A 57671-nucleotide genomic window follows, 5' to 3' on the forward strand; every position below is an offset into this window, starting at 1 on the left:
CTTCTCACGCCAAACATGGCCTAAACTCACTACGGCCCATCAAGCAAATGATGTAATTTCTCAACACGCAGCACGATTGCTATTTACAAAAACCCGTGGTGCTCGCAATCAGGATAAAGACATCATTACCTCATTTACACCTTCAATCGTTATCCGTGAAAGTTCAGGCCCCAAACAGTAACCTTGCAATACGATTGAAAACAATAAAGGCGCTTACAAGCGCCTTTATTGTGTCTTACCTTTAAGTCCGAACTAAAGTAATGCCATACCGCCGCTGAGGTTATACACATCCGAAAAACCAAGCTGAGATAAATTAGTCGCCGCTTGTTTTGAGCGATTGCCACTACGACAGAGTAATATATATTTTCCGTGTGAATTTAATTGCCCATCGACTAATGCGTTAGCCATTCTGCTTAGTGGTATATTCATTACGCGTGCGGGATTAATTGCAAATTGCTGAGAAATATTATTCGCACCATGTTCATAAGGTTCACGTGTATCAATTAAATAAACGTCGTCTATGGCTAACATGTCTTTTGCCTGTGCGGCATTTAGTTCGTACGCAGTACTTTGCTGTAAACTATCGGCATAGCCACACAAGGTTGCAAATTTAGATAGATTTGATTCATCACTTTGGTGTTTTTGCTGTGCAAATTCGCCATCGCTTATTTCATTACTTAACAATGCCTTCAATAACGGTGTCTGCTGTTGCTGTACTTGCCAGTTAATCGCAAAGCATTGTTGGTAATCGTGACCTGAGCAGATCACTGTAGAACTATCTAAGCATTGGGATAATTGACGTAATGAGTGCGCCATCGCAAACGCATTGCCGCCATCAATAGCAGTATTACCTAGTCCTGCTGGTAGAAGCAAATCTCCGCAAAAGCAAAAACGCACTTGCTTAGATGCATTGCATCTAAGTAAATAACTAACGCTATCCTCACTATGCCCAGCAGTTGCTACCCGCTCAATAATGCACTCAGGCAATTCAATCACGCTCTTTGAAACAGGCCAACCTAGCTGATTTTCGTCCTCAAAACTAAATTGTAGCGCTTGAGCTAATAATACAGTTGCGCCACAACGCTCTTGATGAGCATGAGTGTCTAATATTGCCGCTACGGTTAGATTTTGGGTATGCACTATTTTTTCAAGACGTGGAATAAGCTCTACGATCGGGTCAATGATCACGGCTTGCTTATCTTCGCTGACATAAAGCCAACAGCATGCTCCTTGGTGTCTAAATTGGGTTAGCCCTAACGCACACACCTCTTGATTCGGTACTGATGAGTCAGACACCACTAAACAGTTTGCTTGTAAAATCGCTTTAAGTGAACGAATACGAGTACAAGCCGTGGTAATTTCAGTTTGTGTCGTCGCAGGTCCAAATGACAAGCGAATTGCATTTTCACTGCGCCAATCACTCACGCCCATAGCATCTAGTACAAAACTGCGGTTTGCACCAGAACTACACGCAGATCCCCCACTGATACGAATACCGGCCGCATCAAATAAATCCATCACCTCTTTACTACTTAACTCATCAACCGCGAAATTTAAAGTCGTAGGCACTGACAATTCAAAGGCATGATTAAATGTTAAGCTACCAAAGGTATCCACAAGCGCCAGCTGTAATTGCTCACGGTAACTATGCAACACATCAAGTGATTTAAAGGTGTCGTTTGTTTTATCGAGTAATAAAGAAAACAATTTGTTGAGCCCAGCAATACCCGGTAAGTTTTCAGTACCTGAGCGCATACCACTTTCTTGCCCGCCACCGGCGATAAAAGGCGTGTAAGCACTGCCTTGGCGAATATACAATACACCAATACCTTTTGGTGCATACAGCTTGTGGCCTGAAAACGGCGCGTAATCAATACTGGTATCACTTAGTGCTAATGCCGTTTTGCCCAGTGCTTGTACACAATCAACCATCCAGGCAACGTCAGTATTATGGCTGCGGATCACAGCTTCAATAGCATTTAAATCTTGATAAACACCGGTTTCATTATTAACAGCCATAGTGCAAATCATCAGGGCATCACTGGCATGTTGGGCAATAAAGTCTAAATCTAAAATTCCCTCGCTCGAAACGGGGATCGCAAGCACAGTGGCGTTAATTCCCAATACCGCATTCCAATGGATTAGAGTATTTGGTACCGCTTTGTGCTCAGTTGCGCCGTATAATAAAACAGGGTTTTTAATAGTGTGATTTTTTGCGGCAATTAGCGTAGAAACCACCGCGGTTTGAATACCTTCGGTAGCCCCTGAAGTAAATAAAATATCGCCCTGCTGGGCACCAATAACATCACGCGCTTTTTGGCGTGTTTGCTCTAGTAAATGTTTAGCTTGAATACCGGTAATATGAGAAGAAGAAGGATTACCAAAGCAAATTTGCATCGTATGCGATACAACCTCAGCTATGCAAGGCAGCACAGGGGTCGTTGCGTTTGCATCAAGGTAAATTTGTGAACCAGTGTCAGTAGGAAATAATAAATCAGACATTAAAAAACGCACCATATTACTAAAAGATATATCTTATAACCCATTCTACATAAAATTAATGGGTTGCGTAATAATCAATTAGTCTCTCAAGTGCGTTATCTATGCTATTTACGACTAAAGCTGGTTTTGCTCGCCCGCATGCTCGTCATGTTTCGTTGACCAAGCATTAAGTAATGCTTTAACTAAGGAAGCCAGTGGGATTGCAAAAAACACTCCCCAAAACCCCCATAAACCGCCAAAAAACAATACAGCGACAATAATAAATACCGGGTTTAAATCAACCGCTTCTGAAAACAATAACGGTACTAGCACATTACCGTCCAGTGCCTGGATAACACCGTAGATAATTAAGATAGTCCAAAATTGCGTTTCTAAACCAAATTGAAAAAGTGCCACCGCAGCAACAGGGATTGTCACAAGCGCTGCCCCAACAAAAGGTATCAATACCGATAAACCAACGAGTACACCTAATAACGCCGCATAGCGTAAGTCAAAAATAGTGAATGCAATAAACGAAACGGTACCTACTATCAAAATTTCAAATACTTTACCGCGAATGTAATTCATGATCTGTTGGTTCATTTCATGCCACACTTGCAGAATTAAACGACGCTGTTTAGGTACTAACTTCTCTGCACTAGTGACCAATTCGAGCTTATCTTTAAGCATGAAAAATACTAACAATGGCACCAAAATTAGGTAGATCAACCAAGCAACCACATCTTTTAATGACGTTAAAGACATCGATAACAATACCTGACCAAACTCAATCGCTTTGCTCTCCACGCTCGTCACCACTGACTGCACTTGCTCCGCGGTAATTAAACTTGGGTATTGCTCTGGAAGGCGTAATAAAAATGACTTGCCCTGCTCAATCATATGCGGGGTTTCTTGCACTAAGTTACTTGCTTGCTGCCAAAGTACTGGACCCATACCAATCACTAAGGTCAACATCAGCCCCGAGAAAATTAACATCACAATAATTGTGGCAGTAAATCGGTGTAAGCCAAATCGCTCTAAATGCGCTACCGGCCAATCCAGTAAATAAGCAATTACCAAGGCAATTAATACCGGTACAATAAACGCACCAAAGAAATAAAACATCGCCATTAAAGCGAGTAGCAAAAGCAATAAAGTAACAGAATGTGGATCTGAGAACTTCCTTTCGTACCACGTTTTTACATATTCAAACACGATTAAGCTCCACGATTAACAACCCATGTTGTTGCTCTAATTTGTAAGGATAATGATTTTTTTGCAAAAAGCGCTCAATATCTTGGGTCGATTGGTGCGCCAAGAAAGTAAATTTAATAGCTTGCGCGGTTTTTACCGCTTCCCGCAAAGCCAGCTTAAACTGAATAAATTGCTGCGGGCATTTAAAGTCACGCAAATCTTGTTCTAGCATAACCAATTATCAGCTCTATAAAAATGAATAATAAGTCTCATATCAGCGGTGTTGATAACAAGTATAACTTTTTCTTAAAACACGCACCGCAATAGTTTATCCTTATAGCATAGTTTGTAGTAAGGATAAGTTAATGTCTGGTACGCATAATAAAGCGCAACTACCCAGTAATCCAACTCTTAAAGAAATTAACTGGTATAAAAAACAAATTAATTGGGGCGAGCTTCCGCCCTTCTACCACTTGGTTGCATCGTCTGTCAGTGAATCAGAGGGGATATTAGAGCACGGTTTTGATAATGCAGTGAAAAAAATTATTGATAAACGCAATTGGAATCTCGATATCTTAGAAGGTCATGAAGACGCTTCTGGAGAAATTCACTGCGTAAATAAGCCGCGAATTGCGTTGCATCAAGTGTTTACTGACCGTGGTTTTGAATTATGGACACTGCCTTACGCAAAAGACGTTACAATAGACAAATACGTAAAAGATAATCGCTTCATGGAGTTCACTGAGTGGGATCCAGTGTCAATGAAAAGCTTGATCCGTATTAATCAATTACACAAATTTATAGGCTTTTACTTTGAGCGTGGCGATAAAGCAGATAAAGCGCTTATTCTGCATGCACACAAGGTAGTGCATAAAATCATTAGTTTTTTACAAAGAGAATTGAACGTTGTAAAGCTAGATGGGGTCACAATCAAAGAGTTATATCAATTATGCGAACGAGACAGCAGAGCATGCAGTGACGAAATCGACATTGCCAAGCTGATGCTCGGTGAAAACCATAACAAGGAATAAAATGCAGCTAAAATCAGCCTTTATTACATTATTCAGTGCACTTTTAACAGTTAGTGTGCTGGTAAGTGAGCCATTAAAGGCACAATCGAGTTTTACATTACCCGATCTTGGTACTTCCGCATTGCAAGCCTTGCCGCTTGAAAAAGAGCAAGCTATCGGCAAAGTAATGATGATGCAAATTCGTGGGTCATCCCCTGTTGTAAGCGATCCGGTACTTGATGAATACCTCAGTACACTTGGCCGAAAACTCGTAGCCAGTGCTAATGATGTGCGTTTTCCATTCTCATTTTTTTGGATCAACAACCCTGAAATCAATGCTTTTGCATTTTATGGCGGTCATGTAGGTGTTCATACTGGTTTAATTGCGCAATCAGATAACGAAAGCCAATTTGCCTCTGTACTTGGCCACGAAATTGCGCACGTAACACAGCGCCATCTTGCCCGTCGCATGCAGCAACAACAAGATAACAGCGCGATGACAATCGCTGGTATGATTGCTGGTATTTTAGCCACCGTAGTATCACCAGATGCGGGGATTGCTATTATTTCTGCCAGTCAAACGCAAAGTGCATTTAGTCAATTAACTCACAGTCGCTCTGCGGAGCAAGAAGCTGACCGCATTGGCATGCAGACACTCAATAACGCAGGATTTGATCCCTATGCATCAAGCGAGTTTTTAACAAAGCTTGCGGCGCAAATTCGCTACAAATACAAGCCACCCGCATTCTTACTGACTCACCCATTACCTGAGAGTCGAGTGTCTGATGTTCGTCTGCGGGCACAACAGTTTGAAAAACGTCAACTTCCTGATAGTTTAGAATTTAATTTAGCGAAAAGTCGTGTCATTGCCCGATACCACCAAAAACCGGAAGCTGCGGAGAACTTTTTTAGAAAGCTCATTCGTGAAAACAGTTTTTATAATAAAACCGCGCTTAATTATGGTTTAGGTATTAGCTTACTTGATCAAAAAAAGCTCGATGAAGCCGCGGCTATTCTAGAGCCGCTTTTCAAGGCGGATCCTAAAAACTTATTTTATATAGATACGCATACAGATTTATTAATCGCACAAAATAAAGCCGCTGAGGCAGTAAAGTTTTTAGCGGCATTGCATGTCAACCGTCCTAACAATCAAGTCATCACGTTAAACTACGCCAATGCTGCCATAGAAGCTGAGCAATATGATGTTGCAGTTTCAATTTTAAAGTCATTTTTACTGGAAAAACCTGAACATAACCTCGGCCTGCAATTACTCACCAACGCTTACAAAAAACAAGAAAACTTGGCCGCTTACCATGAATCGAATGCCGAAGTATTAGCACAATACGGTGCTTATTTAAAAGCCGCCGACGAAGTTCAAAAAGCACTCAACTTTGTAGAGCCTCAAGAGCTAATTAAACAACAACGCCTCAAAGCACTATTAACTCAATACCGACAAATGCAAAAAGAGCTCGCGAGACTTTAAGTCTCGCGCTGCTTGCCCTAAAATAACCCTACTTTATCTAATTGGATTGTTACTATGTCTGTTACTATTTTTCATAATCCACGTTGTTCAAAATCACGTGAAACTTTGGCCCTAATTGAACAAAAATCGATTCAACCAGATATCATCGAATATTTAAAAACACCGCTCAGCACTGAGCAGATCAGTACCTTAGTTCAGCAGTTAGGATTTTCATCGGTACGCGAATTAATGCGCACTAAAGAAGATATCTACAAAGAGCTAGACCTTAAAAATGAGCATGATGAAACAGCCTTAATCGCTGCTATGCAAGCTCACCCTAAGTTAATTGAACGCCCAATTGTTGTTAACAACAATAAAGCCGCGTTAGGTCGCCCACCTGAAAACGTATTAAGCGTACTTTAATGAGCACCACTATTGTTGTTTTGTATCACTCAAGTCATGGCGCTGTTGCGGCCATGGCTCATGAGATTGCAGAATCGATTGAGTGCCAAGGCGCCACTGCATTACTGCGCACATTTGAACAAAGAGCACCTCACGATATTGTGATCAGCAAAGAGGATTTAATTCAATGTGATGGTCTAGCCTTTGGCACCCCAACTCGGTTTGGCATGATGGCCGCACAAGCGAAAGCATTTTGGGAAACCACCAGCGATATTTGGTTAAAAGGGCAATTAATCGATAAGCCAGCGTGTGTGTTCTCATCTTCAAGTAGTATGCATGGCGGTAACGAAGCAACCTTACTTAACTTGTCTTTACCACTGCTACACCATGGTATGATGCTGATGGGTGTACCTTACGAAGTACCTGAATTACTTGCAACACAAACCGGTGGTACTCCGTATGGCGCAAGTCATGTGGCTGGTGCACAAAATAGCGCTCAATTGAGTAAAGACGAAATTAAAATTTGCCAAAGCGTTGGCCAACGCTTAGTTAAAATCACGAGAAAACTACAATGACATCGCAAAGCGATTTAAACCCACAATTAACGCCGAAAAAAGCCCTCACGGTTCGCTTTCAGCGCATTGCTATTATTGGCTATGTTGGCCTATTACTGCTAATGCCACTTTGGTTGTTTTTGATTGCCCCCCGAGAAGGCCACAGTAATGGTTTTATCTTTGTGGTGTATATTTTACCGCTATTATTACCACTCAAAGGCATCATTCAAGATAAACCATATACCTACGCATGGGCTAACTTCATTGTTATGTTCTACTTTATTCACGGCTTTACATTGCTGTGGGTAGCACAAGATCAATTACTTTGGGTGTTACTCGAATTATTATTTGCTAGTATGATGTTTATTGGTTGCACCTATTATGCACGTCATCGCGGTCAAGAATTAGGACTGAAAATTCGTAAATTAAAAGATGAATTAGCGCAAGAGAAAGCCGAGCAAGAATACGATAGAAAAAATCGTTAACCCATCATAGATAATAAAAAACGCGCCCATTGGCGCGTTTTTTATTCAGGTGAGTTATACCACTTCACTTAGCGTGGCTAGTGCAACAATACTCGCTAAACCCAATTGTGCTATCAAACTAAAAAACGAAAAACAGCGTAATACAAACAACCCCCAAGGGTGTTTGATGTGTGGATAAAGTGCACAGCGCTTTAAACTCATGGCAAAGAAAAAACAGACAATCGCTAACATGGTTAAGCACAGAGTCAATTCACTTTTAATTGAAATCGAATCATCAAAAAAGAAAAACAGCTGTAATGGCAATAACAAGGTCACTATCGCATGTAAGCCATGTACCTTTTTAATTCGCGAAAATTGCCCATCGGGCGATAATTCTTTAATGCCAAAATCACGTTCTAGACACTTAACTAACTGAGTTGCTTTAATGCTAACAGCTAATCGGTAGCAACTTAATCCATCACTATTTCGCGCGCGAAAATCATAGCCGGATTTCAATAATAGCACCATCAACGGTTCATTTTTTGCAAGTACGGCATAGTGCAATGCACTATTACCAAGTGTATCTCGTTGCTTTTTATCTTGTTTACTTAAAAGAGTTTGTACTAAATTAACAAAGCCTTTTTCAACCGCCCACATAAAAGCGGTTTTACCGTTTTCATCAGCAAGTGTGCCTGTTGCTCCTTGCTCTATAAAACGCATTGCCATTGTTTGCTTTGCCGTATCGACACTTAAATGCGCCAACAGTGCTTGCTCTAATAGCACAACAGAGTCAACATCTGGTGATACTTGAGTCAGCAAGGTAAAGTAATCTTTTCCGCCAGCCACCTTTTGCGCAGCTAAATCACTCAGTGCGCTTACATCATCAATGGAGTCCGGAATAAAGCTGCTTAAACGCTCTCTAAAATCAACTTCTTTCCATAACGCTAACACATCTTCTGCGCTCATTTTACTGCCCGCATTAAGTGCATGCTCAATAATTGTAAAGTAGCGTTTTGAAAATAACTGAGAGAGTAATGTAATAGGGGTTTTTATAGTCGTTTGCGCAGCAACAGCTGCATACTTCTCAAGCCGCTGGCAAAGTAATAACACTAAGCTTTCATGTGTATACTCGTTTTCAAAGTAATAACTTTTCGCTGCATTTATATATTCTTGGGCAGCTTCATCATATTCACAAATATGTTGAAAAAAGCATTCTTCAAACGGCTCAAGGGGAGTTAACCACGTTAAATAATAAATGGGTGGTAGCACAGTAGTACATACACCATCGTCTTCTTCGGTCGAGCGACAGGCAGGCCATGCATCTAAAGCATCTAAAATAAAGGCACCGTTTTGCTCAATAAGTCCTTTGACTAACAACGGGTATTCTTTCGGCCAAATAAGTACATTTTCCATTAAAAAAACACAACTCCAGTGTCTGAAATGCTAGGGAAATAAGTCAATGTCTAGTTATAACAACCACAAACTGACACTGCGCTTAATATGTCGATTATTCTAGCATACCCAAAACCACACGCTATAGACAAACAATGTGATTTTAAAAGAAAATAACAAAGCGGCACGGTGTTTTCACAGCGTGCCGCTTTAGGTTGGAGACGTACATGGGAAAGGTTACTTACTATTAAGTTCAGCTGTCACTTGATCCAATCCAACATCTGAAATTCGTTGGATCACTTCTTTTTGTTTTGTACTCAGTAATGAAATTCCCTCAGCAACAATATCATAAACTTTCCAGCTGCCATCTTTGCCTTGGCGAAGCTTAAAATGCAAATCAATGGTCGGCGCATTTTTATCGATAATTTGTGTTTTCACAGTTGCAAAATCGCCAGCCGTTGTGTCGCTGCTTTCTTCAAACTTTATTTCTTGACCAGTGTATTTCATTAATGCACTTGCGTATGTCGTGGTTAAGTAATGCTCCACCGCACTGATAAAAGCAGTCGCTTGTTCGCGCTCAATCCCTTTTATATGCTTGCCTAATAATTTATACGATACAAATTTCACATCAATATTTGGCATTAGAAACTTATCAACAACTTTTGCCATGTCACCTTTACTTGCAGTACCTTGGCTGTTTATTTTGCCAATTTCGCTAAACAGCTGATCCCCAACTTGGGTTAGTAACTGATGTGGCGACGGTTGAGCCTGCGCAAACAACGAAGCACTAAAAAGAAGTGAGATAAATAAAAAGTAACGGCTGAGTAAAATCATTGTTGATAAGTCCTGAGTAAATCTTAGCGTGTAATTTACGCTGTTCATAAGAGATTAAAAAGCCTCAAAATAGCACCTTATTAATGCCAAACTGACACCAATAAATTTAATCTTTTTATTTCATCTTGTTAGCTAAACTCTTGCATAAATGCACAGAGTTTGTGAATTTATGCTCCTTGAATTAGCATTCTTCGCGCCCTTATTTTGTAAATAACACATTTATCACTCGAAGAGTTTTTTCATATGTTATTTAAAAAATACACCTTATCAATTTTAGTTTTTATTGCGACGTTCAGTTGCTTCTCGTATGCCAGCGATAATAAACCTTCCCCTCATGGCTATGCGGTTGATTACATTCAAGGTGAAGGTGATGTAAAAGGGATAAAATTAGCCTATCAGTATCATCCTGAGTCTCTACAGACGCTATTTAAAAACACCCATGTTTACTTAGAATCAAGTATTAACTTATGGCAATATGGCGCTGAAAATAATCACCAGACCAATACAGTGCTGGCTTTGTCGCCGGTATTTCAATACCCGATCGGATCAGTTGCAAGCATTCCCCTGTATTTTGAAGCTGGAATTGGTGTTTCATTAATTAACGACACTCACTTTGCAGGCAAAAATGTAAGCACCCACTACCAATTTGAAGACCGCCTTGGGTTGGTTGCTGACTTTGGAAAAACTAAGGCCGCACTACGCTATTTACATTATTCAAATGCGGGATTTAAAAGTCCAAACCCTGGCCTTGACTTTATTTCGCTGTCGTTAGCTCGGCGTTTTTAAAGTGTATAATAGCTGCTAAACTCAGTGAAAATTAATTGGTCATTAAAAAATCATGCAAATTTGGCAAGTCCTTATTATCATTGTTGTGCTGGCAGTTATTATCGGCAATATCATGCTATTAAAGCACTCAGCAAACATTGGTTTTAAAGCCCAGGATAAAAAAACAGACACCAGAGCGCAAAAAAAGCCCTAACCTAGTTTAGTTAGGGCTTTGCATCGTAGGGGATGTTCTTTAATTTAGGTAAGCTCTTTTCTGAGTTCTTTAGTTGCTTTAACCATGTTATCAAGTGCTTGACGCGTTTCTTCCCAGCCACGGGTTTTCAAACCACAGTCTGGATTAACCCATAAGCGCTGAACAGGTATTTTTCGCGCCGCTTTGTGGATCAAGGCTTTTATCCATGCAATGTCGGGCACATTCGGTGTGTGAATATCATACACCCCAGGACCAATATCATTCGGGTATGCAAAATCCTCAAATGCTGCAAGTAACTCCATGTTTGAACGCGACGTTTCAATGGTGATCACATCAGCATCCATATCTGCAATCGCAGCAATGATGTCATTAAACTCGGCGTAGCACATATGCGTATGAATTTGCGTTTCATCTTTCACACCACTGGCAGACACCCTAAATGCATACGCAGCCCATTCCAAGTATGCTTGCCATTGGCTGGCTTTTAGCGGCATACCTTCACGAAATGCAGGTTCATCAATTTGAATGATTTCAATACCCGCATTTTGCAGATCAACCACTTCATCGCGCAGTGCAAGTGCTATTTGATTAGCTATGGTTGGCTTATCTAAATCATCACGAATGAATGACCAAAATAGAATCGTCACAGGGCCTGTGAGCATGCCTTTCATTTTCTTGTCAGTCAGCGATTGCGCATATTTACTCCACTCAACCGTCATTGGCTGTTCACGTGAGACATCGCCCCAAATGACTGGCGGTTTCACACAGCGTGAGCCGTAACTTTGTACCCAGCCAAATTGAGTAAAAGCAAAGCCTTCAAGGAGCTCTCCAAAATACTCAACCATGTCGTTTCGCTCAGCTTCTCCGTGCACTAATACATCAAGATCGAGCGCTTCTTGCTCTTCAACCGCGTAACGAATTTCTGCCGCCATTTGCGATTGGTATTGTGCAGCGGATAACTCCCCGGCTTTAAAATCACGTCGGGCTTTACGAATAGCCTGTGTTTGCGGGAACGACCCTATCGTTGTGGTTGGTAATAGCGGCAAATCAAGCGCCGCATGTTGCTTTTCGATACGCTGAGCAAATACGCTGTTGCGCTCACCATCTGTTGCCGTTAATGCACTGACACGTTGCTGCACAGCAAGATTATTCACCCGCTTTGACGTTAAACGTGCTTTAACTGGTGCGCAGTAGCTTTGCAACGCGCTGACATCATTACTTGCAAGTGCCGCTTTTAGTAATGCCAGTTCTTGGCCTTTTTGTTTCGCGAATGCAAGCCACGAACGCAGCTCATCATCAAGCTGTTGCTCTTGGTCTAAATCCACTGGGGTATGTAATAAGGAACACGACGGCGCAAGCCATAAGTTATCAGCACGCTTTGCAGCAATGTCTTTTACATTTGCATAGACAACTTCTAAGTCAGCGCGCCATATATTACGACCGTTGATAACACCAAGCGACAGCACTTGTGATGGACTTAATAGCAAATCAAGCGTTGTCACATCTACATCGCTTGCAACACAGTCAAAGTGCACACCATCAACTGGGTAGTCAGCAATATCGTTATAATAAGCAGTTACTGAGTCAAAATAACTGGCAAGTAGCAACTTTACACCTTGTCCGGCTAATGCATTTAAGCTCGTTTTTAATGCATTGCGATAATCTTGTGCAAGTTCAAGGCCCAAAATAGGCTCGTCAATTTGTACCCACGCAACCCCTTGCGCAGCAAGTTTAGCTAATACCTGTTGATAAACGGGCAGTAGCTTTTCAAGTAAACTTAATTTATCAAACTCTTTACCTGCACATTTAGCTAAATAAAGGTAACTGACAGGGCCCAATAACACCGCTTTTGCTTGATAACCTAATTTTTGTGCTTGGGCAACGTGTTCAAATAACTCGCTCCAAGTTAATTGAAACTGCTGATCACTGCTAAGCTCAGGCACAATATAATGATAGTTAGTGTTAAACCACTTGGTCATTTCGCTGGCTGCACATGCACAACCTGTTGGTGCGCGGCCACGACCAATACCAAACAAGGTATCCAGATCCACGCTGCCATCCGCTGTTTGATGACGCTCAGGGATAGCACCAACTAATAAACTGGTAGCCAGTACATGGTCGTACCAAGCAAAGTCGCCCACCGGTAATAAATCAATACCAGCATCAGCCTGCAGTGCCCAATTTTCTGCGCGGATCGCCTCCCCTTGCGCTAATAGCTCTGCTTGAGTGATGTTACCTGCCCAATATGATTCAACTGCAAATTTCAATTCGCGCTTTTTACCTATTCGCGGAAAGCCTAAGTTATGTAATTGTGCCATATGCTCTAATCTCTATTTAGCTGTTTAGATGGCTAAAATCTACACTCGTGATTGCAATCGTACAATTGATGCTTTCTCAGTTCTAACGTGAGGTAAATTCATGGAAATAATTTTAATAATCTAAAAAAATACAATGACAACGCTGTCAAATTTAATGCTATAGTGAACTTGTAAACTTTACGTGAAAAAATGACGTTATTTAGCCATCTAGACGTTGAAGCACCTTTAATAAAAGCGTATTATGTCTGCAATCTGAGTTCAGCTCACTTTTACCATGAGAATTATTAAAGATGATTGATGTAAAACATTTGAAAACCATCGCAACCTTGAAAGAAACCGGTTCTTTGGTGAATACTGCGCGGGAATTATTTTTGACTCAATCTGCTTTATCACATCAAATCAAAGATTTAGAAAACAAGCTTGATTGCCAACTATTTGAACGTAAAACTCAACCGGTACGTTTTACTCCGCAAGGTATGCTATTGCTAGAACTTGCAAACGAAGTACTGCCTCGCGTTGAGGCGACTAAGTGTCGTTTGAAAGAAAGTCTTAACCAACCAATCTCACAATTACGCCTAAGTGTAGAATGCCACGCCTGTTTTCATTGGTTACTACCGACGATTAAAGAATTCAATAACTTTTGGCCAGATATTAAAGTGGATTACGAGCGCGGCTTTAGTTATGACGCTATACCTGATCTGCTCAGCGATGAACTGGACTTAGTATTAACCTCAGATATTCGTGAGCCAGATAAACTTGAATACGCACATTTATTTGATTTTAAACTTAAGCTCATTGTTGCCCCTGATCATGAACTGGCAAAAAAAGCCTATGTCACAGCCCTTGATCTAAAAAACGAAACCATTATTTCGTACCCTATTCCTCGTGAACGTCAGGATATATTTAAGCATTTCATTCAAAATGCACGCTATGACGGTACTTTAAAAACGGTTGATCAAGGCTTATTAATTTTTCAACTAGTAAGCGCGGGAATGGGCGTTGCGGCATTACCAGATTGGTTAGTCACACCTTATGAAAGCCAAGGGCTGATAAAATCAATTCCGTTGGGTGCGCTGGGCTTAACACGGCCGATGTATTTAGCGATGAAAAAGAATATGAAAGACAATCCAGTCTATCGCCACTTTTTAAATACCTGTAAGTTAAATAACGGTCGATAAAATAACAGTAACCCAGTAGCATACAAAAAACCCTTTTATGTGTGCTACTGTAATGTTTGAATTAAAAAAAATCCTCGGCGCAATGCTTATGCCGTTACCGTTATTGGGAATACTGTGCTTTATCGCTCTGGTTATCGCGCTGCGCACCAATAAGCTCAGCGCGTATATTGGTATCTTCGCAATCAGCTTTTTACTGCTGGTCAGCACCCCATTTATTGGCCAACAAATAATAGATCCAAGTTCGCAATTAAAATACACCTTTCACTCAAATCAGCAGCCAGCACTCGATAAAATAGTGGTACTGGGTTGCGACGTAAATCCCAACCCACAACTTAGTGCCAATAGTCAGCTCGGTAATTGCGCTAAAAGTCGCTTAATAGAAGGCCTGCGGTTAGCCAACATTTACCCTAATGCGCAACTTATTGTTTCAGGCGGTGGCTATGCAAAAGTCACCAATAGTAGCTTGATGCAACAAACTGCCATCAGCTTAGGAATGGATGCGGCGCGCATCAAACAAAACCCCGCAGCCATGGATACCGCCGACGAAGCACGGCTTTTAGCGCCAACGCTTGTTGATTTTAAAGTGGCACTGGTCACCTCTGCCAGTCATATGGCACGGGCAACCAATTTATTTAACGCCCAAGGTGTTGACGTGATCCCTGCCGCTACGGATTTTTATGATTTCTCCGCCTGGCCTGCTCACAAACAATATATTCCAAATGTAGAAGTGCTCAAGGCCGTTACCAGTTATTGGCATGAAGTACTAGGAAGTGCGTGGATAAACGTGCGCCGCTGGATTGATCCAGAAGCGCTCTAAATCAAGTTCAGGGTTATACTGGGTTATCTATATCAATAAAGGTTACATCAAAGCCATGTTGCTCAGCCAATAACTCACCGAGCGCTTTTATACCATAGCGCTCGGTGGCGTGATGGCCTGCGGCAAAAAAATCAATATGCTGTTCTCGGGAGCTATGGATGGTTTGCTCTGATGCCTCGCCAGTTAGGTATGCATCTATGCCTTGGTTTGCCGCCAAATCGATATACCCTTGGCCACCGCCAGTGCACCACGCAATTGTTTCAATTGGTTCATCGCGTACTAAACTAACCAATGGCTCTCGGTTTAATACCCTTGCTATCTTTTGTGCGAACTGTTCGCCACTCATCGGGGTTTTTAATCGCCCTTTTACCGCCACGCTGTTTGCCACAGGCTCTAAGCCTTCAGTCATCTCTAAGTCAAGTAATTGGGCAAGTTGTGCGTTATTGCCTATTACCGGGTGCACATCAAGAGGAAGGTGGTACGCAAACAAATTTATATCGTGATTAAGCAGCGCAGCTATGCGACGTTTTTTAATCCCGGTAATTGCTTGCGCTTCACCTTTCCAAAAATAGCCATGATGAACTAATATTGTATCTGCGTTATGAGCAATTGCAGCATCTATTAATGCTTGGCTGGCAGTGACACCAGTAACAATTTTTTTGACCTGCTCACGTCCTTCAACTTGTAAGCCATTTGGACAAAAATCTTGGATAGCATCCGGTTTTAAAATAGTATTTAATAAGTGATTAAATTCTCTGCGCTGCATTTTATTATTCCAGATTAGCGTTAAATTCTGTGCAAATTTTGGCGTTTATAGGGCTAAAATGGAAGGAAAATCGCAAAAAATTGAAAAGTAAGTCAAAAATAGGTATAAATAAATATTCTCAATCTGTGTTTACAACGTATAGGGTCTCTGATGAGCAAACTAGACAAAACAGAAGTATTAAATGCCTTTGAAGCTGCATATCAAGCAGCCAACGGTAAGAAACCTGAAATCACCACCAAACCTGGTTGGTACAGCATCGATGGCGGCAAAAATTTACGCCTTGCAGAAGTTGCTGAATTAACAGAGCAGTTAACATCAGGCACAACGTCTGACAAACCTGCCGCTAAAGCACCAGCTAAAAAAACTAAAACTAAAGTAGCTCCCGCTAAAGCAGCTGTTAAAAAAGCGCCATTTACTATAACAACAGCGAATGAAGAAGGTTACACAGCCGAAGAACTTTGGATTGTGTACCTAGCTGAAAAAGATCACGATTGTCGCCTACCGCGCGGTGTTGTGTAAGCTAATTTAGTTGTTATTAAAAAACCGCTTTTAAGCGGTTTTTTTGTGCGTCACGTATTGCGCAATTTTTTTATTTGCACCGTTAGATAATGTACCGCACAGCACAATAAATACAGTGCCAAGCAACACTGGCATGAGCAGAAAATCCCAACTTTGCCCACTTAACATGATTAGAATAGGGTTCGCACCGGCAGCAGGATGAATGGTGTCTGTCAGCATCATGGCTGTGATAGCCAAGCCCGTGGCTACAGCAATGCTAATTGGCTCAACACCCACAAAATTCACAAAAACAACACCAATTAACGCAGTTAAAAAATGCCCTATTATCACGTTTTTTGCTTTTGCTAGCGGGCTGTGTGGCACGCCAAACACTAACACCGCTGTAGCACCAAAAGGGGCCATTAACCAAATTCCATAATTCCCTAAACTTTCTAAATACGCCAACACCAATAATGTCATTGCAGAAAATACACCGGCACTGAGTGCTTTATAAAACGGATAATTCATAGTTACCTCCAAACAAAGTAGACCGACCTGTCTACATGCGACAGTGTAGACAAGTCGGTCTACTTATGTCAAGCTTACTTTTTGACTAGGAGCAGCCATGGATAAACGTACCCAGATAATTAATACCGCACTCAGTGCCTTCTATCAAAAAGGCATCCATGCGGTAGGCATTAATGAAATACTTAAAGGATCAGGTGTTGCAAAAAAAACGCTTTATAATCATTTCGTCAGTAAAGATGAGTTGATCTGCGCGTGTCTTGAGGTGAGAGATCAGCGTTTTAATACCTGGTTAAGCAAGCAAATTGCAGGCAGTACAACGCCACTAGACGTTGCCTGTGCATTATTTGGTGCTATCGCAACTTGGATAGATAATAAAGCGCCCGAGCTTGGCAATTTTAATGGCTGTTTCTTTATTAATACTGCGGCAGAATATCCTGTGCCCGATCATCCTATTGCTTTGCAGTGCGCAGCACATAAACAAGCGGTGCTAACTCTGCTAATTGATACACTCAGCCAAACGGCGCAATTACAAAACCAGCCCGCTAAAGCCGCTCAACTGGCGCAGCTGCTGATGACTCTAAAAGAGGGCATGATCTGCCAAGCGCGAGTCACGCATACAACGAATCACTTTTTACAAAATCCAGAGTTGTTATGTCAGTTAATGAATGTGCAGCCATAAAAAAAGCGGCTATTCAGCCGCTTTTTATTAGTTCTAATAATTACTTATCTTCAAAGTACAGTTTGTCACGTGCTTTTTTGCCAACTTCATTCATAGTCGCGGCATCAAACAAGCGACCGTTGATCATAGTGTAATCAACTTTATCTGTATCACGGATATTCGTCAGTGGATTGCCATCGATCACCATTAAGTCAGCCAGTTTACCGACTTCTAATGAACCGATATTTTGATCAAGGCCGATGTACTTTGCCGGATCAAGCGTCGCCGCACGAATTGCCTCAAGTGGTGTCATACCGCCTTGCGCAAACATCCAGATCTCCCAATGCGCGGCAAGTCCTTCGCGCTGGCCATGCGCACCTAAATTCACTAATACGCCCAAATCTTGCAGCTCTTTTGCAACGCGGGCATTATTAAAGTGATTATAGTGATGATCCGGTGCTTTAACGCGGCGCATTGAACGCGGTAGCAATTGGTTTTTTGGCACAAATTTACTCAAACGCGGATGATTCCACACGTCTGTTTTATCGTACCAATAGTTTTCCCCCCAAATCCCGCCATAGGCAACCCCCAGGGTTGGCGTATAGCCCACATCACTTTGTGACCAAAGCTGCTTAATGTCATCATAAATATTTGCCACTGGTATTGAATGCTCAATTCCGGTGTGACCATCAACCACCATGGTTAAGTTATGTTGCAGTAATGAGCCGCCTTCTGGTACCACCATCATCTCAAGCTCTCTACCGGCTTCAATCACTTGTTGGCGCTGTTCACGGCGTGGTTGGTTATATGACTTAACACTAAATGCGCCGACTTTCTTTAAACGCTCTAGATGAAATTTTGCATCCTCTAACGAATCAATATGCGACGTATAACCAGGCATATTGGCGCCATATAAAATAGTACCGGTTGAGAAGATACGCGGACCAACTATGCTTCCCGCTTTTTGCATTTCGCTGGCTGCAAAAATTTCCGTGGTATCGTTTGATGGATCGTGAATCGTGGTTACACCCAACGATAAACCGGCTAAGTTTTTCCAGTTTTGCTCAGGAATAATTTCATCACTGGCTTGTGAACCATGCGCGTGCGCATCAACAATCCCTGGCATAATGGTTTTACCCGTGACGTCGATCACTTGGGCGCCTTTTGGAATGCTAACATCACCGGCGCTACCAACGGCTTTAATATGCTTACCATCGGTTAGTAATACGCCATTTTCAATGACTTGCTCACCTTTCATGGTAATAATACGTGCGCCCGTTAAGGCTATCATGCCTTTTGGTTCAGCCATTTTGCTACTAAAGCCAATGTTATCGCCGCTTGTTACTTTAAAATCAGCGTCATCCGCTTTATTTATATCAAATAAACCTGCCAAGCTTGCATGATAAAGCTCAGGGCCTAAGCTCCAATACAGTTTATCGCTGCTGGCGCTCCAGCTGATATTCTCACCGGCACGAACAGATAACTGCTCGATTGGGAACTGGCTGTCTTTAGGACCAATATTAATGGTTTTACCACTTTGCACTAAGGGCGTAACAAATACTTTAAAGCGCTCTGCAAAAGCTAAATATTTACCATCAGGCGAGACTCTAAACTCAGTGGCATGCTCTGACTCATAAAGCTTAGTGATTTTTTTCGAATCCAGCTCAACCATGCTCAACGTAGGCTTTGGCCACGGGCTCATTACATAAATACGGTCATTTTCTGCTGCAAACTGTGGCTGATAACCACTTTTAGTAATAAGTTCTGCTTTACCGCCTTTACTGCTCACTGCATAAATACCAGGGTGCAAAGACCAATCAGGGTTTAAAATACTGCCACCAGAGGCTTTACGATACACCACCGTTTTACCATCAGGGCTAAAGGTTGGCTCAACATATTTACCCGGCTCTGTGGTGATAGCATCACCACGACCACTGCGTGCAGATACAACTCGTACAGCGCCCTGCTCGTTATCGTCCCAGGTTACATAAACGATTTTTTTACCATCACGGGAAAACTGCGGGAACAACTCAAAGTGATCATCTTGTGTAGTTAAACGTTTAACTTTACCTGACTCTAAATCGCGTTTATAAATATGTCCTAGCGCTTCAAAAATTGCCGTTTCACCATCCGGTGACACCTGCACGTTACGGAGCATTTTTACAGCAAATTCATCGCTATCAATGTTCTGCGTAAAGCGCACTGCTTTTTGAATTTTCTTACTGGTTTTAACTGCAAATGGCACAGTTTCTACATCACCGTCACTTACATCCAGTTTGTGAATAGTACCACCCGCCCAAAACACCAGTTGTTGGTTATCTGGGGTCCAGGCAATGGTTGGATACACACCATGAATAGCCCATGTTTCTTGCATATCACGTTCAAGCTTATCGTATAACTTGGTGTGTTTGCCGCTGGTTAAATCATATAAATACAGGCTCGTTTGGAAGTCGTCACGCTTAATATACGCCAACTTTTTGCCATCCGGCGAAGGGGTTGGTCGAATTGCACCGCCGACACCATCAATAATCGTTTCTATCTCACCCGTTTGCCGATCATAGCGTTTGATTTTATAAATACCAGCAACGGAATCTTTTGAATAGTGGAAGGTTTTACCCGGTGTTGCATCATGAGAAAAATACACATAACGGCCATCCGGTGAGAACATTGGCTCACCTAAATCTTTTTGGTCATCCGCGCGTTGAGTGAGTTGTACACCTTTACCACCCGCTTTATGATAAAGCCATACTTCACCAGCGCCCAGTGAGCGCGTTGCAGTAAAATGTTTACGAGCAACTATGTAATCGCCATCAGGACTCCAAGCAGGGCTATTGAGCAGGCGAAACGTTTCATCGGTCACCGGCGTTTGGTTTTCACCATTTACATCCATTAGCCAGATATTATCGCCACCACCTTGATCTGAGGTAAACGCAATATGCTTTCCATCAGGGCTAAAACGTGGCTGCATTTGCCATGCTATATCAGAAGTAAGCTGCAACGCCGTGCCACCAGCCATAGGCATGGTATAAATATCACCGAGTAAATCAAACACGATGGTTTTGCCATCAGGGCTAACATCAATATTCATCCACGTGCCTTGTGAGACACTGATAACCGCATCAGTAAACTGCCCTTGCGGCGCATCTACTTGCCATTTTTCATCATTATTATCCGCTGCCTGAGCTTGGCCATAAAGTGCCAATGACACAGCAACAGCCATCGCTGTATGAAGCATTGTTTTCATTGCATTCTCGCTTATTTTTATTGCGGTTTTCATCTTATGAACATGATTGCAACAAAAACGGCTGCAAGTTACCAGCGATATCACGGCAAGATCATTATAAATTGAACTTATAGAATATGTAGTGATCAGATCAAGGCATAATAATCACCTTGGTCACGTAAAATATGAGCGCTACTTTTCTGAAACACTTTAATTCAATTACCGATCCTCGCATTGAACGCTGTAAAAAGCATGAGCTTATCGATATTCTCCTTTTAGCCATTAGTGCAGTAATCTCCGGTGCACAAGGATGGGAGGATATTGAAGACTTTGGGCATCTAAAACTTGATTGGTTAAAAAGATATGGCGCTTTCAACGCGGGTATTCCAAGACACGACACCATAGCCCGTGTCATTTGTCGGTTAAAATCAGATGAAATAGAGCATGCATTTCAATCTTGGATATCTTCACTTATTGAAACCACGGGTGCTGATATTATTGCTATGGATGGAAAAACTGCACGTCGTTCATTTACAACCAAAGATAGAAAAAGTGCTTTACATACCGTCAGTGCATGGAGCTGCCAACACCAGTTAGTTTTAGGGCAAACAGCCGTTGATAGCAAAACAAATGAAATCACAGCCATACCTGAGTTACTCACCATGCTAGATATTGAAAATAGCATCATTACACTTGATGCTATGGGCTGCCAGCAAGAAATAGCGAAACAAATAATTAAACAAAAAGCTGATTATATCCTAGCGCTCAAAGGTAACCATTCAGGTATGCAGAGTGAATTAGAAGCTTGGTGGCACAAGAGTGAGCGCGAAGGATTGACCAATAGCAACTATGATAAACATACCGAAATAAGCTCAGGGCATGGGCGCATTGAAACAAGGGTTTGTCAGCAATTGCTTATTGATAAAAGCTGGTTAGATAAAATCTACCAATGGTCTGGCTTAAAGAGTGTTATTCAAGTAACCGCTGAGGTTCACGATAAATCATCAGGTACAGACACGATAGAAACGCGTTGGTATATTAGTTCGTTAGCGTTAGGTGCGGAGCAAGCACTTAATGCGGTACGAAGCCACTGGCAGGTTGAAAGTATGCATTGGATGTTGGATATGAACTTTAGGGAAGATGAATCAAGAATCCGTAAGAAGCAAGGACCCCTTGTTTTTAACGTAATGAGAAAAATAGCCATGGCGTTATTTAAACAAGATACAACTAAAACAGCCAGTATGGCGAGAAAAAAGAAAATGGCAGGGCTAGACGATGATTATCGCTCAACCCTGTTAGAATCTGGGATTAAAATGCGCTAGCCGTGCCAGCGATATCTGATAAAGCGCAGGTATTTGGCGGTTAATGCCATTTTATCGGGTCAAACTGATAATAACCGACCAACAAACTGTATATTTCAGGGTCGTAATGGCGCAGCTCGGCGGGTTTTTCAAGAAAGGTTTCAGTGACTACAGCAAAAAATTCGGCTTCATTAGTCGCGCCATAACTATGAATAACATGGGGCATATTATAAGCCACGTGGGTTTTTAACTGGTTATAGGCACGGCTAAAAACACGTCCCCATTGTTGATAATCAGTTTGCTTTGCTAATAACGGCGTGCCGGTTGTTTTTCCTGTTTCTTGATCAAGTTGATGAGCAAACTCATGAAACACTAAATTATGTCCGTCACTGGGCAAACGGTTACCTTCTAAGACATCATGCCAGCTCAGTACTAAAGTGCCGCCAGGCCACGACTCTCCTTGGCGTACCGTATTGTGATAACTTACCAGCCCAGCATTGTCACGGGACGTTTGTGGGGCATAATATGCACTAGGGTAAAGCAAAATCTCTTTCACATTTTGATATAAGGGCCATGGTTTGTTGAGCACTAACACGCATGCGTCAGCTGCAACTATCAGCTTCATGGCATCATTTAACTGTAAACCATCACAGCCGATAAAACGTTTCTCATTTAAAAACCACACAATATGACGCTCTAATTTCTCACGATCGCTATCGGTCATTCTTTGGTAGATAGGCATACAACGCAGTAGCAAGGATTTTTGTTTGTCATCTAAACGGTAATCTCGGTATTTCTTTTGCCACAGTCGATTTTGAATTACCGGCCATCGCCAATAAACAGCCACAAACGCAATTAGCGCCAGTATTAATAATCCATTTACCATATGAGTGTCCACTAAAAAGCTATGCAGTATTAATATGTCCGTTGGCTGGTAAATTCAATTAGTTAACTACAAATAAAACGCCGCATATCCATTTAGGAGCTACGGCTCCTTGGCATGCTGTTAACCTAAATACAGGTTAACAGCTTGTAGAATTAACGATACAGTGGCTGCCATGCGCAGGTTTTATAACCATAACGCTCGAAATAGAAGCGGTTACAGTTATCGTCATAATTACTGTTACCTACATCAATACGATGGCCACTGATGTACTGATTGTGCAGTGACACCTGCTGACCGTTATACAACAGTGTGAAGTGTACATGCGGGCCTGATGATTGACCGCCTTCACACAAAGCCTGATTATAGTTGTTAGCATAACGGCCAAGCCATGCGCCAGGTTGTACATAATCACCACTGGTATATTGTAAGTTAGACATATGATAATAGTTGGTTGCATAACCACTGGAGTGCGTTACACGAATATTGCACGATGAAAAACGCGTGACTGTGCCGCCATGAGCCGCTTGTACGTATGGTGTATTACTGCCCCAGTTACCCGAACCATTGTTAAAATCAAGTGATGAATATGGATAACCAGAGCCTGTATTTGAATGAGCACCACCGCTATACCAGTAACCAGATGGCCAAGGTAAATTCATAGAAAAGCTGGCAGCAACGAATTGTTGTTCAGCACTTTGCACTGTGCTTTTTGATGAGTGTTGTAACTGCGCACTACTTTCGGGAAATAAACGATCAAAAGTGGCCAAAAAAACGGTTAAATCGTCATTAGAGTGATTAACGATATCCTGATCCACTGCCAATTTATTACGTTTTTTAAATACACTAACCAAGGCCGCAGTTGCTGCAGTACTGCTATTACTACTCGCCTGATTAGATATAGCTGTACTTGTATATTTTGATGTTATTGCCGTCACTTGGCTATCTTGCCACTGTTTGTAAGCATAAAACCGCTGGCTTAATTTTGTTACTAAATCTTCTACTTGCGCGTCAAAACCCTGCTCATCAGATAAACCTATTAACGGAGCTGCGAAATCAGCATCAGGGTTAGACAGCAAACCACTTTGCTGCTCAATCAAGGCTAGAATGATTTTCGGGTTAATACTGGTGTAACCTGCCCAATGCAAAATAAGCTCTTTTTTATCTTCTAGTGCAGGGGCATGTAGAGCAAAAAAATTATCCCAATCTTTATTCAATAATTCATTATTGAATACAAACTGAGTATCATCAACAACCAGTAAAGCATTTAATTTTAGTGATTCAATAGACTGAGCTGTAAACGAAAAATCATCGTGCTTATGCCCTTCAGCACGGCTAGCGCATTTTAATCCCAGATTCTAACAGGGTTGAGCGATAATCATCGTCTAGCCCTGCCATTTTCTTTTTTCTCGCCATACTGGCTGTTTTAGTTGTATCTTGTTTAAATAACGCCATGGCTATTTTTCTCATTACGTTAAAAACAAGGGGTCCTTGCTTCTTACGGATTCTTGATTCATCTTCCCTAAAGTTCATATCCAACATCCAATGCATACTTTCAACCTGCCAGTGGCTTCGTACCGCATTAAGTGCTTGCTCCGCACCTAACGCTAACGAACTAATATACCAACGCGTTTCTATCGTGTCTGTACCTGATGATTTATCGTGAACCTCAGCGGTTACTTGAATAACACTCTTTAAGCCAGACCATTGGTAGATTTTATCTAACCAGCTTTTATCAATAAGCAATTGCTGACAAACCCTTGTTTCAATGCGCCCATGCCCTGAGCTTATTTCGGTATGTTTATCATAGTTGCTATTGGTCAATCCTTCGCGCTCACTCTTGTGCCACCAAGCTTCTAATTCACTCTGCATACCTGAATGGTTACCTTTGAGCGCTAGGATATAATCAGCTTTTTGTTTAATTATTTGTTTCGCTATTTCTTGCTGGCAGCCCATAGCATCAAGTGTAATGATGCTATTTTCAATATCTAGCATGGTGAGTAACTCAGGTATGGCTGTGATTTCATTTGTTTTGCTATCAACGGCTGTTTGCCCTAAAACTAACTGGTGTTGGCAGCTCCATGCACTGACGGTATGTAAAGCACTTTTTCTATCTTTGGTTGTAAATGAACGACGTGCAGTTTTTCCATCCATAGCAATAATATCAGCACCCGTGGTTTCAATAAGTGAAGATATCCAAGATTGAAATGCATGCTCTATTTCATCTGATTTTAACCGACAAATGACACGGGCTATGGTGTCGTGTCTTGGAATACCCGCGTTGAAAGCGCCATATCTTTTTAACCAATCAAGTTTTAGATGCCCAAAGTCTTCAATATCCTCCCATCCTTGTGCACCGGAGATTACTGCACTAATGGCTAAAAGGAGAATATCGATAAGCTCATGCTTTTTACAGCGTTCAATGCGAGGATCGGTAATTGAATTAAAGTGTTTCAGAAAAGTAGCGCTCATATTTTACGTGACCAAGGTGATTATTATGCCTTGATCTGATCACTACATATTCTATAAGTTCAATTTATAATGATCTTGCCGTGTGCCCTTCAGCAAACACCACAGGTGACACACCTAAGGCACTTGCTAATGCAATATTAATTATATTATTTTTCATCTTTTGTTCCTTTTCCAGAGTAAAAATCCCTAACTGGGAACAAAAGGTATAGCATCAAGGTTAAAATTATGTTAATGAAATGTTTTTATGCTTGCATAAATATATTTTATGTACCTGATATAGTGCAGCCTGTAGCGAGTTTTCTTAGCTATAAACAAAATGTACAAAATGCACACAATTATTAATTGCAAAAAATCATGCAAAGGTTTCAACTACCCAACAGTAAATGTTTCAGCAGATGTTACCTCCACCCTATTTCGACCATTACTTTTTGCTTTATATAATGCCTGATCTGCTTGCGCTAGTAACCGATCATAATCATTAACAGTCAATGAGTCTGCTACACCAAAGCTAACCGTAACAGTTAGCCCACTGGCAATATTTGAGAAATCGTAGTTTGCAATTTCCTGGCGTAGCTCTTCACACAATTGCGCGGCTTGTTGCGCAGTTTTATTAGGGAATAGTAACGTAAATTCCTCACCACCCCAGCGAGCGACAAGACTCGCGTTATTCTCACCACACTGGCTTAACAGGTGAGCAACGACACAAATTACCCGATCGCCAATAATATGTGACCAGCCATCATTAATTCGTTTGAAATGATCGATATCCATAATCGCAATAGCCAAAGGTAAAGCTTGCTGTTTAAAGTCGGTAAAGTTATCAGCTAACCAGCTATCAAAAGCACGACGATTTGGTAAATCCGTCAACTGGTCATGAGTTGCTTGATGCGCAAATGCATCCGTTTGTTGTTGTAAGTCTCTGGTTTGTTGCTCAACACGAATAGTGAGCTGTTTTTCAATGTTTTTATAATGATAAAGACGATATTGATACACGCCGTATGCAAGCACTAGTAACGAAAAAAACATCACCAGTTTGAAGCTTGTTTTTTGCCAAAAATATGACTGAATAACAAAGTTAACGGTTTTATAATTATCTTGCCACGGACTATTTGGGTATCCCGCTCTTACCATAAAAGTGTATTTACCCGGCGCAAGGTTTGTATATTCTGTAATTGTTAAGCGCTGACGATTAACCCATTCATTATTATAACCCAGTAATTTTGTTTGGAAATTGAGTCTCTGCGGCATAATAAAACTCAAGCCAGCATAATGAAATGATAACCGCGACGTACTTGGCGGTAAAAATAAGACTTCTTCGTCGTATAATAAGGGGGTATTTTTACCATCAACGTATAAATTTTCAATGACTGTTGGCAGTGATATTTGCGTGGTTTTTTTTATACGCTCAGGGATAACTGTACTGGCACCTTGCGAAGTCGCAAACCAAATACTGCCGTCGTTATGCAGTGTTGCAGCTGGGTTAGAACCACCATTAGCCTGGGCGCTAAGCATACCATCACCTTCATCATAGAGCTGGTACTGTAATTTTTGGCCCCTCGTGTTGATTGGATCATCTAAAAAATCATTCACTTGTTGCTGCTTAACTTGAATAATACCGCGGTTACTCGACAGCCAAAACAAGTCGCTTTGCGCCACTAACTGAAAGAGCTTATCAACCGGTAAGCCTTGCTCACGGCCCAACATAGCAATATCGCCCGTGATAACATTAAAGCGAATTAAACCTCTGTCTGTGGTCATCCACATAAAACCTTGTTGAGCGTAAAAACCAAATGCATATTTTGCATTAAATTGTTTAGGAAATGCCTGCCCTTTAAATTCTCCAAGCGCGCTATTAAACATGGCAACACCTACACCTGTGCCAACCCAAATATTGCCATGGCTATCAAGAGCAAGCGCCATAATAAAATCACCTGGTAGCCCTTGCTTGGTTGTAAATTGAGTTAATGAACCATCAGCATCGATACGTGTTAAGCCTGCAGCAGAGCCGACCCATAAGCGCTGTTCATTATCAAACAAAAGAGCTCTAACTTCGTTACTAAGCAAACCATTATCACGATTAATGACTGGGTAGATTTTTTTATCAATAACGCGCATTAAACCGCTGGTATAAGTACCAACCCACACATTGCCTTGATTATCTTCAGCTAAGCTGAGAATGGATAAAGGATCCTGATCAAATGCGGGTTTTATCAGCTCAACTTTATCATTAATAATACGATTTAAGCCTAAACTACTGCCCACCCACATACTGCCATCTGCGCGAGACAGCACACTGCGTACATAGTCCCCGTTGAGCCCGCGTTTTTTTGTCCATGACGAAAAAGGCGCTTCCCGTAATCGATAGACACCGCCGTTGGTGCCAACCCAGATACTTTTTTCACGATCTTGCATTAACGATAAAATACGATTTGCCGGCAAACCAGCCTCGGCATCCAGTTGCTCTAAGCCTATTTCACTGAGCCTAAATAGGCCTTTATTTATCGTACCAAACCAAATGTCATCATGATCATCTTGTAACAAGCTAGAAATAGACTCCCCATCAAGTTGATGGATGCTTTCAAACATATCACCCACTAATCGCCACGCACCTTTTTCACCAGCGACAATAAGTTGGCCTTGCTTAGTTAATAATAAAGAGTAAATAGAATTATTCGGTAACCCGCTATTTGCTGTGACTAACTGTGCTATTTTATTTTCAATTCGATACAAGCCATCACTGGTAGCGGCCCAAATCAAACCATTGTCATCTTCAACTAATCTATATGCGCTTAGATTGACTAAAACCTGATGTTCAGGCCCATTATCAAACTCACGATATGTCACCCCTTCGCCTTCAAGTGCTAACCACATTTCACCAGTGCGCGTTTTTAATATGTAATTGACCATCGCTGACGCATCATTTTGCGCAATCCACTGTCGCTCTTTTAAATGACCAACACCACCGCGTGCACCTGAAATATACAAACTGCCATCAGCTTGGGGGGCTAGGCTGCGTAAACCAGAATCAGGTAAACCAGTTATTTCTGAGCGAGTAAATAACTTAAATTCACGCCCATTAAAACGGGCTAGCCCTTCCCAAGTCGCAATCCACACATAGCCATCGTTGGTTTGTGCAACACTATTAATACTATTGTGAGGTAAACCTGAGCGGGTATTCCATGTTTCAGCGAAATAATCATTAAGAGGTAAACGAGTTTGTTCAGCAGCCAGGCTACTGAACATAACAAAAATGAAAAAGCAAAGACCTGAACGAATCATTACACTAAACGCCTTTGTAATTATGGCGGGCTAACAACTTAGCACTAACACAAACTAAATTAATAATGATTTATTGGTAGTTAATTATCATTATATTTCACTATTCGGTAATTATACTAACATAGTCTTAATTTTATTTTCATTAACTAAATAACACAATTTGTTTACGTCTAAACTAAACGGCTCTAAACACAAAAATCATCAATACAGCGTTGCAGTTGTTCAATAAACTTAGCCACATGCAATCCATCCATTAAGGCATGATGCACATCTATAGAAAACGGCATTTTCCCCGTTTTAGCATTAAACTTACCAAACACTAGTTTAGGAATACCAAAATTATCACTTTGGCTAAAGGCATGCGAGAAACTCATAAAATCCAACCATGGTAGTACTGAAATATGCAGCAAGTCGGCCTGTCCCTCAGTGCATGCAAACGCTTCGGAAAATAAGGGTTGTTGTTTTGTTGCCAGACTCACAGCACGTGCATGAACTTGAAAATCAGCAAAGCTTTGCTTTGGTAACAAATAACTAAAGCGAAAAGTATCATCATCGGCAAGTTCAACCACACTGGCTCGTTGCGCTGTTAATTGCCAAGGCATGTTATCTATGATGCGCAACAACATTGGCTGATAAGCATTACTCGCCTGTAGCGCTGCATAAATATACGCATGAAAAAATGAATATTGTTGTGCCTTACAGTACTGATAAAGTGCTGCCATATCGAGCTGTACACAAACATTAAAATAAGGTTGGGTAAACTCTTTAAACAAAGAGAAATGTTGTTGGCGAGGCCAAGAAGTTAAATCTATTGGAGTCATTATTTTAAAATTAAACAGCTTAGGGTAAGCGTATCGTGAGGGATTTATTGGGTAAAGTAAAGGCGTGCAATTGCACGCCTATATACCAATCGGCTTAAATATTTAACACGATTGGTATTCGGCTATTATAAACCGTTTTTGATGATCTCTTGTGCTAGCTCATCGGCAATTAAATGCGTTGATTTTTGCTCTTTTTCACTGCGTGCAAAAATTTCAGTTAGAGTAGCATAAATCCCTTCAACATGTTTATTTGACGCTTCAACAGAGTAACCTTCTGGCGCAGTTTCATAATAAACATTAATAATACCGCCAGCGTTGATCACATAGTCTGGGGCATACAAAATGCCTTTTTCACGAATAATTTCACCGTGACGCGACTCTGCTAATTGGTTGTTCGCACACCCTGCAATAATAGTCGCTTTAATACGAGGGATCGTTGCATCATTAATTGTTGCGCCCAATGCACACGGTGCATACACGTCTACATCAAGGTCATATATTTCATCAATGCTCACCGCAGTTGCTGCAAAATCATTTACAACACGGTCAATCGCGACTTGATTGATATCAGTAACAAACAAAGTTGCACCGGCTTCATGTAAATGTTTACATAAACCATAAGCAACGGCACCTAAACCTTGCACGGCGACTTTAATACCGGTTAGGTCCTGATGGCCACGTTGATGCTGTAAAGCAGCTTTAATACCTAAAAATGTGCCGTAGGCAGTAAAAGGTGATGGATTGCCACTTTTACCTTCAAGGCCTAATACGTAGTTGGTTTCTTTATTCATAATGGCAACATCATCACAAGTGATATTAACATCTTCGGCTGAATAATAGCTGCCATTTAAACGTTCTAATTGACGCCCAAAGGCACGGAATAACTGCTCTGATTTAATCTCTTTTGCATTACCGATGATCACTGACTTTCCACCACCAAAAGGCAGGCGTGCTACTGCATTTTTATAGGTCATACCTTTTGATAAACGCAGGGCATCTACTACTGCGTCGTCGTCACTGGCATAATCCCACATTCTGCATCCGCCTACAGCTGGGCCTAGGTTAGTATTATGAACGGCAATAATTGCTCGAAGGCCTGATTCTTTATCTGCACAAAAAACCACTTGTTCGTGGTTATCAAAGTCAACTTGATTAAACACAGCCACTTTATCTTACTCCGAAATTTGTAACCCGTGAGAGGGTATGCACGCTGAAATTGCCGAGACTTTATCACTTCAAATTGCGCCTTACCACTATATGAGATGATAAAACTAATCAAAATAAAGAAACATCATAAAAAAATGAAATAAAGCCAATAACCAGCATATTTAATTCATAAAAAGTACGGCATACAAAATATAAATGCAGAATAAATGAAAAACCATCATCATAGCTTTACGTGAACGTAAAAGGCAAGTTTAGTGTAAAGTAAATATTACAACCAGAAAATCGATACTATATGTTTAAATAGAGTGAGTTATGTAGAGGTTTGCGGAAATTATTAAAACTGGTCAGATCTGACCGGCGGTATTTAACATTTGCTAAATACCGCACAGAATCAGCGACGGATTATTTTAACTTACCGTCTAGCTCTTCAATTTTAGCTTTCCAAATCGCAGGGCCTTGCGTATGCGCATTGGCGCCTTCGCTATCAACTGCAACGGTAACTGGCATATCTTCTACTTCAAACTCGTAGATAGCTTCCATACCTAAGTCTTCAAACGCCACAACGCGGGCTTTCTTGATAGCTTTAGATACTAAGTATGCTGCACCACCCACTGCCATCAAATACACTGACTTATTGTTTTTGATAGATTCTACAGTTGCTGGACCACGCTCTGCTTTACCAATCATACCAATGATGCCGGTTTTCTCTAACATCATGTCAGTAAATTTATCCATACGGGTAGCCGTTGTAGGGCCTGCTGGGCCTACCGCTTCATCACGTACCGCGTCAACTGGGCCAACGTAGTAGATAAATTTATTATCAAAATCAACGCCCTCTGGTAAACCTTCGCCTGAGTTGATCATATCTTGTAAACGTTTATGCGCCGCATCACGGCCAGTTAAAATAGTGCCTGACAATAATACTGTCTCGCCCATTTTCCATTCACGGGTATCTTCTTTAGTTAACGTATTTAAATTAACACGACGTGTGCCTTCACCTACCTCAAACGTTACTTCTGGCCAATCTTCAAGTTTTGGCGCTTTTAAGTTCGCAGGGCCTGAACCATCAAGGGTAAAGTGAACATGGCGAGTCGCTGCACAATTAGGGATCATTACCACAGGTTTTGATGCTGCGTGAGTCGGCGCAGTTTTGATTTTCACATCAACGACCGTAGTTAAACCACCGAGGCCTTGTGCACCAATGCCCAGTTTGTTTGCACGTTCAAAAATATCTAAACGTAATTTTTCTTCCGTAGTTTCGGCGCCACGTTCCATAAGCTCATGGATATCAACAGGATCCATTAGTGATTCTTTTGCAAGCACCGCTGCTTTTTCAGCTGTACCACCAATACCTATTCCCAACATGCCCGGTGGACACCAACCAGCGCCCATCGTCGGTAAAGTTTTTTCAACCCATGCTGCTACGTCATCAGATGGGTTTAGCATCACCATCTTGGTTTTATTTTCAGAGCCGCCGCCTTTAGCTGCCACCATGACTTCAACTTCGCCTCCGGCCACTAAATCAATGTGAACTACAGATGGCGTGTTGTCTTTGGTGTTTTTACGTGTACCAGCAGGATCTGCAACAATCGATGCACGTAAAGGGTTATCTGGGTTCAAATAAGCACGACGCGTTCCTTCATCAACCATTTGTTGTACGGTTAAATCTGTTTTATCCCACTTCACATCCATGCCAACTTTTACAAAGCAGGTGATAATGCCAGTGTCTTGGCATAGTGGACGCTTACCTTCAGCCGACATACGCGAGTTAATTAGAATTTGCGCGATGGCATCTTTCGCTGCTTTACTTTGCTCTTTGTTATAGGCTTTTTCGAGTGCTTGTACAAAATCAAGTGGGTGATAAAACGAAATATATTGCAGAGCATCTTCAATGCTATCAATAAAGTCTTGCTGACGAATTGTACTCATAGGGGTTCCTTAAGTTACCTTTACGTATTTATACACGTAACATAAATCAAACCGTGACGGTGGTTTGTAACAGCCTTTGTTATTCACTAAACGCTGCCAAAAAATTTTAACTTATGATACCCTCCCAGCCCGTTTCGAGCCAGTTTTTCAGGGTAAAAAAATAGATGATAAAGCAACAAAAAACCTGTATTCAATTAGACATTTCGCTCAACTGTGTAGAGGTTTTCGCTTATTTTGCTGATTTACCTTATGCAATACTGCTCGACTCTGCCAATAGCGAGCATGTAAATAGCCGTTATGATCTTATTGCGATAGCGCCTAGCCTACGCCTTGAGGTTAAAAATAATCACACCTATATTAATGACAAATTGACAACGCAAGACAGCTTCAGCGTCATCCAAAGCGAGCTTGCCAAGCTTGATAACAGTAAAGCACAGCACGACTTGCCGTTTAGTGGTGGTTGGCTGGGTTATTTTGGTTACGATTTAGGTCGCATAATTGAGCACTTACCAAAACAAGCTATTGATGATATTGCCATGCCACAAATGGCAATTGGCTTATATCCTGACGCATTAATTTACGACAAACAACGCGGCCATTGGTTTTATATCGCGCAGCCAAATATTGATAGGCAGGCCCTGTATCTTGATCCGTTAGCAACGCAAGTGCCTGTTTATCCTGAGTTTGAAATAACCCGTGACTGGTCCTCCAATATGAGCCTTGCTCAATACAGCGATAAATTTGCCAGAATCCAAGCCTACCTAAAAAGTGGTGATTGCTACCAAATAAACTTAGCACAGCGCTTTTCGGCGCAATATCAAGGCTCGCCGTGGCAAGCGTATTGTACGCTTAGAGAAGCCAACAAAGCGCCATTCTCTAGTTTTATAAATCACCCCGATGGCGCTATTGTGTCTATTTCACCAGAGCGGTTTATCGCCATCAAGCAAGGCCACATTGAAACTAAGCCTATTAAAGGCACCTTGCCGCGCTGTAAAGACGCGCAAGAAGATGCCGCACAAGCCACTCGCTTACAAAATTCAGCAAAAGATCGCGCCGAGAATGTGATGATTGTAGATTTACTGCGTAACGATTTAGGTAAAGTTGCCAAGCCAGGCAGCGTACACGTACCTTCGTTGTTTGCAATTGAGAGCTTTCCAGCCGTGCATCATTTAGTTAGCACCGTGACAGCACAGTTAGCCGATGATAAAACCGCGGTTGATCAGCTCAAAGCTGCTTTCCCCGGAGGCTCTATTACTGGCGCACCAAAAATACGCGCGATGGAAATTATTGAAGAATTAGAACCGCATCGCCGCAGTATTTACTGTGGCTCAATTGGTTACTTAAGTGCATGCGGCAACATGGATACCAGCATTACCATTCGCACCTTAGTCTGTCATAATCAACATATTTATTGTTGGGCTGGCGGCGGGATTGTGGCAGACTCTCAAGTGGATTTGGAATACCAAGAAACTTACGATAAAGTAAATAAAATTTTGCCTTTATTGAAGTAACCCATTTGAATAGCCAACAGCTTATAGCTCGTTTTCAGCTAACGGCGCCTAATACTGACATTCCAGCGCATCATGCTTATTTACAAGGTACTCAACGAGCCAGTGCCGTGATGCTGCCCTTGATTGATATCAACAACATTGCGCACATTTTATTATGTAAACGTCCAACCTTTTTAAATCATCACCCTGGCGAAATTTGTTTGCCTGGCGGTAAACATGAACACAGTGACATCGATTTACGCAACACCGCCCTACGCGAGCTACATGAGGAGCTTAATATTGCTCCTGAGTATGTCAGTGTGATTGGCCAATTACCCGATTACTCTACCCTTACAGGATTCACCATTACGCCATTTGTTGGTGTGCTCGCAGCAAACACCCAGTGGCATCCCGATCACAATGAAGTTGCGGCAAGTTTTTTACTACCCGTAAATACTTTAGCGAATGTAAACAATTGGCAACCCTTACATTTTGAACGACGCGGCAAGGTAATTACTTTACAAGGCTTTTCAACCCCTTACGGACTACTTTGGGGGGCAACGGCTAACATTATAAAAAACTTTACAAAACAGCTCACCATACCAGTTTAAATCTCTGTCGCAAAGGGTTACAAGGGTACAATTACGCGTTATTATGTGCGACCGTTCAAAGGCAGCAATCGTGCTGAGTAAAAGTAGAGTAAAGTTATTATGATCAGTGCATTCGATATGTTTAGTATTGGCATTGGCCCGTCGTCTTCACACACAGTCGGTCCTATGCGTGCATCGCGTTTATTCGTTAACGAACTACAACAAAAAAATTTATTAACCGATGTCACCAGCGTTAAAGTTGAGCTATATGGTTCATTAGGCCAAACTGGTATTGGCCATGGCTCTGGTAAAGCCGTTATTTTAGGGCTTGCGGGTTATGACCCGGAAACCATAGATGCCGATTTAGTTGACGACATTCTCGCTAAAATTGAAAACGAACAAGTTATCTATTTAAATCAAGTTCATAAAGCGAAATTCCCTAAACAGGGAGCGATCGTATTTCATCGTCGTAAAACCTTACCTAAACACTCAAATGCAATGGAGATCATTGCATTCAAAGGTGACGAAAAACTCCATAGTAAAGTGTATTACTCAATCGGTGGCGGTTTTATTGTAACTGATGAAGAATTTGAAAAAGAAAAACAAGCAGCGCTGGATATTCGCGAAGAAAATCCCGCACCGTATCCTTTTGGCAGTGCCAAAGAACTGCTTGAGATGTGTAAAGAATCAGGTTTTAGCGTATCTAGCCTGATGATGAAAAATGAAAAAACGCTGCGTACTGAAGATGAAATCAAAGATGAACTATTCAATATTTGGCAAGTAATGAAAGCCTGTATTGAACGCGGTATGCGCACCGAAGGTATTTTACCCGGCGGTTTAAAAGTAAAACGCCGTGCTCCGAGCTTGTATTTAAAGCTCAATATTGAAGTAAGTAACGATCCACTGCGAGCAATGGACTGGGTAGACTTATTTGCCCTTGCCGTTAATGAAGAAAACGCCGCAGGTGGTCGTGTGGTTACAGCGCCAACCAATGGCGCAGCGGGCATTCTACCTGCCGTATTAATGTACTATCACACCTTTATTAAAGAAGTAGACCGCGATATTGCAACCCGCTATTTACTCACCGCCGCTGCGATTGGCATCTTGTACAAAAAGAATGCTTCGATTTCAGGCGCTGAAGTTGGCTGCCAAGGCGAAGTCGGTGTTGCTTGCTCTATGGCTGCAGGCGCACTGACAGAAATTATCGGGGGCAGTGTATTACATGTTGAAAATGCCGCCGAGATTGGCATGGAGCATAACTTAGGCTTAACCTGCGATCCGGTCGGTGGTCTAGTACAAGTACCTTGTATAGAACGTAATGCAATGGGCGCTATCAAAGCGATTAATGCCTCACGTTTAGCTATTCGTGGTAGTGGCGAGCAAAAAGTATCACTGGATAAAGTGATCAAAACCATGCTCGATACAGGTAATGATATGAAAACCAAATACAAAGAAACCGCACGGGGTGGTTTGGCTGTTAACATTATTGAATGCTAATTTTTTAGGATGATAAAAAAGCCGCATTATGCGGCTTTTTCTTTATAAAATTAGTTACTTAACTGGTAATTCGATATCTTCAAACAACTTATCAACGTCTTCTTGATTACGCAATAAGCTCGCTCTTTCCACTCGTTCTTTGGTTAAATGCGGCGCAAAACGTTCTATAAAGTCATACATATAGGTGCGTAAGAAACTGCCTTTTCGAAAGCCTATTTTAGTCGTACTCGCTTCAAATAAATGACTGGCATCAATACACACTAAATCGGTATCGGCAATTTGGTCAATCGCCATTGATGCGACAACACCTACGCCTAAACCTAAGCGTACGTAGGTTTTAATCACATCAGCATCGGTAGCAGTAAATACAATATGCGGCTCAAGTCCTTGTGCATTAAACGCTTTATCCAGCTCTGAACGGCCAGTAAAACCAAATACATAGGTAATTAGCGGATACTGAGCTATATCAGCCACAGTGAGAGATTCCGCTTTTTTCGCCAGCGGGTGATCTTTTGCAACCACGATACTACGGTTCCAGTGATAACACGGCAGCATCACTAAATCAGAATATAAATGCAGTGCTTCAGTGGCAATCGCAAAATCGGCATCACCGCGCGCCGCCGCATCAGAAATTTGCTGTGGTGTACCTTGATGCATGTGTAATGACACAGCAGGATACTTTTTCATAAAGCCTTGGATCACACTTGGCAAAGCATAACGAGCCTGTGTATGCGTAGTAGCAATATTTAACTTACCTTGATCTGGTAAAGTATGTTCATTTGCTACCGCTTTAATACCTTCTACTTTAGAAAGTATTTCACGAGAAATATTAATAATTTCTGTGCCCGCACTAGTAACATGTGTTAAATGCTTACCGCTGCGGCCAAAAATTTGCACGCCCAACTCATCCTCTAACATACGTACTTGTTTAGAAATACCAGGTTGTGAGGTAAATAAACTTTCGGCTGTTGCTGAAACATTGAGTTTATGATTTTGGACTTCGACGATGTATCTGAGTTGTTGTAATTTCATGGCTGCATTTTTTAGTGTAGTTATACTGCTTATTTATAAATGCTACATCGCGTCAAGCCAAGTATTTTCTACTTAATAATAGAAAAAGGCTCTCTGAGATCAGAATTATAAGATGATATGCTTAGGCTAGCATAAACCCTCGTATTGAGGTAGCCATCTTTTAGCGGAACCAAAAAATAAAAAAAATCATAATCTATATAATAATAAATACTGAGAAAGTGAATTCTTTTTTGCTATAAAACGCGCAAAACTACCCTGTTAGCATATATTTAATGTAAGATAAAAATTATTAGCTTGTGAAACCTGAGACCTAAACCATGATCGTTTCTATTATTATTATGTTGATTGTTGCACTTATCGTCATTGCCCTGTGGGTTAGTGCGGTACAACAGCATAAAGAGAAACAAGAGACAGAACGCCGTAAAGATTTAACTAAACAAAAAAAAATCATTGGAGAATCCGAAGACGTATTACTAAATAGCGCTAACATCCCTATGTCTGAGAATATTTTACGTATTCTGCAGCGCCGTATTCACGATGCGCTTGTAACTATGGTGCAACTTTCTCCCAATTCTAAAGAATTAAAAAACCGCTTAAAAGAAGCAAAAGAACGTTTGGGCAACCCACTTGACGCCACTAATTCAGAAAACTTAGTGTTACCTGATAACGACAAGCAATTGATATCACTGATCCAAGGTATTAAAAAAATACGCGCAGTGCTTCGCTCAGAACACGGTAAAGGTAAAGTAGATAGCCAAGTTTTTGTTGCTGAAGATAAGCGTTTAGAAAAACTACAATTAAGAATTAATATTGAAAGCCAAATTAAACGCGGTATTTCTGCTCGTTCAGCCAACATGGTGGGCTCTGCACGGCAATACTTTGAAAAAGCCTACGCAACTGTATCTGCTGTGGCTTATAGCGATGACTACATCACTGGTAAACGTCAAGAATTAGAGGGTTACTTAGAAGCCATTAGTACTGAGTTAAAAGCATCGAATGCAACGGCACTGAAGAAAAAAGCCGAGCAAGAGCAAGACGATTTAGACGTATTATTTGCACCAAAGAAAAAGTGGTAAAACCACTTTTTCTTTGTCGTAATTGTTAGAAATCGAATTATGATAAAAACGCAAATTTAACCACAAACATTGCCGTTAAGATCCACACACTGATACTTACCTCATCACGTTTGCCACACAATACTTTTACAGCCGTATACGAAATAAAGCCAAGTGCAATGCCATGTGCAATTGAAAACGTCAGAGGGGTCATTAGTAATACTACACTCACTGGTATTGCATCAGTCATGTCATCCCAATTTACAAACTTGAGATTCTGTAACATCAATACTGCCACATATAAAATAGCGCCCGCAGTTGCATACGCTGGGACCATTTTAGCCAGTGGTGCAAAAAACATCATCAATAAAAAACACAGGCCAACAACAACGGCTGTTAAACCTGTACGACCACCAACAGAAACACCTGCAACAGATTCTATGTATGATGTTGTTGTAGAAGTACCAAGCACTGCGCCTGCAATCGTTGCTGAACTATCTGCACTTAATGCACGGCCTAAACGCGGCATGTTGCCTTTTTCATCAGCAAGGCCCGCTTTTTGTGTAACTGCAACCAAAGTCCCTGAGGTATCAAATAAATCGACAAACAAAAAAGCAAAAATAACACTGAGCATAGACAACTCAAGAGCCGCTGCAAAATCAAGTTGCATAAAGGTTGGTAGGATTGAAGGTGGCATAGACATCACTCCTTGATACTCAACTAAACCTAAACTTAATGCAATGGCAGTAACTAATAAGATACTGATCAGTACGCCACTTTTAAAATCACGATACAACAAAGCTGCAATAACAAAAAAGCTAAAAATTGCCAATAATGGCCCTGCAGCTGTGATGTCACCCAACTGCACTAAAGTCGCAGGGCTTGCCACTATGATGCCGGCATTTTTTAGTGCGATTAACGCTAAGAATGCGCCAATTCCCGTGGCTATTGCTTGTTTTAAAACCAACGGTATTGCATTAATGATCCACTCTCTGACTTTAAACAAACTTAAAAACAAAAAGATACAACCTGACATAAACACCGCACCTAACGCAGCCTGCCAGGTATAGCCCATGCCAAGTACAACGCCATAAGTAAAAAAGGCATTGAGCCCCATACCTGGCGCCAGCGCTAACGGATAATTAGCCCAAAGACCCATAATAAAACAACCAATTGCGGCAGCTATACAGGTTGCAACAAACGCCGCGCCCTGATCCATACCCGCTTCGGCTAACATAGCAGGGTTTACAAAAACAATATAAACCATAGTAATAAATGTTGTGAGGCCAGCAATACATTCACGACGCACAGTTGAATTGTGGTCGCTAATTTTAAATAACGCGTCAAGCATAGATGAGTTTCATTGTAGATAAGAATAATTGTGTAATTTTATCATATATTTCAAGAATAGCAGGACATTTTACCTTGTATTAGTCTAAACTTACGCGGTAATAGACAACAATAATATATGTGGCACTATGACAGATACCTCACCTATTGGCTTAGATTTAGAACAACAGCTAGATAACGTTTTATCGTTTATCACTCAACCAAACAGCACCCCACACAGTGATGTTAAAGCTGATACACCAGAAAACACCGTGAATAAAGCACTCTATTATTTGAAAAATGAACAACCTCCCCTCGCCGCTAAATGGATGCGATTGGCAGCGATGTCAGGAAATCACCGAGCACAATTTTATCTTGGCTTATTTTTTATCAAGGGCCAAGGCGTGCCAAATAGTGTATTTCATGGTGCAGTATGGCTAAGTTTAGCCAGCAGCCAAGGTTATGAACCTGCTACAGCAGCCCTTACAGATCTACGTAAGCATCTGAGCACACGTCGCTTTAAAGACGCCCAGTGCTATGCTGCAACACTGTATGAACAGATCCATCAACAGCAATTTTCACATCTGATCCCAACTACTGTATAAAAAAGTGATAACCAGCTGTTCATATCGTGCAAAATACAAACATCACCACAAACAAGCTAACCGCTTGATTTTTAAGTAATATTTAATTTTAACTACCTCTTTCATGCTTACATTAGCCTGCCAAGGTTGTAAATCGTATAAAAAATTAGCAGAAAAAACTTGCACCAAACAACTGTATAAACTACTGTATACACATACTGTATAAACAACCAGTGAGTGAACATTATGTTACAGCCAATTACCGTAAGAACTGTTAAAAGCTACCAACAAGATAACCAAAGCGCATCAGTTAACTTAATTCAAATTGAAGATGAGATCTCAGCAACGTTTGAATTGCTAAAGGTATTGCACCATTACAATAATCAAAATGCATGGACATTGCTAATTGCACCCGATCATGTACCGAGTAAAGCACTACTTGATTCATGTTCGATTGATACCAGTAAGTTACTAGTAATACGCCAAAAGCACCTTGTTAATTTAGCGTATGTTTTAAACTCCGCATTGCATAATGGGAATTTTGCAGCAGTGATCACTTGGACAGATATCGTAAAAGATAATCAAATTGCTGATCTATCGTTAAACTTAGACCAAGCAAGTGCCAAGCTATACTGCTTCACTAAAACCCAGCAAAGTAACGATATGGCATTGGCGCAATAAGCTGTTAAAATAACGTTTTTGAATCAAACGATTTAACATGACTTCACTTACCGACAGTAATTGCTTATGCGGCAGTCAACATAGTTATCAAGACTGCTGCCAAAAGCTTCATTTAGGCACAGAGCAAGCAACCACGGCAGAGCAACTTATGCGATCTCGCTATGCCGCCTATGCATTAAAAAATGCCAAATATATATACCAAACTTATGCCCAAGAAAAACAAGCTGAAAATCCAGTCAAAGAAATCACTGAGTTTGCCAACAGCTGCCGCTTTATTCAATTAGACGTGATCAATGCCGAACAACACGAGTCGACTGCGGATGTTGAATTTTGCGTTAGTTATTTTTATCAAAATCTATTTTGCCAGCTGCATGAAAAATCAAATTTTATAAAAGAAGCAGGATTATGGCGCTATCTAGATGGTGAGATTTTCCCAGTTGCAGATATAAAAGTTAACCGTAATGATGAATGCCCATGCGGTAGCGGTAAAAAATATAAAAAGTGCCACAACGTGTAGATAATTCCCTTGCATACATTAATGCTGCAAAGAGCATTCATGCAGCATATACCCACAAACAATCCTAGAGTGCCCCCTTAAACTGTTATAGCGCTCAGCATTAACGTTATTATTTATGTGCTGAGGACCCTTTCCCACCAACATAAAGGGAACAAATGTTAATTTAATGAAATCATGAATGAAACCTTCTTAAACAAAAATTAAAAATCAAACTTGTTATTATTGTCATTTATTTTTATACCACAAAAAATACATAACATAATGATTTAAATTAATTAAAGCCATTTAGAAACAAATAAAACAAGCCTAAATAATGAATTAAAAACTAAAAAATCAGTAATTAATATTGCTAAAGATTATATTTACCGCAATAATGCCACCGGTAGCACTGCAGTACAAGCATTAAAAAACTTGATTGTGTTAACTAATTTTACAATTAATTAATCTAATTATTTTGATCTAAACACACAATTATTAGGAACAACAATGAGTAAAAGTACACTTTTTAACTACTCAGTGAGGGCTTTAGCCATTACTGCTGCAATTTATGGCCAAAGTGCGTTTGCGAATGCGTCAGGCTTTGCCACATCAAATGGCGGAACAACCGGTGGAGCTGGCGGTGATATTGTTTATGCAACAACTGGCACGCAAATTCATCAAGCTTTGTGTAACCGAGCATCAAGTGACACACCAATTATTATCCATGTTGAGGGCACCATAAATCATGGCAATACCAGTAAAGTTTCTGGAGACAGCTGTAATACTGGGCCAGATTTAATTGAACTGAAAGAAATTAGTAATGTGTCTATCATCGGTGTAGGAAGCGGTGCCCTCTTTGATCAACTGGGCATTCATATTCGCTCTTCTTCAAATATCATTATTCAGAATGTCCATGTCAGAAACGTCAAAAAGTCTGGCTCCCCTATTTCAAACGGTGGAGATGCAATTGGCATGGAATCGAATGTTAGTAATGTCTGGGTCGACCACGTGACACTTGAAGCCAGTGGAGGAGAAAGCTCAGGTTATGATGCCTTATTTGACATGAAAAGTAATACTAAATACGTAACGTTATCATACAGTATTTTACGTAATTCAGGCCGTGGCGGCCTTGTTGGCTCAAGTGATAGCGATGAAAATAACGGCCCTGTGACCTTTCATCACAATTACTATGAAAACATCAATTCGCGCACGCCTTTATTAAGGCATGCTACAGCTCATGCTTACAATAACTATTACAGTGGACTTGTATCATCAGGTATGAATCCACGTATTGGTGGCAAAATGCGAGCCGAGAATAATTACTTCAAAGATTCAAAAGATCCACTTGGTACGTTTTATACAAACGACATGGGTTACTGGCAAGTCAGTGGTAATATTTGGGATAATATCGATTGGTCACAGCAAGAAAGCAAACTTCACCCTGCTGGACCGAACCCAACTTCCACCACAACAATCAACATTCCTTATAGCTATCAACTTGATAATGCGCAGTGTATACCGAGCATCATCGCTGCAACAGCGGGGGCAAACAAAGGCTTACAAACATCCAATGGGCAATGTGGTACTACGACGCCTACCGATCCAACGCCTACCCCTGAGCCTACTCCTGAGCCAACCCCTGCTGGCGAAAACTTAGCACTCAATGCTGGTGTTGATGGTAGCTCAAAAGCCAGTGGCTCAAGCTATGGTAATGTGAACGATGGTGATACTTCTACATACTGGTCGCCTTCGTCTACAACAGGTAGCATTAATATTAAAAACCTCAACACGACAATAAATGCCGTTAGAGTTATCGAAACAGCGGCTACTAAAGGACAGATCACTGCTTGGTCATTAGTAAATTATGACACTGGCGTAACACTAGCAAATGGTGGAGCAGTACCTGATGTTATCAGCTTCTCGAACACTAACTTATCTAAAGTCAGTTTTGTGGTTCATTCTGCCAATGGTGTTCCTCAAATTGCGGAGTTCGAAGTCTACAATGGCTACAGTGATGGAGCTAATGGCAACGTTACCAATACTTTACTCAATGGTACCTATAGAATTACTCCAAAACACAGTGGTGCTTCACTTGATGTAGCTAATTGTGATACTGCTGATGGGGCAAATATTAGGCAATGGTCTTGGCTTAATAATAATTGCCAAAAATTTAATATCACCACTGTTGACGGTGTTTGGCATCGTATTTCACCCGCCAATGCCCCAGCTAAAGGATTAGAGGTTTATACCCATTCAACAACCGCGGGGGAAAATATTAATCTTTGGACCTATACAGGTAGTTATAACCAGCAGTTTCGCTTCCAAAGTGCGGGCTCTGGTAAATGGCGTATAATCAATCGCAATAGCGAACTGTGTTTGGATGTAGATGGCAGCAAAACCAGTGATGACGCTAATATTTTGCAGTGGACATGCTTAGCTGGTGCAGAAAATCAAATGTTTGAATTAACCAGGCAGTAACCCATAAATTACGCAGTGAAGGGCTCAGCTAAGTCCTTCACTGCGTAAACTCTGGGTCCATAACACGTTGTTTATGAAGCCTGTAAATGGTGGTTAAATTTATTACGATAACCGTTGCTTCTAATAATACTCCGCCGATTGAGCCAACAATAATATTATTGATAAGCCATAAACATGAGCCACAAAATAAAACCCAGCGCATGGTGATCCCCCTTAGGCAAAATAAAGCGTAACTACCTAAACATGCACCTAAAACAGCAATATAATCAGTCCACTGCTGCGCCGTCAAATAGCCAATCAAAGCGGTTAAAATAATGAATATACATGCCACCCAAGTTGCCTTGGTTTTCATAGAGACAGCAGTTCGCCCTGCTGAAAATAAGCAGCATAACGATGAGGTTACAGCATTGAGTAAATAAAAATGTAAGGCGTGATTCAAATTCATCACAATCATCATTAATTTAAGACGGCGATCATCTTTTTGCATAAAACACAGCATTGCTAAAAAAAAACTTAAAAAACCGAAGCCTTGCGCAATAAATGTATCTGCCACCAGCATAACCCCCTAAAAATTTCCCTTAACCTCGTTCAGGTGAACCAAAACTACAATAAACCACACCGTCACATATTATTTTCAACCATCGTTTTAATCGTTTGTGCTTTAACAAAATGGTCTAATTGATGAGTGTGGATCCACCAGGTCGCGGCTTCCATCAATAACTCTGGGTCATCATTTTTATTTGCAAAGAAGGCATAAAATGATAACCCTACATTATCACCTTTCGCCGCCATTTTTTTATTGCAAACTTGAATGATCTTCGCTCTTAACTCATCGCGCATTAAATCTTTGCAGCCTTTATTTTACGCTATAGCGCATTTCAATTAATTCCGGGCTATTGCCTAGCGTAACTTCCATTGATTACTCCCTCTCAGATAACCCATTCAACACTCTATTTTAAGGTGTCTAATAACTCAGCTATTTCAGCTTTTAAGGCCTTGTCTGGGATTTTATTTGCACTAATCTGTGCGGCTTGTAGGCAGGCAATAGCAGCATCAGTTTGGCCAAGTTCGACATGCATAGTTGCCATAGCATAGCCAATTGACGACATATAGTCTTTAGCGTTAATAGCTATCGCTTTAGCTAACGCCTTTTCATAGATCAACAAAGCATCAGCAAACTCATCGGTAAAATCAGCCAGTGTTTCCCACTGAACAGGATGATCTTTCTCAGTATTTTCATGTTCGATGCACAGTGCTTTTAACTGCTCGTAAAGTGAATCAAAGCTCGCTTGCTGTTGCTGTTGCGCTGCATTCATTAGCTCACCTGCGAGCTCCAATACTGACTTATACAGTTTTGTATTCATCATTCTATCATTACCTTTTGTTAGAAATAATGGCCAGCTCATTTGATTGCGTAAAGTAATTCCAAACAAGCAATCTATGTGAGGCCAATAACGCACTATTCTAATACACTCTACGCAAAAATGATTCATGCTAAGTGATCACACTACATGTTTTATTATCGCAGGGCAAAAAGGTCTGTTTAATAAAGTAATTGTTCAATTGCAGTGGCTCAGCGCACCTTCCAACTGGGTAAATATTAACCCTCAGTTTTAACTGCAGCTTTGTTACTTGCATGAATAAAATATAATGCGATGCCTAAGCAAATAATGGCGCCAATTCGAGTGGGAGTAAAACTAATAATGCCATTCCCAAACCAGCCAAAATTATCAATGAGCATGCTCATACATAGTTGCCCAAAAATAACTGCAACCGTTGCAACCGCAGTACCTATGCGCTGTACCGCAAACACCATAATCACGATATAGGGCACACCACACATTGCCCCGAGTAATTGCCATTTAGGCACATCTAACAATGTCATCGCGTGGCTAGGTTCAAAGTAAAAAATAAGTAATCCGGTGATCAAAGCACCAACCGAAAAAGTCAAAAATGCGCAGCGAAAAACGCCCACTTTACTGCCAAGCTGAGCATTAATTGCAGCTTGAATACTTAATGTAGCGCCGCCAATCACAGCGAGAATTATCATTATTAACGTCATTTTCGTCCCCTACCCTTGTGCCATCAAAAGCAATGAAATAATAATAAAAACCAGTGCGACAAGCCGTTTCCGGTCGACCTGACGATGTTGTGTGCCAAATAAGCCGTAATGATCGATCAATAAACTTTTCGCTATCTGCCCCATTAAAATACCGATCATCGTCATAGCAATACCTATAACTGGTGCTGTTATCGTCAATATAACGACATAAACCGGGCCTAAAACGCCGCCTAATAATGTCCATGATGGTTGCTTGAAAAATGACGGGCTATTGCGAGGACTAAAAAATAGCATCAACATAAAGGTAAGCGCAGCACCCACACTAAATACACTGAAGGTAGCCCATAGCTCTCCAACTTCGCCGCCTAAAGGGCCCAATAGACCCGCTTCTACAGACAGCCCCATTCCTCCCATCACCACAATTAGAATCAAAATAAACTGCATGCAAATCTCCTATTAATAAGAAATTGATCATAGCCTAGTGATTCAACGTAAAAAATGGGATTATGTAGAAAACACTTTTGCAGGATTTGCACAAATGAATGATATTAGCTCAATTAATATCCGCGCATTAAAGTTCTTTATTGACGTGTATCAAAGTAAGAGTTTTTCTGTTGTTGCTCGCCGTGAAAATGTATCCCCTTCAATGGTCTCGCGGGTGATTTTGCAACTTGAAGGCGCGCTTGGCCAGCAGCTATTTTATCGTAACACACGCGCAATAATGCCAACCGAAGCGGGGAGAATTTTTCACGGCTATGCACGGTCAATGACTGAACAGCTCAGCGAAGTACGCAATGAATTGCAAGATAGAGCAAGTCAGCCAAAAGGTTTGATCAGAATTAATGCTCCGGTATTTTTCGGCCAAAAACACATCGCCCCTTGGCTTAGCGGGTTTTTAAATCGCTACCCGTTAATTCAAGTTGAGTTAACCCAAACAGATGATTTTATTGATCCACATACGGATGCCGCCGACATAATTTTCCGGATTGGCTCACTCAGCGACTCATCCTTGCATGGCAAAACCTTAGGCGTGCAAACATATCACTTGGCGGCATCTCCCGGTTACCTTAAAAAGTATGGCATACCTAAACAGCCATCAGATCTTAGTGAACATCATGGTTTAATATATCGCGGCTCATCGGGGCAAAATCGTTGGTTATTTAAAAACAATTCATCAGCATGGCAGCAACAAGTAGTGATCCCTACCTTAGTCTCTAATAATGCCGAAACGCTGCTCATTAGCGCATTAAATGACATGGGGATTGTTTTATTTCCAGACTGGTTAATCGGTGAAAGCCTAACAGCTGGAACCTTAGTATCAATTTTAGGTTCATTTACACCAACAATAAAAGTAGGCTCACAAAACATAACCGCAATTTACCCAAACACAAAGCAACCACCGCTAAATGTGCGTGTTTGTATTGATTATTTTAGCGAAGTGTATGGCAACCCCGTTTATTGGAAATACCAAAATTAATTTATGAGCCCATGATTAGTGATTTATCTCACTACCTTTAATCATGCATTTTAGCGTCAATCAAGGGCTGCTTTTGTAGACAATATTTTAAATTACGAGTAGATTTATGTATCAACAGCTAAGCTCATATTTTCAATCGTGGTAAATTTTATGCTCCCTACAACACAGCCTACTTTTTGGCGTGATCCCGCATTGCCATATATAGAGCTGCGCCAGGTACTTGATGGCCGACGCGTTACCTATGCCCCCCATTCACACCAGCAATGGTCAATCGGCGCTATTTTAGCTGGGCAAAGCGAGTTTGTTTGTGAAAACCGCCTACATCATGTCAGCCAAGGTCACTTAGTAATAATGAACCCTGATAAAGTGTATGCCTGTAACCCGCAGCAAAATTCTGCATGGGCGTATTATATGATGCATGTCGATAAAAAGTGGTTAGCGCAGTTATTATTTGAGTCAGGGGTGAGAGCCGAACCACACTGGCAAGATAGTCACTTAGATACCCTTAATATGCCATTGCTCTATCAAGGTTTTGTCAAGCTATGCAAATTACTGCTATCCAACAACCCTATTAGTACCAAGCAGACGCAATTAAATGACTATTTTGTTGCCTTGTTTAACCACCTAGATTGCAACTCACGTACAATAGAGCCAATTTTTCTCGTGCCCAACGCACTTTATCAAGTGGCCCACTATTTAAATGAGCACAGCTTAGATGACACCTCAATTAGTAGCATCAGTGAACATTTTGGTTTTAGTACCAGCTATTTAGTACGCGCTTTTAAACGTCACTTTAATATGACTCCACACGCTTACCGGTTAAATCGCCGTATTCAGTTAGGCCAGCAAGCACTGAAAAAAGGGCAAGCAATTGCCAGTATTGCCTACGACAGTGGCTTTAGTGATCAAGCACATTTCCAACGTGTATTTAAGCAACGTGTTGCCGCAACTCCTGAGCAATATCGGCGCTCCTTACCGTTGTAAATTTAAATTACTAATAACACACAACTGGCCAGCAACAATAATGCCAGTGCTTTATTCATCAACCGCACATTGGCAGCGCTTTGAAAATGCTGCCCGAGTCGCAAACCGAGCCACACCCAACAAGCAAGTGATAGCCAGCAAATTGGTAAGTACGCACTGGCAAAGGTAACAAGCTCTGTACTTAAAGCATTGAGAATATACGCCGCAATCCCCGATAACGAAGCCAACCACGCCTTAGGGTTAAGCCATTGCATGATAACTCCAGTCATGAAAGTGGGCGCGCGGCGACGATCTTTACTATTCAATGTGCCATCATCGATAAATAATTGGTAACTCAAGTACACTAAAAATGCGATGCCAAACCACTGTAAAATAACTGTGAGCCACACCAGTTTATCCACCAGCAAATGCAAACTAAAACCAATAAATAAAAATAATACGATAAAACCTAACGTTGCCCCCGTCATAAATAGCAGGCCGCTTCTTGTCCCAAAGCGAGCGCTGCAACTAAGTGAAAGTAGGTTTACTGGGCCTGGCGTAATAGAGGCCGCTAAGGCAAATAATGCCATTGAGATGATCACAGAAAAAGTCATAAATGTACTTAAGTAATTAATTTACAGAGGAGTATTAATTTTCATCGGTGTGCCGTATTGAACAAAATTGACCTTATACAATAATAATCGACTGGTGTATCCGCCTTGAGTAACAATTGCTGTATAGTGAGCACACAAACTTGCAGAAATGTTAATTATGAAAGAATGTAATCAGTGTGGTAAATGCTGTATTAAATACGGCGATGGCGATCTCAGTGCTACGCAAGAAGAAATAGATCTGTGGGAAATTTTTAACCCTGACATTTTCGCATTTGTTAAAAATGAGCAAATATGGCACGACCCGCACACTGGGGAAAAACTAAGCCGATGCCCTTTTCTTGAACTTGCCCCCAAAGCAGCCCCCCATGAAGCGGATAAATATACCTGCAGTATTTACTTAGATAGGCCAGAGGATTGTCGTCACTACCCTAGCCTGATCAGCGAAATGGTAAGGGACGAATGTGAAATGATCGAAGTCATTGATTTAGAAAACTACAAAAAAGCACAAACCAAGTTAGATTTAATAATGCAAGACAGCCGTCCTGCTGGTTATTGATTATTAACACTTTACTGCGCTTATTAGACTAAAGGTTTAGAGCCAATTGGTTAACCAACCTCGGCCTTATCCGCCGTTCACCTTCAGTTTTCTCTCGTTAAAATTAAATTAAAACAATGATATAAAAAAATAAAATACATTCATGCTTGGCAATTTGCTTACTTAATATACTCACCGTTTTCAACACCATGCTCGACCTTTGCCTAATCGTAATTGTGGCGTCCCTGCTTTACTGTACCAACTCAATATTCATAGCTTATATACCCAAACGACCTCAAACTCGCATCTGAGGTGATTTGGGTATAAAGCTGTTTTTTTATTTTGAGTAAGCAACTTATGTTGCAGGAGAAGTAATGACAACAACGCAAAAAGATGACTCTTCATCCCAAGCTGAGCAGGTAAGCGATACTCAAACCGTTTCCGATAGCTATAAAAATCTTCATAAACCCAGTTCTGAGTTCGCCAGTCGAGATGACTACCTTGAGCATGAACTGCAAATTATGCAGCCCAAGCGCTGGCGCCCTAATTTACCTTTTCGCGATTACCGTTTCGAATTTGAAGACACAATCCCAGCGATGGCAGGAACCATAGGCAAAGTCGTGATGGTGGGTGCAATTGCAGCAACATTTGCAGCACCGCTTGGCTTGAGTGATGCCTTTGTGTTAGAAAACGTGCGCTATGAGTTACTCATAGTGGCTATTTTTATCATCTTGTTTTCTGGTTTTATTTTACCCACCGCTAACTTAGCGGGAACCCACGGACCATTGATCCCACTCATTCCTATTGTAGTCGCCGCGGGCGGTCACCCTATGGCGTTCGGACTACTCATAGGTGCATTAGGATTACTGCTTGCCATCAGTAAAGGCGGCAGTTTGTTGGCACGGCTGACCAGTAAAGGGGTGTGCGGCGGGTTATTACTGTATTTAGGCTTCATCGGCACAATTTCACAGGTAAAAAAACTGTTTGCATGGGCCGAAGAAATCCAAATGACCCACATTGCTTTCATTGTTATTTTGGCCACTATATTACTGTATGCGTTACTCGAACATTTTAAAAAGCGCTGGCTTGCTGTACCACTGAGTTGCTTGATTGGGGGCTTAACAGCATTTGCTTTAGGCGCACCGTTTGAATTTAAAACCGCCCCGGGCTTACCAAATATGAACCCAATGTATTGGTGGGGTGAAAACACCGGTTGGATGTTAGGTTTACCCACCCTTGAAAGCTTTGTGGTGGTATTACCGTTTGCGATACTTGCGGTGGCCATGTGGTCCCCAGACTTTTTAGGGCACCAAGTGTTCCAAAAGATCAGCTACCCAAAACGTACTGAAAAAGTACAAATGAATATCGACGATACAATGCTCAGTGCATCGGTCAGACAAACGTTTGGTTCTATTTTAGGTGGCTCTAATTTCACCTCATCTTGGGGGACCTATATTGTGCCTGCCGCAATTGCTAAGCGCCCTATTCCCGCCGGTGCAATTTTAACTGCATTATTTTGTGTGATTGCTGGGGTGTGGGGTTACCCAATGGATCTCGCGATTTGGCAGCCCGTTTTATGTGTAGCGTTAATTGTGGGGGTATTTATTCCTTTGTTAGAGGCTGGCATGGAAATGACCCGCGAAGGTAAAACCACGCAATCAGCTGCCATCGTGGTATTTGCTTCAACGTTAGTAAACCCCGCATTTGGCTGGTCGCTAACTATGCTGCTCGATAACTTAGGCTTGATTGGTTGTAAAGAGCGCAGTTCAGAACTTACTCATATGAGCCGCTGGATCATTCCACTGATCATGTTTGTGTTACTTACCAGCGTAATGGCCATGGTCGGCATGCTGCCAGGTATTCCTGCTTTGCTAGAAAACTTTAGGCATTAATACCAAAAATGGGGAAGCCTGCGAGTGCTTCCCCATTTTTCAAACCATTTTATTGGTCTTGCAACGCCATTGCAGCCAGTTTCATGGTACTTGCAAATGATTCTGCTCCTGCGATAAACAAACCATTATGGCAAAACATTGCATCATCAATACCCGTTTCAGTTTGAAACTCTTTATCGGATAAACCCGCCCATGCTTTTGGCAATGATTTTCGATCTTCGAATGAGCCAGGCTCCACTGGCACAGTTTGCAAAATCCATTTACCTGAGTGCGATGGGTAAACCATATACAGCGCTTGTTGCGATAACGCATGCACTGTTTTTTTCCACGGTGTATATTGTTCTAACACAATAACGCGAGGATCGTCTGCGTTTTCAATCGCTTTTGCTACAATGGCTTTGGCATTGATACTGCCACTGGCCGAGGCTATAAAGCGCGATAAAATGCGCATTGCAAATTCAACCGCTTCGTCAAAACAGCGATCAAACTCACTTGCTTCTTGCCACGTTGGGTTAAACATAGAAATAGTTTGGCTTAAACTGATCCCTTGTGACACCCCTTCAACGTGACCACAATCAATAGCATCAATGGTAGATACTAAAGAGGAATCAACAGCATTAACGATATTTTCATCGCCATGGCACAGTTGTAAGCCATATTTCTGCCAAACTAAACCGAATGACGAATAAGGAATGCCATTTTCACGTGCGCCCGCGCCACCACGTTGATGGTGATCAAAGCGCCCTGCTGCTGGATCATATTCACCGCCTACATCAATCACAATATCAGCTTGCGCTATCAACTGCGTATCGCGAGTACGCACAAGCTTAAAATCAGGAAGAACTAGCCTAAGTGCTGCGATACTAAACACATCATCCGCGTGAAAATTACCATTGTGGGTTACTACTGTTAAATCATTCATATATTTAGTGTCATTTTGAAAAGGGGTAAGAAGACGGCGTAATTAAGCTATACCCGTAAAGCACCGAGCTTGCCTGAAATTACCAGCACAGCAGTATACGCTATCTACGCGACGCCCACAAAACAGCACTGTCTTTTTCGCAAAAAATTCATAATAGTAAGGGTTATATAATATTATTGCCTTGCTCTGGATCACGTGAGCTATCAGCTTGCTCTCGAATTTCATCGGCATCACTGCTGACATCATCAATATCGGTGTGAGTGGCTGCTAGCTTGGTTTTTTTCTCAGCAGAGGCAGGCTGAAGTTGCTGCTCTTGTGGTTGCTCGGCACTTGGAGCATTTAAGATAATACGCTCTCGTGCATCATCAGGCATACTAATACCATGCTCAGTAAAATTGTTAACCATTTCTCGCATTAACTGTGATGCTACTTTAACAGGACTGTGTTGCTCACTGTTAACCCAAAAATAAATGATTAAATTGATGGTCGATGAACCCAATTCATCCAGTAACACTTGCGGGGCAGGATCATTTAACACGGCCTCTTGTTGGCTCATTAAACTAACGGCAAGTTGTTGCGTCGCACGTATGTCGTTATCGTAGCCTATACCTAACTTAAAATGGCCGCGCATTTTTGGGTTTGCAGTCAGGTTTTTAATCACATTCTTATACACTGTCGCATTCGGTATTTGAATATGATTGCCATCAAAATCAACTAAAGTGGTGGCACGTGCAGTTACTTTTTTAACCACGCCTAAGCGATTATCAACTTCAATCACATCATCAATACGAAAAGGTCGCTGTACGCTCAACAGCATACTTGATATAAAATTCTCAGCAATATCTCGAAATGCAAAGCCTAAAATCAAACCCACCAAGCCAGTGCCACTCATCACCGCCACGGCAAACTCACTTAAGCCCGCTAACCTTAGGAATAGATAAACACCAAATAAAATAATCACAATACTAATGAAGCGACGAGTGACAACATGCAATAACCGGCTTTCACTGACATAACTGATGGGCTTAACAAATAAATAAGACAGCGGCCTGGCAATAAAATAACACACGACTATTGCGACAACTCCCAAAGTTAGAGCAGGTAACATTTGCCAAGCACTTTGTAAAAAGTGCGCAATCTGAACATTTATAGCTTGCCAAGAAACAGGATCGACAACGGCGGGGTCAGCTTCAACCCGGAGTGATGATAGTAAATTAAACAATTGATTTTTAATCATATTAGTGATTTCCATATACATACGTGAATCTGGCAGTGCTAATTAATATTATTCCTAACACTGCAAATAAAGCGCCAATTTAAGCTGGCAAGCACCTTGCAGTTAAATTCATTAATAGATAAGTATTTAACTGCAAATAAGACACTCAACCTGAACTCTGGTTACTTAATAATAAAGCTAAGTAAGGAATATAATGGCACATAAACAGCGTGGCTTTACGGCCAATAAGCCTACAGACATCCCACTACTTGGTTGGTGGGATATTTGTAAGCGGGTTTACCACAGCCTGTCACAAGACAACTTATCGTTTGTTGCCGCAGGTGTCGCCTTCTATGCATTACTGGCTATTTTCCCTGCTCTGGCTGCCTGCGTATCAGTGTATGCTTATTTAACTTCTCCAGCGGATATCAGTGAACACATTAGTAAATTCATTACCTTATTACCACCAAGCAGCCGCGAAATCCTTATGCAACAAGTTCTTGAGGTCACTCAGCAATCACAAAAAGTATTGAGTGTTAGTGCTATAGGTACGCTTCTACTAACGGTATGGAGTAGCAGTAAAGGCTGTCAGGCGTTGATCACCGCTTGTAACATTACTTATCATGAACATAACAAAAGACAGTTTTTTAAAGCGCTATTAATACGCTTTTTATTCTCTCTTGGCGCTATCTTTGTTGCGGTGGTCGCATTGCTGATCATTGGTATCTTGCCTATCGTACTCAATATTGTAGGCCTCAAAAACAGTATCGATTTCGTGATCAAATTACTCACTTGGCCATTATTGGCTGCCACCTTTCATTTTGCATTAGCATTTGTTTATCGTTATGCACCACATAGAAAGCCGGCCAAATGGCGTTGGGTTACAACGGGTTCAATCATGGCCACAGGGCTGTGGATCATTGCATCATTAGGGTTTTCATATTACGTGTCACAATTTGCTTCATACAATGAAACATATGGCTCTCTGGGTGGCGTGGTGATCATGCTGATGTGGCTGTATATCAGCGCCTATATTATTATTTTTGGCGCAGCCATCAATGCCAGTACTGAACAACAAACCATGCTTGATAGCACCATAGGCCCTGCCCGTGAATCTGGTCAACGTGGCGCCTTTGTAGCCGATCACTTAACTAAGCAACAACAGCGTGAGCATTCTTCTAAAACGAATGAATAGTGCTATTTTTACCCATGGTTGTTTAATTTAAATGTGTTTAAATAAGCATATACACGATTCGGAGCGCAATAATGAAAGTAATTAAACAACTCAATAGCCATGCAACCCAAGATGGTGATGGCGTAAACATCAGCCGCATTCCAGGCTTTGATGGTAAACATTTAGATCCCTTTTTAATGATCGACGAATTAAAATCCGATGACCACAGTGATTTTATGGGTGGCTTTCCGGCGCACCCGCATCGAGGAATAGAAACGTTTACCTATATTATAAAAGGTGGTTTTGAGCACCAAGACCAAATGGGTAATAAAAAAGCGATTCGCGCAGGTGATGTGCAATGGATGAGCACCGGTTTTGGCGTTATTCACAGCGAAATGCCGCTTGCAGATGCGATCGAGGGCATGCACGGTTTCCAAATTTGGCTCAATATGCCAAGCACTGAAAAGCTCAGACCACCAAAGTATCAAGATACTACCGAGCACCCTGCGCCTGAGCATAAAAATAGCCAAGGTGCTGTACTAAAAGCGCTGGCTGGCAGTTGGCAATTTGACCAGCAGGAGCAAGTTTCAAGCCTGCAAGAGCTGGCAGCCAATGGCATGTTGGCAGATGTAACAGTGCCTGCAGGGGCTGAGTTTACTCACCCGCCGCTTAGCCAAACTAAGGTGATGATTTATATTCACAGCGGCTCAATCAACACCGACCAAGGTGGCCCTGTTATGGCGGGTAGCTTACTGATTTTAGAGCCTGGCAGTGACATTAAATTTAATTCTCAAACCGGCGCGGGGGTACTTATTTTAGCCGGTAACCCACTGAATGAACCGATAGCTCACATGGGGCCGTTTGTGATGAATACGCAAGCGCAACTACGAGAAACAATTAGTGATTATCAAAGCGGTAAATTTGGTACCTTTTAAAACAAAATACAGGAGTCAATTATGGGATTACTAGTCGACGGTAAATGGCAAGACAAGTGGTACGATACCGACAAAAGTGACGGTGAGTTTAAACGCGAGTCTGCACAATTACGTAACTGGGTAACCGAAGATGGCAGCGCAGGCGCAACGGGTGAAGCTGGTTTTAAGGCTGAAAAAGGCCGTTACCACTTATATGTTTCGCTAGCTTGCCCATGGGCGCATCGCACCTTGATTTTCAGAAAATTAAAAGGCCTTGAAGACTACATTGATGTATCGGTCGTAAGCCCAGATATGCTTGATAACGGGTGGACATTTGATAAAAGTAATCACAGTACTGGGGATGCGTTATTTGATAAACAATTTATGCATCAAATTTATACCCAAAATAAAGCTGATTATTCAGGCCGAGTGACCATACCCGTTTTATGGGATAAGCAGCAAAATAAAATTGTGAGCAATGAATCAGCAGAAATCATTCGCATGTTTAATAGCGCGTTTAATCATTTAACAGGCAATGAGCTCGACTTTTACCCCGCTCACTTGCAGGCTCAAATTGATGAAATAAATGAGCTGGTATACAACAACATTAATAACGGTGTATACCGTACAGGGTTTGCAACCACACAAAAAGCCTATGAAGAGGCATTTAATGACTTGTTCAGCGCGCTGGATAAAGTAGAAAGTATTTTACTCAAGCAGCGTTATTTAGTGGGTGACACATTAACTGAAGCAGATTGGCGACTGTTTACCACCTTGATCCGTTTTGATAGCGTGTATGTTGGGCATTTTAAATGTAACCTGCGCACCATCGAATGCTACCCTGCATTAAGTGAGTATTTACGCGAGCTTTATCAAGTTGACGGGGTAAAAGAAACTGTTGATTTTTATCATATTAAACGGCATTACTATTTTAGCCATACTATGATAAACCCAACCCAAGTGGTGCCTAAAGGTCCCAATATAGATTTTTCGCGTCAACATAAACGCGACTAACTGCTGAAACTCGCTATAAATTAACCCCAGCACAATAACTGGGGTTAATCTTACTAATCGCCTTTTTAAACCAACTTACCACTGTATTTCATTGATAATATAGCCAAAATAACTTTGTTCTCCGACTAGGTTTACTCTTTTATCTTTAAGCGTTAATAATTCAGCTTTATCTAAATACCATCTTACTGAATGTGTTTCTTCATTTGCTAAATCGGCAAACTTTAGCTCTACACAGTGCGCTTCATAGTCACTATTACATGTTGTTGCCTCTACTAATAAATATTCTTGCGACCAATAGTCCGCTAAACGGTATTGTGCCCATAACTGTATTGGGATATTGATGAATGTCCAAAAGTAAAAGTAAATAAACACAGGACTAAAAAGCAGCGTAAAATATTTAACTAAGCGTCCCTCAGCAATAAAGTGCTCATCTAAACTTTCCTTCACTTGAGCAAAATTCTTATAACGGCTAAAAAGGTAACCAATCGTCAGCACCGTCAACGAGGGTAAAATCCAGTTGAGGATAAAATTGTAATTAGCATTAGGAATAAATGCGGGATCCTCACTTTCATACCAGATGAGAAAACCGCAAGGCATGAAGCAGGTAAGTAATAATATTAAAATAAGCCAAAAAAGCTGAGGTTTAGCCATAAAAATTTAAAATCCTTATAAATTATGACCTGAGATGGCGTAACATGTGCTTATTATACAAGCTATTGCAGTGAAATTTGAGTAAAACCGTACAACATACGTTTAAAAAAACCTTAATCCTTAATGGCTTCTTCAATTGTGTGCGTATTTACCAGCTGATTTATATTACCTTTTATTACAACGGTTGCAGCTATTTTATCTTGAATTGCTTGGCGGTTTGGATCCCAATAAACTTGTAAAAATCCTAATAAGCCAGTCGCAAACCCTGCTCCATAACCACCGTAGCGGCCAAACGCATCCCATAGACTTAAATATTCACCACTGAGTGCCACTACTCGAATGTCACATATTTTTTTGCCCGGTGTTTGGCCTTGCCAAAGCAGCGAAAATAACGT

General features: G+C 41.3%; 56 protein-coding genes (2 of these 56 only partly in view). 28 read left to right on the forward strand and 28 right to left on the reverse strand.

Features of this window, described 5'->3' with window-relative positions; all coding sequences use genetic code 11:
* On the forward strand, positions 1-181 hold the end of the coding sequence (locus NDQ71_RS04830; protein WP_301562358.1) for a LacI family DNA-binding transcriptional regulator. The gene continues 848 nt to the left of window position 1, outside the view; 181 of the gene's 1029 nt are visible here — the last part of the coding sequence; its start codon lies off the left edge, out of view; it ends in the stop codon at positions 179-181.
* Between the two features lie 71 nt (positions 182-252).
* Here NDQ71_RS04830 and NDQ71_RS04835 read toward each other — a convergent pair whose 3' ends face one another.
* The 3 genes from NDQ71_RS04835 to NDQ71_RS04845 all read right to left on the reverse strand — a co-directional run bounded on the left by NDQ71_RS04835 (position 253) and on the right by NDQ71_RS04845 (position 3907).
* Positions 253-2502, reverse strand: a complete 2250-nt coding sequence (locus NDQ71_RS04835; protein ID WP_283710514.1) for an aminotransferase class V-fold PLP-dependent enzyme — start codon at positions 2500-2502, stop codon at positions 253-255.
* A 114-nt stretch (positions 2503-2616) separates the two neighbouring features.
* Complete coding sequence (locus NDQ71_RS04840; RefSeq protein WP_301562359.1) at positions 2617-3696, reverse strand: AI-2E family transporter; 1080 nt, start codon at positions 3694-3696, stop codon at positions 2617-2619.
* On the reverse strand, positions 3689-3907 hold the full coding sequence (locus NDQ71_RS04845; protein WP_192540791.1) for a sulfurtransferase TusA family protein: 219 nt from the start codon (positions 3905-3907) through the stop codon (positions 3689-3691). The genes NDQ71_RS04840 and NDQ71_RS04845 overlap by 8 nt, the downstream gene beginning before the upstream one ends.
* Before the next feature lie 133 nt (positions 3908-4040).
* Here NDQ71_RS04845 and NDQ71_RS04850 point away from each other — a divergent pair, with 133 nt between their 5' ends.
* The 5 genes from NDQ71_RS04850 to NDQ71_RS04870 are packed head-to-tail and all read left to right on the forward strand — an operon-like array spanning position 4041 to position 7588.
* Entirely contained in the window at positions 4041-4706 is a 666-nt protein-coding gene (locus tag NDQ71_RS04850; RefSeq protein ID WP_192540790.1) for a hypothetical protein, read from the forward strand.
* Position 4707: 1 nt separating this feature from the next.
* A complete protein-coding gene (locus tag NDQ71_RS04855; protein ID WP_301562360.1) occupies positions 4708-6168 on the forward strand; it encodes a M48 family metalloprotease in 1461 nt (486 codons plus the stop codon).
* 54 nt (positions 6169-6222) lie between these two features.
* Positions 6223-6570, forward strand: coding sequence for an arsenate reductase (glutaredoxin) (gene arsC, locus NDQ71_RS04860; RefSeq protein ID WP_192540788.1), 348 nt, complete (start codon positions 6223-6225; stop codon positions 6568-6570).
* Complete coding sequence (gene wrbA, locus NDQ71_RS04865) at positions 6570-7124, forward strand: NAD(P)H:quinone oxidoreductase (protein ID WP_283710510.1); 555 nt, start codon at positions 6570-6572, stop codon at positions 7122-7124. The genes arsC and wrbA overlap by 1 nt, the downstream gene beginning before the upstream one ends.
* Positions 7121-7588 carry a DUF2069 domain-containing protein gene (locus NDQ71_RS04870; RefSeq protein WP_064667474.1) on the forward strand — a complete coding sequence of 156 codons (468 nt, stop codon included), beginning with the start codon at positions 7121-7123 and terminating at the stop codon, positions 7586-7588. Before wrbA ends, NDQ71_RS04870 begins: the two co-directional genes overlap by 4 nt.
* A gap of 54 nt (positions 7589-7642) precedes the next feature.
* Here NDQ71_RS04870 and NDQ71_RS04875 read toward each other — a convergent pair whose 3' ends face one another.
* Positions 7643-8980, reverse strand: coding sequence for an ankyrin repeat domain-containing protein (locus tag NDQ71_RS04875; RefSeq protein WP_301562361.1), 1338 nt, complete (start codon positions 8978-8980; stop codon positions 7643-7645).
* 216 nt (positions 8981-9196) lie between these two features.
* Positions 9197-9793 (reverse strand): phospholipid-binding protein MlaC, encoded by a 597-nt coding sequence (locus NDQ71_RS04880; RefSeq protein WP_301562362.1) that lies wholly within the window; start codon positions 9791-9793, stop codon positions 9197-9199.
* Between the two features lie 243 nt (positions 9794-10036).
* Here NDQ71_RS04880 and NDQ71_RS04885 point away from each other — a divergent pair, with 243 nt between their 5' ends.
* Entirely contained in the window at positions 10037-10579 is a 543-nt protein-coding gene (locus tag NDQ71_RS04885; RefSeq protein WP_064667477.1) for an acyloxyacyl hydrolase, read from the forward strand.
* Positions 10580-10631: 52 nt separating this feature from the next.
* Positions 10632-10772 carry a DUF2897 family protein gene (locus tag NDQ71_RS04890; protein ID WP_192540784.1) on the forward strand — a complete coding sequence of 47 codons (141 nt, stop codon included), beginning with the start codon at positions 10632-10634 and terminating at the stop codon, positions 10770-10772.
* A 44-nt stretch (positions 10773-10816) separates the two neighbouring features.
* Here NDQ71_RS04890 and metE read toward each other — a convergent pair whose 3' ends face one another.
* Positions 10817-13090, reverse strand: a complete 2274-nt coding sequence (metE, locus tag NDQ71_RS04895) for a 5-methyltetrahydropteroyltriglutamate--homocysteine S-methyltransferase (protein WP_301562363.1) — start codon at positions 13088-13090, stop codon at positions 10817-10819.
* Positions 13091-13380: 290 nt separating this feature from the next.
* Between metE and NDQ71_RS04900 the strand changes: the two genes are divergently transcribed.
* Positions 13381-14268 carry a LysR substrate-binding domain-containing protein gene (locus NDQ71_RS04900; protein ID WP_301562364.1) on the forward strand — a complete coding sequence of 296 codons (888 nt, stop codon included), beginning with the start codon at positions 13381-13383 and terminating at the stop codon, positions 14266-14268.
* A gap of 52 nt (positions 14269-14320) precedes the next feature.
* Positions 14321-15085, forward strand: coding sequence for a YdcF family protein (locus tag NDQ71_RS04905; RefSeq protein ID WP_301562365.1), 765 nt, complete (start codon positions 14321-14323; stop codon positions 15083-15085).
* Positions 15086-15098: 13 nt separating this feature from the next.
* On the opposite strand, the gene NDQ71_RS04910 is transcribed toward NDQ71_RS04905, so the two are convergent.
* Positions 15099-15851 carry a Nif3-like dinuclear metal center hexameric protein gene (locus tag NDQ71_RS04910; protein WP_301562366.1) on the reverse strand — a complete coding sequence of 251 codons (753 nt, stop codon included), beginning with the start codon at positions 15849-15851 and terminating at the stop codon, positions 15099-15101.
* A 150-nt stretch (positions 15852-16001) separates the two neighbouring features.
* Here NDQ71_RS04910 and NDQ71_RS04915 point away from each other — a divergent pair, with 150 nt between their 5' ends.
* Positions 16002-16370, forward strand: a complete 369-nt coding sequence (locus NDQ71_RS04915) for a hypothetical protein (RefSeq protein WP_301562367.1) — start codon at positions 16002-16004, stop codon at positions 16368-16370.
* 30 nt (positions 16371-16400) lie between these two features.
* Here NDQ71_RS04915 and NDQ71_RS04920 read toward each other — a convergent pair whose 3' ends face one another.
* Entirely contained in the window at positions 16401-16877 is a 477-nt protein-coding gene (locus NDQ71_RS04920) for an HPP family protein (RefSeq protein WP_301562368.1), read from the reverse strand.
* Positions 16878-16974: 97 nt separating this feature from the next.
* Between NDQ71_RS04920 and NDQ71_RS04925 the strand changes: the two genes are divergently transcribed.
* Positions 16975-17556 (forward strand): TetR/AcrR family transcriptional regulator, encoded by a 582-nt coding sequence (locus NDQ71_RS04925; RefSeq protein ID WP_192540778.1) that lies wholly within the window; start codon positions 16975-16977, stop codon positions 17554-17556.
* Between the two features lie 40 nt (positions 17557-17596).
* Here NDQ71_RS04925 and NDQ71_RS04930 read toward each other — a convergent pair whose 3' ends face one another.
* On the reverse strand, positions 17597-20779 hold the full coding sequence (locus tag NDQ71_RS04930; RefSeq protein ID WP_192540777.1) for an amidohydrolase family protein: 3183 nt from the start codon (positions 20777-20779) through the stop codon (positions 17597-17599).
* Between the two features lie 164 nt (positions 20780-20943).
* Here NDQ71_RS04930 and NDQ71_RS04935 point away from each other — a divergent pair, with 164 nt between their 5' ends.
* The gene (locus NDQ71_RS04935) at positions 20944-22080 is read left to right on the forward strand and encodes an ISAs1 family transposase (RefSeq protein WP_024602346.1); all 1137 of its coding nucleotides are present in this window, start codon (positions 20944-20946) and stop codon (positions 22078-22080) included.
* Positions 22081-22120: 40 nt separating this feature from the next.
* Here the strand turns inward: NDQ71_RS04935 and NDQ71_RS04940 are convergent, their stop codons facing one another.
* The 7 genes from NDQ71_RS04940 to NDQ71_RS04970 form a co-directional block, all read right to left on the reverse strand.
* On the reverse strand, positions 22121-22945 hold the full coding sequence (locus tag NDQ71_RS04940; RefSeq protein ID WP_192540776.1) for a M90 family metallopeptidase: 825 nt from the start codon (positions 22943-22945) through the stop codon (positions 22121-22123).
* Between the two features lie 152 nt (positions 22946-23097).
* Complete coding sequence (locus tag NDQ71_RS04945) at positions 23098-24159, reverse strand: M23 family metallopeptidase (RefSeq protein WP_301562369.1); 1062 nt, start codon at positions 24157-24159, stop codon at positions 23098-23100.
* A gap of 118 nt (positions 24160-24277) precedes the next feature.
* On the reverse strand, positions 24278-25414 hold the full coding sequence (locus NDQ71_RS04950) for an ISAs1 family transposase (protein WP_024602346.1): 1137 nt from the start codon (positions 25412-25414) through the stop codon (positions 24278-24280).
* Between the two features lie 369 nt (positions 25415-25783).
* Entirely contained in the window at positions 25784-28693 is a 2910-nt protein-coding gene (locus tag NDQ71_RS04955; RefSeq protein WP_192540774.1) for a ligand-binding sensor domain-containing diguanylate cyclase, read from the reverse strand.
* Positions 28694-28878: 185 nt separating this feature from the next.
* Positions 28879-29514 carry a CatA-like O-acetyltransferase gene (locus NDQ71_RS04960; protein WP_064667487.1) on the reverse strand — a complete coding sequence of 212 codons (636 nt, stop codon included), beginning with the start codon at positions 29512-29514 and terminating at the stop codon, positions 28879-28881.
* 125 nt (positions 29515-29639) lie between these two features.
* Positions 29640-30680, reverse strand: a complete 1041-nt coding sequence (locus NDQ71_RS04965; RefSeq protein WP_064667488.1) for a Glu/Leu/Phe/Val dehydrogenase — start codon at positions 30678-30680, stop codon at positions 29640-29642.
* A 403-nt stretch (positions 30681-31083) separates the two neighbouring features.
* Positions 31084-32610: a fumarate hydratase gene (locus tag NDQ71_RS04970; protein ID WP_064667489.1), complete on the reverse strand. Its 1527-nt coding sequence runs from the start codon at positions 32608-32610 to the stop codon at positions 31084-31086.
* Positions 32611-32774: 164 nt separating this feature from the next.
* Here NDQ71_RS04970 and pabB point away from each other — a divergent pair, with 164 nt between their 5' ends.
* The 3 genes from pabB (at position 32775) to NDQ71_RS04985 (ending at position 36187) form a co-directional block, all read left to right on the forward strand.
* A complete protein-coding gene (gene pabB, locus NDQ71_RS04975) occupies positions 32775-34121 on the forward strand; it encodes an aminodeoxychorismate synthase component I (protein ID WP_192540773.1) in 1347 nt (448 codons plus the stop codon).
* A 5-nt stretch (positions 34122-34126) separates the two neighbouring features.
* Positions 34127-34711: a CoA pyrophosphatase gene (locus tag NDQ71_RS04980; RefSeq protein WP_192540772.1), complete on the forward strand. Its 585-nt coding sequence runs from the start codon at positions 34127-34129 to the stop codon at positions 34709-34711.
* A gap of 99 nt (positions 34712-34810) precedes the next feature.
* Entirely contained in the window at positions 34811-36187 is a 1377-nt protein-coding gene (locus NDQ71_RS04985; RefSeq protein ID WP_192540771.1) for an L-serine ammonia-lyase, read from the forward strand.
* Positions 36188-36241: 54 nt separating this feature from the next.
* Here NDQ71_RS04985 and cysB read toward each other — a convergent pair whose 3' ends face one another.
* Complete coding sequence (gene cysB / locus NDQ71_RS04990; protein WP_064667493.1) at positions 36242-37219, reverse strand: HTH-type transcriptional regulator CysB; 978 nt, start codon at positions 37217-37219, stop codon at positions 36242-36244.
* A 317-nt stretch (positions 37220-37536) separates the two neighbouring features.
* Between cysB and NDQ71_RS04995 the strand changes: the two genes are divergently transcribed.
* Positions 37537-38295 (forward strand): hypothetical protein, encoded by a 759-nt coding sequence (locus tag NDQ71_RS04995; RefSeq protein ID WP_192540770.1) that lies wholly within the window; start codon positions 37537-37539, stop codon positions 38293-38295.
* A gap of 37 nt (positions 38296-38332) precedes the next feature.
* Here NDQ71_RS04995 and NDQ71_RS05000 read toward each other — a convergent pair whose 3' ends face one another.
* Entirely contained in the window at positions 38333-39625 is a 1293-nt protein-coding gene (locus NDQ71_RS05000; protein WP_192540769.1) for an NCS2 family permease, read from the reverse strand.
* 127 nt (positions 39626-39752) lie between these two features.
* Between NDQ71_RS05000 and NDQ71_RS05005 the strand changes: the two genes are divergently transcribed.
* From NDQ71_RS05005 to NDQ71_RS05020, 4 genes are all read left to right on the forward strand, one after another.
* Positions 39753-40208 (forward strand): tetratricopeptide repeat protein, encoded by a 456-nt coding sequence (locus NDQ71_RS05005; protein WP_064667496.1) that lies wholly within the window; start codon positions 39753-39755, stop codon positions 40206-40208.
* A gap of 225 nt (positions 40209-40433) precedes the next feature.
* Positions 40434-40868, forward strand: a complete 435-nt coding sequence (locus tag NDQ71_RS05010) for a SulA-like leucine-rich domain-containing protein (protein ID WP_064667497.1) — start codon at positions 40434-40436, stop codon at positions 40866-40868.
* Between the two features lie 37 nt (positions 40869-40905).
* Complete coding sequence (locus NDQ71_RS05015) at positions 40906-41385, forward strand: YchJ family protein (protein ID WP_192540768.1); 480 nt, start codon at positions 40906-40908, stop codon at positions 41383-41385.
* Between the two features lie 486 nt (positions 41386-41871).
* On the forward strand, positions 41872-43842 hold the full coding sequence (locus NDQ71_RS05020) for an RICIN domain-containing protein (protein ID WP_192540767.1): 1971 nt from the start codon (positions 41872-41874) through the stop codon (positions 43840-43842).
* Between the two features lie 37 nt (positions 43843-43879).
* Here NDQ71_RS05020 and NDQ71_RS05025 read toward each other — a convergent pair whose 3' ends face one another.
* The 5 genes from NDQ71_RS05025 to NDQ71_RS05045 form a co-directional block, all read right to left on the reverse strand.
* Positions 43880-44401, reverse strand: coding sequence for a YgjV family protein (locus tag NDQ71_RS05025; RefSeq protein ID WP_192540766.1), 522 nt, complete (start codon positions 44399-44401; stop codon positions 43880-43882).
* A 62-nt stretch (positions 44402-44463) separates the two neighbouring features.
* Positions 44464-44682: a DUF6500 family protein gene (locus tag NDQ71_RS05030; RefSeq protein WP_192540765.1), complete on the reverse strand. Its 219-nt coding sequence runs from the start codon at positions 44680-44682 to the stop codon at positions 44464-44466.
* A 110-nt stretch (positions 44683-44792) separates the two neighbouring features.
* Positions 44793-45209: a tetratricopeptide repeat protein gene (locus tag NDQ71_RS05035; protein ID WP_192540764.1), complete on the reverse strand. Its 417-nt coding sequence runs from the start codon at positions 45207-45209 to the stop codon at positions 44793-44795.
* A 233-nt stretch (positions 45210-45442) separates the two neighbouring features.
* Positions 45443-45904, reverse strand: coding sequence for a DMT family transporter (locus tag NDQ71_RS05040; protein WP_064667502.1), 462 nt, complete (start codon positions 45902-45904; stop codon positions 45443-45445).
* Positions 45905-45913: 9 nt separating this feature from the next.
* Positions 45914-46348, reverse strand: coding sequence for a DMT family transporter (locus NDQ71_RS05045; RefSeq protein ID WP_192540763.1), 435 nt, complete (start codon positions 46346-46348; stop codon positions 45914-45916).
* A gap of 37 nt (positions 46349-46385) precedes the next feature.
* Here NDQ71_RS05045 and NDQ71_RS05050 point away from each other — a divergent pair, with 37 nt between their 5' ends.
* Positions 46386-47381 carry a LysR family transcriptional regulator gene (locus tag NDQ71_RS05050; RefSeq protein WP_283710496.1) on the forward strand — a complete coding sequence of 332 codons (996 nt, stop codon included), beginning with the start codon at positions 46386-46388 and terminating at the stop codon, positions 47379-47381.
* A 150-nt stretch (positions 47382-47531) separates the two neighbouring features.
* A complete protein-coding gene (locus NDQ71_RS05055) occupies positions 47532-48365 on the forward strand; it encodes an AraC family transcriptional regulator (protein WP_192540761.1) in 834 nt (277 codons plus the stop codon).
* Positions 48366-48367: 2 nt separating this feature from the next.
* On the opposite strand, the gene NDQ71_RS05060 is transcribed toward NDQ71_RS05055, so the two are convergent.
* The gene (locus NDQ71_RS05060; RefSeq protein ID WP_192540760.1) at positions 48368-48958 is read right to left on the reverse strand and encodes a LysE family translocator; all 591 of its coding nucleotides are present in this window, start codon (positions 48956-48958) and stop codon (positions 48368-48370) included.
* 157 nt (positions 48959-49115) lie between these two features.
* Here NDQ71_RS05060 and NDQ71_RS05065 point away from each other — a divergent pair, with 157 nt between their 5' ends.
* Both NDQ71_RS05065 and NDQ71_RS05070 read left to right on the forward strand, forming a co-directional pair.
* Positions 49116-49514 carry a YkgJ family cysteine cluster protein gene (locus NDQ71_RS05065; protein ID WP_192540759.1) on the forward strand — a complete coding sequence of 133 codons (399 nt, stop codon included), beginning with the start codon at positions 49116-49118 and terminating at the stop codon, positions 49512-49514.
* Between the two features lie 353 nt (positions 49515-49867).
* Positions 49868-51385 carry a DUF3360 family protein gene (locus NDQ71_RS05070; protein WP_192540758.1) on the forward strand — a complete coding sequence of 506 codons (1518 nt, stop codon included), beginning with the start codon at positions 49868-49870 and terminating at the stop codon, positions 51383-51385.
* A gap of 49 nt (positions 51386-51434) precedes the next feature.
* Here the strand turns inward: NDQ71_RS05070 and NDQ71_RS05075 are convergent, their stop codons facing one another.
* Together NDQ71_RS05075 and NDQ71_RS05080 are read right to left on the reverse strand one after the other, a co-directional pair.
* On the reverse strand, positions 51435-52307 hold the full coding sequence (locus NDQ71_RS05075) for an MYG1 family protein (protein WP_192540757.1): 873 nt from the start codon (positions 52305-52307) through the stop codon (positions 51435-51437).
* A 163-nt stretch (positions 52308-52470) separates the two neighbouring features.
* Positions 52471-53559 (reverse strand): mechanosensitive ion channel family protein, encoded by a 1089-nt coding sequence (locus NDQ71_RS05080; protein ID WP_192540756.1) that lies wholly within the window; start codon positions 53557-53559, stop codon positions 52471-52473.
* Positions 53560-53737: 178 nt separating this feature from the next.
* On the opposite strand from NDQ71_RS05080, the gene NDQ71_RS05085 reads away from it, so the two are divergent.
* From NDQ71_RS05085 to NDQ71_RS05095, 3 genes are all read left to right on the forward strand, one after another.
* Positions 53738-54718: a YihY/virulence factor BrkB family protein gene (locus NDQ71_RS05085; RefSeq protein ID WP_192540755.1), complete on the forward strand. Its 981-nt coding sequence runs from the start codon at positions 53738-53740 to the stop codon at positions 54716-54718.
* Between the two features lie 71 nt (positions 54719-54789).
* Positions 54790-55632 (forward strand): pirin family protein, encoded by an 843-nt coding sequence (locus NDQ71_RS05090; protein ID WP_192540754.1) that lies wholly within the window; start codon positions 54790-54792, stop codon positions 55630-55632.
* Between the two features lie 21 nt (positions 55633-55653).
* A complete protein-coding gene (locus NDQ71_RS05095) occupies positions 55654-56625 on the forward strand; it encodes a glutathione S-transferase family protein (protein ID WP_192540753.1) in 972 nt (323 codons plus the stop codon).
* A 75-nt stretch (positions 56626-56700) separates the two neighbouring features.
* Here the strand turns inward: NDQ71_RS05095 and NDQ71_RS05100 are convergent, their stop codons facing one another.
* Positions 56701-57276, reverse strand: a complete 576-nt coding sequence (locus NDQ71_RS05100; RefSeq protein WP_192540752.1) for a hypothetical protein — start codon at positions 57274-57276, stop codon at positions 56701-56703.
* Positions 57277-57389: 113 nt separating this feature from the next.
* A protein-coding gene (locus tag NDQ71_RS05105) for an RDD family protein (protein WP_192540751.1) crosses the window boundary here: on the reverse strand, positions 57390-57671 show its end. It continues 708 nt past the right edge of the window; only the last 282 of its 990 coding nucleotides appear in the window; its start codon lies off the right edge, out of view; the stop codon is at positions 57390-57392.

The organism is Pseudoalteromonas sp. KG3 (assembly GCF_030436385.1).
GTDB lineage: Bacteria > Pseudomonadota > Gammaproteobacteria > Enterobacterales > Alteromonadaceae > Pseudoalteromonas > Pseudoalteromonas prydzensis.

Excerpts from the sequence above, each read along its gene's own strand:
- NDQ71_RS04925 (WP_192540778.1), top strand. The coding sequence starts at position 16,975 with ATGGATAAACGTACCCAGATAATTAATACCGCACTCAGTGCCTTCTAT.
- NDQ71_RS04955 (WP_192540774.1), bottom strand. The coding sequence starts at position 28,693 with ATGATTCGTTCAGGTCTTTGCTTTTTCATTTTTGTTATGTTCAGTAGC.
- NDQ71_RS05005 (WP_064667496.1), top strand. The coding sequence starts at position 39,753 with ATGACAGATACCTCACCTATTGGCTTAGATTTAGAACAACAGCTAGAT.
- NDQ71_RS04855 (WP_301562360.1), top strand. The coding sequence starts at position 4,708 with ATGCAGCTAAAATCAGCCTTTATTACATTATTCAGTGCACTTTTAACA.
- pabB (WP_192540773.1), top strand. The coding sequence starts at position 32,775 with ATGATAAAGCAACAAAAAACCTGTATTCAATTAGACATTTCGCTCAAC.
- NDQ71_RS04850 (WP_192540790.1), top strand. The coding sequence starts at position 4,041 with ATGTCTGGTACGCATAATAAAGCGCAACTACCCAGTAATCCAACTCTT.
- NDQ71_RS05010 (WP_064667497.1), top strand. The coding sequence starts at position 40,434 with ATGTTACAGCCAATTACCGTAAGAACTGTTAAAAGCTACCAACAAGAT.
- NDQ71_RS05100 (WP_192540752.1), bottom strand. The coding sequence starts at position 57,276 with ATGGCTAAACCTCAGCTTTTTTGGCTTATTTTAATATTATTACTTACC.
- NDQ71_RS04920 (WP_301562368.1), bottom strand. The coding sequence starts at position 16,877 with ATGAATTATCCGTTTTATAAAGCACTCAGTGCCGGTGTATTTTCTGCA.
- NDQ71_RS04970 (WP_064667489.1), bottom strand. The coding sequence starts at position 32,610 with ATGAGTACAATTCGTCAGCAAGACTTTATTGATAGCATTGAAGATGCT.
- metE (WP_301562363.1), bottom strand. The coding sequence starts at position 13,090 with ATGGCACAATTACATAACTTAGGCTTTCCGCGAATAGGTAAAAAGCGC.
- NDQ71_RS05085 (WP_192540755.1), top strand. The coding sequence starts at position 53,738 with ATGGCACATAAACAGCGTGGCTTTACGGCCAATAAGCCTACAGACATC.
- NDQ71_RS05030 (WP_192540765.1), bottom strand. The coding sequence starts at position 44,682 with ATGCGCGATGAGTTAAGAGCGAAGATCATTCAAGTTTGCAATAAAAAA.
- NDQ71_RS05090 (WP_192540754.1), top strand. The coding sequence starts at position 54,790 with ATGAAAGTAATTAAACAACTCAATAGCCATGCAACCCAAGATGGTGAT.
- NDQ71_RS04905 (WP_301562365.1), top strand. The coding sequence starts at position 14,321 with ATGTTTGAATTAAAAAAAATCCTCGGCGCAATGCTTATGCCGTTACCG.
- cysB (WP_064667493.1), bottom strand. The coding sequence starts at position 37,219 with ATGAAATTACAACAACTCAGATACATCGTCGAAGTCCAAAATCATAAA.
- NDQ71_RS04995 (WP_192540770.1), top strand. The coding sequence starts at position 37,537 with ATGATCGTTTCTATTATTATTATGTTGATTGTTGCACTTATCGTCATT.
- NDQ71_RS04985 (WP_192540771.1), top strand. The coding sequence starts at position 34,811 with ATGATCAGTGCATTCGATATGTTTAGTATTGGCATTGGCCCGTCGTCT.
- NDQ71_RS04915 (WP_301562367.1), top strand. The coding sequence starts at position 16,002 with ATGAGCAAACTAGACAAAACAGAAGTATTAAATGCCTTTGAAGCTGCA.
- NDQ71_RS04870 (WP_064667474.1), top strand. The coding sequence starts at position 7,121 with ATGACATCGCAAAGCGATTTAAACCCACAATTAACGCCGAAAAAAGCC.
- NDQ71_RS05095 (WP_192540753.1), top strand. The coding sequence starts at position 55,654 with ATGGGATTACTAGTCGACGGTAAATGGCAAGACAAGTGGTACGATACC.
- wrbA (WP_283710510.1), top strand. The coding sequence starts at position 6,570 with ATGAGCACCACTATTGTTGTTTTGTATCACTCAAGTCATGGCGCTGTT.
- NDQ71_RS05080 (WP_192540756.1), bottom strand. The coding sequence starts at position 53,559 with ATGGAAATCACTAATATGATTAAAAATCAATTGTTTAATTTACTATCA.
- NDQ71_RS04910 (WP_301562366.1), bottom strand. The coding sequence starts at position 15,851 with ATGCAGCGCAGAGAATTTAATCACTTATTAAATACTATTTTAAAACCG.
- NDQ71_RS05000 (WP_192540769.1), bottom strand. The coding sequence starts at position 39,625 with ATGCTTGACGCGTTATTTAAAATTAGCGACCACAATTCAACTGTGCGT.
- NDQ71_RS04875 (WP_301562361.1), bottom strand. The coding sequence starts at position 8,980 with ATGGAAAATGTACTTATTTGGCCGAAAGAATACCCGTTGTTAGTCAAA.
- NDQ71_RS05070 (WP_192540758.1), top strand. The coding sequence starts at position 49,868 with ATGACAACAACGCAAAAAGATGACTCTTCATCCCAAGCTGAGCAGGTA.
- NDQ71_RS05020 (WP_192540767.1), top strand. The coding sequence starts at position 41,872 with ATGAGTAAAAGTACACTTTTTAACTACTCAGTGAGGGCTTTAGCCATT.
- NDQ71_RS05075 (WP_192540757.1), bottom strand. The coding sequence starts at position 52,307 with ATGAATGATTTAACAGTAGTAACCCACAATGGTAATTTTCACGCGGAT.
- NDQ71_RS04935 (WP_024602346.1), top strand. The coding sequence starts at position 20,944 with ATGAGCGCTACTTTTCTGAAACACTTTAATTCAATTACCGATCCTCGC.
- NDQ71_RS04880 (WP_301562362.1), bottom strand. The coding sequence starts at position 9,793 with ATGATTTTACTCAGCCGTTACTTTTTATTTATCTCACTTCTTTTTAGT.
- NDQ71_RS04900 (WP_301562364.1), top strand. The coding sequence starts at position 13,381 with ATGATTGATGTAAAACATTTGAAAACCATCGCAACCTTGAAAGAAACC.
- NDQ71_RS04845 (WP_192540791.1), bottom strand. The coding sequence starts at position 3,907 with ATGCTAGAACAAGATTTGCGTGACTTTAAATGCCCGCAGCAATTTATT.
- NDQ71_RS04960 (WP_064667487.1), bottom strand. The coding sequence starts at position 29,514 with ATGACTCCAATAGATTTAACTTCTTGGCCTCGCCAACAACATTTCTCT.
- NDQ71_RS04940 (WP_192540776.1), bottom strand. The coding sequence starts at position 22,945 with ATGGTAAATGGATTATTAATACTGGCGCTAATTGCGTTTGTGGCTGTT.
- NDQ71_RS05025 (WP_192540766.1), bottom strand. The coding sequence starts at position 44,401 with ATGCTGGTGGCAGATACATTTATTGCGCAAGGCTTCGGTTTTTTAAGT.
- NDQ71_RS05045 (WP_192540763.1), bottom strand. The coding sequence starts at position 46,348 with ATGCAGTTTATTTTGATTCTAATTGTGGTGATGGGAGGAATGGGGCTG.
- NDQ71_RS05065 (WP_192540759.1), top strand. The coding sequence starts at position 49,116 with ATGAAAGAATGTAATCAGTGTGGTAAATGCTGTATTAAATACGGCGAT.
- arsC (WP_192540788.1), top strand. The coding sequence starts at position 6,223 with ATGTCTGTTACTATTTTTCATAATCCACGTTGTTCAAAATCACGTGAA.
- NDQ71_RS04930 (WP_192540777.1), bottom strand. The coding sequence starts at position 20,779 with ATGAAAACAATGCTTCATACAGCGATGGCTGTTGCTGTGTCATTGGCA.
- NDQ71_RS04885 (WP_064667477.1), top strand. The coding sequence starts at position 10,037 with ATGTTATTTAAAAAATACACCTTATCAATTTTAGTTTTTATTGCGACG.
- NDQ71_RS05015 (WP_192540768.1), top strand. The coding sequence starts at position 40,906 with ATGACTTCACTTACCGACAGTAATTGCTTATGCGGCAGTCAACATAGT.
- NDQ71_RS04835 (WP_283710514.1), bottom strand. The coding sequence starts at position 2,502 with ATGTCTGATTTATTATTTCCTACTGACACTGGTTCACAAATTTACCTT.
- NDQ71_RS05060 (WP_192540760.1), bottom strand. The coding sequence starts at position 48,958 with ATGACTTTTTCTGTGATCATCTCAATGGCATTATTTGCCTTAGCGGCC.
- NDQ71_RS05035 (WP_192540764.1), bottom strand. The coding sequence starts at position 45,209 with ATGATGAATACAAAACTGTATAAGTCAGTATTGGAGCTCGCAGGTGAG.
- NDQ71_RS04950 (WP_024602346.1), bottom strand. The coding sequence starts at position 25,414 with ATGAGCGCTACTTTTCTGAAACACTTTAATTCAATTACCGATCCTCGC.
- NDQ71_RS05040 (WP_064667502.1), bottom strand. The coding sequence starts at position 45,904 with ATGACGTTAATAATGATAATTCTCGCTGTGATTGGCGGCGCTACATTA.
- NDQ71_RS04890 (WP_192540784.1), top strand. The coding sequence starts at position 10,632 with ATGCAAATTTGGCAAGTCCTTATTATCATTGTTGTGCTGGCAGTTATT.
- NDQ71_RS05055 (WP_192540761.1), top strand. The coding sequence starts at position 47,532 with ATGCTCCCTACAACACAGCCTACTTTTTGGCGTGATCCCGCATTGCCA.